The 56,299-nt window shown below is 74.0% G+C and carries 47 protein-coding genes and 1 other RNA gene (2 of these 48 running past the window's edge); 20 read left to right on the top strand and 28 right to left on the bottom strand.

Annotated elements, in window-relative coordinates:
* Both AMK16_RS14840 and AMK16_RS14835 read left to right on the top strand, forming a co-directional pair.
* Positions 1-536, top strand: partial view of a Zn-dependent alcohol dehydrogenase gene (locus AMK16_RS14840; protein WP_073914726.1) — the 3' portion only. Its footprint begins 541 nt before the window's first position; the window shows 536 of its 1,077 coding nt (coding positions 542-1,077); the start codon falls outside the window, past its left edge; it ends in the stop codon at positions 534-536.
* Positions 537-559: 23 nt separating this feature from the next.
* A complete protein-coding gene (locus tag AMK16_RS14835) occupies positions 560-1,501 on the top strand; it encodes a 3-oxoacyl-ACP reductase (RefSeq protein ID WP_073914725.1) in 942 nt (313 codons plus the stop codon).
* Between the two features lie 120 nt (positions 1,502-1,621).
* Here AMK16_RS14835 and AMK16_RS14830 read toward each other — a convergent pair whose 3' ends face one another.
* Entirely contained in the window at positions 1,622-2,713 is a 1,092-nt protein-coding gene (locus tag AMK16_RS14830; protein WP_073914722.1) for a hypothetical protein, read from the bottom strand.
* 608 nt (positions 2,714-3,321) lie between these two features.
* On the opposite strand from AMK16_RS14830, the gene AMK16_RS14825 reads away from it, so the two are divergent.
* Genes AMK16_RS14825 through AMK16_RS14815 form a run of 3 tightly spaced genes read left to right on the top strand, consistent with a single transcriptional unit; the run spans position 3,322 to position 6,412 of the window.
* A complete protein-coding gene (locus AMK16_RS14825; protein ID WP_073914721.1) occupies positions 3,322-4,188 on the top strand; it encodes a Nif3-like dinuclear metal center hexameric protein in 867 nt (288 codons plus the stop codon).
* Entirely contained in the window at positions 4,185-4,928 is a 744-nt protein-coding gene (locus tag AMK16_RS14820) for a zinc ribbon domain-containing protein (RefSeq protein ID WP_199885460.1), read from the top strand. Before AMK16_RS14825 ends, AMK16_RS14820 begins: the two co-directional genes overlap by 4 nt.
* Positions 4,928-6,412, top strand: coding sequence for a bifunctional RNase H/acid phosphatase (locus AMK16_RS14815; protein ID WP_073914717.1), 1,485 nt, complete (start codon positions 4,928-4,930; stop codon positions 6,410-6,412). The genes AMK16_RS14820 and AMK16_RS14815 overlap by 1 nt, the downstream gene beginning before the upstream one ends.
* 123 nt (positions 6,413-6,535) lie before the next feature.
* On the opposite strand, the gene rnpB is transcribed toward AMK16_RS14815, so the two are convergent.
* Together rnpB and AMK16_RS14805 are read right to left on the bottom strand one after the other, a co-directional pair.
* An RNA gene (rnpB, locus tag AMK16_RS14810) (RNase P RNA component class A) lies at positions 6,536-6,937 on the bottom strand.
* Between the two features lie 111 nt (positions 6,938-7,048).
* The gene (locus AMK16_RS14805) at positions 7,049-8,491 is read right to left on the bottom strand and encodes an RNB domain-containing ribonuclease (RefSeq protein WP_073914714.1); all 1,443 of its coding nucleotides are present in this window, start codon (positions 8,489-8,491) and stop codon (positions 7,049-7,051) included.
* A gap of 204 nt (positions 8,492-8,695) precedes the next feature.
* Here AMK16_RS14805 and yaaA point away from each other — a divergent pair, with 204 nt between their 5' ends.
* Positions 8,696-9,496, top strand: coding sequence for a peroxide stress protein YaaA (gene yaaA, locus AMK16_RS14800; protein WP_073914712.1), 801 nt, complete (start codon positions 8,696-8,698; stop codon positions 9,494-9,496).
* A gap of 47 nt (positions 9,497-9,543) precedes the next feature.
* Here the strand turns inward: yaaA and AMK16_RS14795 are convergent, their stop codons facing one another.
* Both AMK16_RS14795 and AMK16_RS14790 read right to left on the bottom strand, forming a co-directional pair.
* A complete protein-coding gene (locus AMK16_RS14795) occupies positions 9,544-10,296 on the bottom strand; it encodes a bifunctional DNA primase/polymerase (protein WP_073914710.1) in 753 nt (250 codons plus the stop codon).
* A gap of 212 nt (positions 10,297-10,508) precedes the next feature.
* Positions 10,509-11,120, bottom strand: a complete 612-nt coding sequence (locus tag AMK16_RS14790; protein ID WP_073914708.1) for a TetR/AcrR family transcriptional regulator — start codon at positions 11,118-11,120, stop codon at positions 10,509-10,511.
* Positions 11,121-11,261: 141 nt separating this feature from the next.
* Between AMK16_RS14790 and ddaH the strand changes: the two genes are divergently transcribed.
* Positions 11,262-12,071: a dimethylargininase gene (ddaH, locus tag AMK16_RS14785; protein ID WP_073914706.1), complete on the top strand. Its 810-nt coding sequence runs from the start codon at positions 11,262-11,264 to the stop codon at positions 12,069-12,071.
* A gap of 34 nt (positions 12,072-12,105) precedes the next feature.
* Here ddaH and AMK16_RS14780 read toward each other — a convergent pair whose 3' ends face one another.
* Together AMK16_RS14780 and AMK16_RS14775 are read right to left on the bottom strand one after the other, a co-directional pair.
* Positions 12,106-13,116 carry a small ribosomal subunit Rsm22 family protein gene (locus AMK16_RS14780; RefSeq protein WP_073914705.1) on the bottom strand — a complete coding sequence of 337 codons (1,011 nt, stop codon included), beginning with the start codon at positions 13,114-13,116 and terminating at the stop codon, positions 12,106-12,108.
* 9 nt (positions 13,117-13,125) lie between these two features.
* Positions 13,126-14,454, bottom strand: coding sequence for a Bcr/CflA family multidrug efflux MFS transporter (locus AMK16_RS14775; protein ID WP_079191550.1), 1,329 nt, complete (start codon positions 14,452-14,454; stop codon positions 13,126-13,128).
* Positions 14,455-14,563: 109 nt separating this feature from the next.
* Between AMK16_RS14775 and AMK16_RS14770 the strand changes: the two genes are divergently transcribed.
* Complete coding sequence (locus AMK16_RS14770; protein WP_073914702.1) at positions 14,564-15,325, top strand: SDR family oxidoreductase; 762 nt, start codon at positions 14,564-14,566, stop codon at positions 15,323-15,325.
* Positions 15,326-15,392: 67 nt separating this feature from the next.
* Positions 15,393-16,265, top strand: a complete 873-nt coding sequence (locus tag AMK16_RS14765; protein ID WP_073914700.1) for a PhzF family phenazine biosynthesis protein — start codon at positions 15,393-15,395, stop codon at positions 16,263-16,265.
* Positions 16,266-16,281: 16 nt separating this feature from the next.
* On the opposite strand, the gene efeU is transcribed toward AMK16_RS14765, so the two are convergent.
* Genes efeU through efeO form a run of 3 tightly spaced genes read right to left on the bottom strand, consistent with a single transcriptional unit; the run spans position 16,282 to position 19,629 of the window.
* Positions 16,282-17,130, bottom strand: coding sequence for an iron uptake transporter permease EfeU (gene efeU, locus AMK16_RS14760; protein ID WP_073914699.1), 849 nt, complete (start codon positions 17,128-17,130; stop codon positions 16,282-16,284).
* A 22-nt stretch (positions 17,131-17,152) separates the two neighbouring features.
* Entirely contained in the window at positions 17,153-18,460 is a 1,308-nt protein-coding gene (gene efeB, locus AMK16_RS14755; RefSeq protein ID WP_079191512.1) for an iron uptake transporter deferrochelatase/peroxidase subunit, read from the bottom strand.
* 32 nt (positions 18,461-18,492) lie between these two features.
* Positions 18,493-19,629: an iron uptake system protein EfeO gene (gene efeO / locus AMK16_RS14750; protein WP_073914697.1), complete on the bottom strand. Its 1,137-nt coding sequence runs from the start codon at positions 19,627-19,629 to the stop codon at positions 18,493-18,495.
* A 301-nt stretch (positions 19,630-19,930) separates the two neighbouring features.
* Between efeO and AMK16_RS14745 the strand changes: the two genes are divergently transcribed.
* A complete protein-coding gene (locus AMK16_RS14745; protein WP_107417141.1) occupies positions 19,931-20,590 on the top strand; it encodes a PhzF family phenazine biosynthesis protein in 660 nt (219 codons plus the stop codon).
* Positions 20,591-20,749: 159 nt separating this feature from the next.
* On the opposite strand, the gene AMK16_RS14740 is transcribed toward AMK16_RS14745, so the two are convergent.
* Positions 20,750-21,397 carry a biliverdin-producing heme oxygenase gene (locus AMK16_RS14740; RefSeq protein ID WP_073914694.1) on the bottom strand — a complete coding sequence of 216 codons (648 nt, stop codon included), beginning with the start codon at positions 21,395-21,397 and terminating at the stop codon, positions 20,750-20,752.
* 111 nt (positions 21,398-21,508) lie between these two features.
* On the bottom strand, positions 21,509-22,366 hold the full coding sequence (gene map / locus AMK16_RS14735) for a type I methionyl aminopeptidase (RefSeq protein WP_073914693.1): 858 nt from the start codon (positions 22,364-22,366) through the stop codon (positions 21,509-21,511).
* Between the two features lie 72 nt (positions 22,367-22,438).
* Here map and AMK16_RS14730 point away from each other — a divergent pair, with 72 nt between their 5' ends.
* Positions 22,439-22,675 (top strand): hypothetical protein, encoded by a 237-nt coding sequence (locus AMK16_RS14730; RefSeq protein WP_073914691.1) that lies wholly within the window; start codon positions 22,439-22,441, stop codon positions 22,673-22,675.
* A gap of 209 nt (positions 22,676-22,884) precedes the next feature.
* Here the strand turns inward: AMK16_RS14730 and AMK16_RS14725 are convergent, their stop codons facing one another.
* Positions 22,885-23,490: a hypothetical protein gene (locus tag AMK16_RS14725; protein ID WP_073914690.1), complete on the bottom strand. Its 606-nt coding sequence runs from the start codon at positions 23,488-23,490 to the stop codon at positions 22,885-22,887.
* Positions 23,491-23,583: 93 nt separating this feature from the next.
* On the opposite strand from AMK16_RS14725, the gene npdG reads away from it, so the two are divergent.
* Together npdG and AMK16_RS14715 are read left to right on the top strand one after the other, a co-directional pair.
* Positions 23,584-24,300 (top strand): NADPH-dependent F420 reductase, encoded by a 717-nt coding sequence (npdG, locus tag AMK16_RS14720; protein WP_073914688.1) that lies wholly within the window; start codon positions 23,584-23,586, stop codon positions 24,298-24,300.
* A gap of 249 nt (positions 24,301-24,549) precedes the next feature.
* Complete coding sequence (locus tag AMK16_RS14715; RefSeq protein ID WP_073914687.1) at positions 24,550-24,747, top strand: hypothetical protein; 198 nt, start codon at positions 24,550-24,552, stop codon at positions 24,745-24,747.
* 38 nt (positions 24,748-24,785) lie between these two features.
* Here the strand turns inward: AMK16_RS14715 and AMK16_RS14710 are convergent, their stop codons facing one another.
* Positions 24,786-25,586 (bottom strand): site-2 protease family protein, encoded by an 801-nt coding sequence (locus AMK16_RS14710; RefSeq protein WP_073914685.1) that lies wholly within the window; start codon positions 25,584-25,586, stop codon positions 24,786-24,788.
* A 106-nt stretch (positions 25,587-25,692) separates the two neighbouring features.
* Here AMK16_RS14710 and AMK16_RS14705 point away from each other — a divergent pair, with 106 nt between their 5' ends.
* Complete coding sequence (locus AMK16_RS14705; protein ID WP_079191549.1) at positions 25,693-29,298, top strand: AfsR/SARP family transcriptional regulator; 3,606 nt, start codon at positions 25,693-25,695, stop codon at positions 29,296-29,298.
* Between the two features lie 64 nt (positions 29,299-29,362).
* On the opposite strand, the gene AMK16_RS14700 is transcribed toward AMK16_RS14705, so the two are convergent.
* The 3 genes from AMK16_RS14700 to panB form a co-directional block, all read right to left on the bottom strand.
* The gene (locus AMK16_RS14700; RefSeq protein WP_073914682.1) at positions 29,363-30,214 is read right to left on the bottom strand and encodes an ABC transporter permease; all 852 of its coding nucleotides are present in this window, start codon (positions 30,212-30,214) and stop codon (positions 29,363-29,365) included.
* The gene (locus AMK16_RS14695) at positions 30,211-31,242 is read right to left on the bottom strand and encodes an ATP-binding cassette domain-containing protein (protein WP_199885441.1); all 1,032 of its coding nucleotides are present in this window, start codon (positions 31,240-31,242) and stop codon (positions 30,211-30,213) included. The genes AMK16_RS14700 and AMK16_RS14695 overlap by 4 nt, the downstream gene beginning before the upstream one ends.
* A gap of 198 nt (positions 31,243-31,440) precedes the next feature.
* Positions 31,441-32,310, bottom strand: a complete 870-nt coding sequence (gene panB, locus AMK16_RS14690; protein ID WP_073914681.1) for a 3-methyl-2-oxobutanoate hydroxymethyltransferase — start codon at positions 32,308-32,310, stop codon at positions 31,441-31,443.
* A 287-nt stretch (positions 32,311-32,597) separates the two neighbouring features.
* Between panB and AMK16_RS14685 the strand changes: the two genes are divergently transcribed.
* A complete protein-coding gene (locus AMK16_RS14685; protein WP_079191511.1) occupies positions 32,598-33,626 on the top strand; it encodes an endonuclease/exonuclease/phosphatase family protein in 1,029 nt (342 codons plus the stop codon).
* A 114-nt stretch (positions 33,627-33,740) separates the two neighbouring features.
* Here AMK16_RS14685 and AMK16_RS14680 read toward each other — a convergent pair whose 3' ends face one another.
* From AMK16_RS14680 to AMK16_RS14670, 3 genes are all read right to left on the bottom strand, one after another.
* The gene (locus AMK16_RS14680; protein ID WP_073914679.1) at positions 33,741-35,495 is read right to left on the bottom strand and encodes an NAD+ synthase; all 1,755 of its coding nucleotides are present in this window, start codon (positions 35,493-35,495) and stop codon (positions 33,741-33,743) included.
* Positions 35,496-35,629: 134 nt separating this feature from the next.
* Complete coding sequence (locus AMK16_RS14675; protein WP_143196816.1) at positions 35,630-36,877, bottom strand: DUF4352 domain-containing protein; 1,248 nt, start codon at positions 36,875-36,877, stop codon at positions 35,630-35,632.
* Positions 36,878-36,975: 98 nt separating this feature from the next.
* On the bottom strand, positions 36,976-38,628 hold the full coding sequence (locus AMK16_RS14670) for a multicopper oxidase family protein (protein ID WP_073914676.1): 1,653 nt from the start codon (positions 38,626-38,628) through the stop codon (positions 36,976-36,978).
* Between the two features lie 730 nt (positions 38,629-39,358).
* Between AMK16_RS14670 and AMK16_RS14665 the strand changes: the two genes are divergently transcribed.
* A complete protein-coding gene (locus AMK16_RS14665; RefSeq protein WP_073914675.1) occupies positions 39,359-40,060 on the top strand; it encodes a DUF998 domain-containing protein in 702 nt (233 codons plus the stop codon).
* Positions 40,057-40,926, top strand: a complete 870-nt coding sequence (locus tag AMK16_RS14660) for an alpha/beta fold hydrolase (protein WP_073914673.1) — start codon at positions 40,057-40,059, stop codon at positions 40,924-40,926. Before AMK16_RS14665 ends, AMK16_RS14660 begins: the two co-directional genes overlap by 4 nt.
* A gap of 333 nt (positions 40,927-41,259) precedes the next feature.
* On the opposite strand, the gene AMK16_RS14655 is transcribed toward AMK16_RS14660, so the two are convergent.
* Genes AMK16_RS14655 through AMK16_RS14645 form a run of 3 tightly spaced genes read right to left on the bottom strand, consistent with a single transcriptional unit; the run spans position 41,260 to position 43,192 of the window.
* Positions 41,260-42,000: a DUF305 domain-containing protein gene (locus AMK16_RS14655; RefSeq protein WP_073914672.1), complete on the bottom strand. Its 741-nt coding sequence runs from the start codon at positions 41,998-42,000 to the stop codon at positions 41,260-41,262.
* Complete coding sequence (locus AMK16_RS14650) at positions 41,997-42,665, bottom strand: DUF3105 domain-containing protein (RefSeq protein WP_073914670.1); 669 nt, start codon at positions 42,663-42,665, stop codon at positions 41,997-41,999. The genes AMK16_RS14655 and AMK16_RS14650 overlap by 4 nt, the downstream gene beginning before the upstream one ends.
* Before the next feature lie 53 nt (positions 42,666-42,718).
* The gene (locus AMK16_RS14645; protein ID WP_073914668.1) at positions 42,719-43,192 is read right to left on the bottom strand and encodes a hypothetical protein; all 474 of its coding nucleotides are present in this window, start codon (positions 43,190-43,192) and stop codon (positions 42,719-42,721) included.
* A gap of 172 nt (positions 43,193-43,364) precedes the next feature.
* On the opposite strand from AMK16_RS14645, the gene glnA reads away from it, so the two are divergent.
* Both glnA and AMK16_RS14635 read left to right on the top strand, forming a co-directional pair.
* Positions 43,365-44,726 (top strand): type I glutamate--ammonia ligase, encoded by a 1,362-nt coding sequence (gene glnA / locus AMK16_RS14640; RefSeq protein WP_073914665.1) that lies wholly within the window; start codon positions 43,365-43,367, stop codon positions 44,724-44,726.
* A gap of 97 nt (positions 44,727-44,823) precedes the next feature.
* Positions 44,824-45,504, top strand: coding sequence for a histone deacetylase (locus AMK16_RS14635; protein ID WP_073914663.1), 681 nt, complete (start codon positions 44,824-44,826; stop codon positions 45,502-45,504).
* A 79-nt stretch (positions 45,505-45,583) separates the two neighbouring features.
* Here AMK16_RS14635 and AMK16_RS14630 read toward each other — a convergent pair whose 3' ends face one another.
* Both AMK16_RS14630 and AMK16_RS38100 read right to left on the bottom strand, forming a co-directional pair.
* Positions 45,584-47,638, bottom strand: coding sequence for a PIG-L family deacetylase (locus tag AMK16_RS14630; protein ID WP_073914660.1), 2,055 nt, complete (start codon positions 47,636-47,638; stop codon positions 45,584-45,586).
* 205 nt (positions 47,639-47,843) lie between these two features.
* Positions 47,844-50,891, bottom strand: coding sequence for a PIG-L family deacetylase (locus AMK16_RS38100; protein WP_073914658.1), 3,048 nt, complete (start codon positions 50,889-50,891; stop codon positions 47,844-47,846).
* A 172-nt stretch (positions 50,892-51,063) separates the two neighbouring features.
* Here AMK16_RS38100 and AMK16_RS14620 point away from each other — a divergent pair, with 172 nt between their 5' ends.
* On the top strand, positions 51,064-54,078 hold the full coding sequence (locus AMK16_RS14620; protein WP_073914655.1) for a bifunctional [glutamine synthetase] adenylyltransferase/[glutamine synthetase]-adenylyl-L-tyrosine phosphorylase: 3,015 nt from the start codon (positions 51,064-51,066) through the stop codon (positions 54,076-54,078).
* A 116-nt stretch (positions 54,079-54,194) separates the two neighbouring features.
* Here the strand turns inward: AMK16_RS14620 and AMK16_RS14615 are convergent, their stop codons facing one another.
* The 3 genes from AMK16_RS14615 to AMK16_RS14605 form a co-directional block, all read right to left on the bottom strand.
* Positions 54,195-55,082 carry a phosphatase PAP2 family protein gene (locus AMK16_RS14615; protein WP_073914652.1) on the bottom strand — a complete coding sequence of 296 codons (888 nt, stop codon included), beginning with the start codon at positions 55,080-55,082 and terminating at the stop codon, positions 54,195-54,197.
* 153 nt (positions 55,083-55,235) lie between these two features.
* Positions 55,236-56,267 carry a LacI family DNA-binding transcriptional regulator gene (locus AMK16_RS14610; protein WP_107417140.1) on the bottom strand — a complete coding sequence of 344 codons (1,032 nt, stop codon included), beginning with the start codon at positions 56,265-56,267 and terminating at the stop codon, positions 55,236-55,238.
* A gap of 25 nt (positions 56,268-56,292) precedes the next feature.
* Positions 56,293-56,299 carry the end of a glycoside hydrolase family 13 protein gene (locus tag AMK16_RS14605; RefSeq protein ID WP_073914650.1) on the bottom strand. The gene runs 1,700 nt beyond the window's last position, so the window shows 7 of its 1,707 coding nt (coding positions 1,701-1,707); its start codon lies off the right edge, out of view; it ends in the stop codon at positions 56,293-56,295.

Below are 56,299 nucleotides of genomic sequence, written 5' to 3'. Positions count from 1 at the left end.
CGGTGGCCGTCATCGGCTGCGGCGGCGTCGGCATGTCCGTGATCCAGGGCGCCAAGGTCCAGGGCGCCGCGCAGATCGTCGCCGTCGACCCGGTGGAATCCCGGCGCGGCGCGGCGCTGCGCTTCGGGGCCACCGAGGCGGTCGCGCCCGACGCCTTCGACGACGCCAGGAACCGCATCACCGGCGGAGAGGGCTTCGACTACGTCTTCGAGGTGGTCGGCAAGTCCGTCACCGCCCAGACCGCCTACAAGATGACCCGGCGCGGCGGCACCGTGTGCGTGGTCGGCGCCGGCGCGATGGACGACACCTTCCAGATCGACATGTTCTCGCTCTTCTTCGACGAGAAGAAGATCCTCCCCTCGATGTACGGAGGCGGGGACGTACTGCGGTCCTACGAGCGCACCATCGCGCTGTGGCGGGCCGGCCGGGTGGACCTGGCGGGCCTGATCACGCACCGGGTGCAGCTCGCCGAGATCAACGACGCCCTCGACCAGATGCGTACGGGCGTGGCCCTGCGCACCTGCATCGAACTCTGACCGCTCTGAGAGGAATCCCGTACATGTCGCTCCCACTTGAGGGACTCTCCGCCATCGTCACGGGCGCGGGCCGCGGACTGGGCCGGGCCGAGGCGATCGAGCTCGCGCGGCTCGGCGCGGGCGTCGTCGTCAACGACTTCGGGCAGCCCGGCCGGGACGGCTCGGGGGAGGCCTCGGCGGCCCCGGCGCAGGAGGTGGCCGAGGAGATCCGCGCCGCGGGCGGGCAGGCGGTCGCGCACCTGGGCGACGTGGCCGACTTCGCGCAGGCGCGCGAGCTGGTCGAGCTGGCCGTGAGTCACTTCGGAAAGCTCGACGTCCTCGTCAACAATGCCGGCATCCTGCGCGACCGGATGGTCTTCTCGATGTCCGAGGAGGAATGGGACTCGGTGATCCGGGTCCACCTCAAGGGCCACTTCAACACCACCCGTTTCGCGTCCGCGCACTGGCGCGAGCGGTCGAAGGCGGCGGGCGGACCGGTCCACGGCCGGATCGTCAACACCTCCTCCGAAGCCTTCCTCGGCGGCTCGGCCGGCCAGCCCAACTACGCCGCGGCCAAGGGCGGCATCGTGGGTCTGACGACCTCGACCGCACTGGCCCTGGCGAAGTACGGCGTGACGGCCAACGCCATCTGTCCGCGCGCCCGCACCCGGATGACCGAGGACGTCTTCGCCGGTTTCCAGGTCCCGCAGGAGGGCAAGCTGGACGCCCTGGCCCCCGAACACGTCGCCCCGCTGGTCGGCTACCTGGCCTCGCCCGCCTCGGCCCGGGCCAACGGTCAGCTGTTCGTCGTGCACGGCGGGATCGTCGTCGTGATGGAACGCCCCCGGGTGGCGGCGAAGTTCGACACGACCAAGGAGGCGTTCTCCTACGAGGAGCTCGACGAGGTCCTGACCCCGCACTACGACGCCCGCCCGGACGGCGAGACCTTCGCCGCGACCGAGGTCCTGGGCTTCACGCACGACTGACCTCGGCTGCGCGAGCACGACTGACGGCGGCTGCGCGAGCAGGACCAACAGCGCCTGCGCGAGCGCGACCGGCGGCGGTGTCGCGGCGCGCGGCGCCCCGGCGGTCCCCGCCGCCCGGTGTCACCGCAGCGGCGCCTGCTGCAGCGGCACCGGGCGCGGCGCCGTCGCGGGCGGCGGGTCCAGGCGGACGGGCGGGAGAGGAGAGGCCGGCCGGCCCAGGCCGAAGATCCCGCAGGGGACCTCCGGGGTGGCGTACGGCAGGTGCAGGCGCCCGTCGGCGGTCCACCGGCCCGTCCCGCCGAGCCAGCCCGCGGGCGCCCCGAGCCGGAAGACCCGGCGTTCGGCCGGGCGCCACAGGGCGAGGCCGGCTTCGCCCAGCCGCAGCGCGACCCCGCAGCTTTCCGGCATCAGCGCCTGACCCGGCTGGACCGCGAACGGGTGTGCGTCCGCCAGTCGCAGGCACTCCGGGAAACGCACGGGCAGGGAGCTGCCGAGCACCCCCCAGCCGATGCGCTCCTCGCCCGGTGCGTCCGAGCGGATCAGCAGCAGCCCGCTGTCCGGGTCCGCCAGCAGCAGGCGGTCGTCACTGTCCTCGGCGATCTGCAGGAGCGGCGAGACCTCCCCGCCGCGGCCGAGGTCCACGACGACGGCCTTGACGGTCCCTTGCAGCTCCCGGTCCAGGGCCAGCAGCCGGGTCGTCCGGTCCAGCCACACGCCGCCCGAGCAGCGGCCCGGGATCCGGGCGACCGGCTCCGGCCCGGAGGTCCCGCCTGCCACCCGCCAGACGGTGGTCGCGCTGTCGGCCACGGCCAGCGCGAAGGCGCCGTGCCCGTCCGGGGCGGGCGGCAGCAGGCGCACCCGCACGTCCCCGCCGCCCTCGGCGCCGCCCTCGTGCCCCTCCACTGCGCCCAGCTGGAGCTCGCCGGTGCGCGGGCCGGTCGGGGCACCCGTCGGGTACAGCAGCGCGAAGGCGTGCCGCCCCGCGACCCGCCGGTGGATCAGGACCCGCCCGTCGGCCAGCGGCAGCAGCTCGCTGTCGGCCTCCTCGGGCTGCGCGAGCGGCAGCGGTACGGCGTACGCCTCGGGGCCGGCCAGGGTCCAGCGCTCCGCGTAGCGCGCCTCGCCCTCCCCGGCGAGCCGGGCCGCGTACGACCCGTCCGCGGAGATCGTGAACGGGGCCGTGGTCGTCATCTCGATGGCACAGACAGTCATCCGGGCCGTCACCTCCGGTGAGGAAGCTAGTTTTCGCACGTCACGCCGAGCGGCACGACCTTCCCGGCTTCACACGTACGGGTGGCCGGACGGCGATTCGCCTGTGCGGAAGCCGGCGATTGTGCTGTGCGATATCGGGGCGTTTGGGGTGGAGGTGCGGGTGCGGCGCGGCCCGGCGGAGGCGTCCCCGGACAGGCCCGGGGACCCAGGCCCGGCGTGACGACCGAAGATGAGGTCCCAGGCGACATCCGCACCGGCCCGGCCGCGCACCCTCGGACCCTCGACCGACTGGGACGGGTGCCCCGGGCCCGTGGCCGTCCCGGCCGCGGTGGGTGCCCCCGGGGCACTTGCCCGGGCCGGGCCTGTGTCCCCCGGTCCTGGGCGTTTCGGCCGGCTGCCGGCGGGCTTTTGTCCGTGGGCCTCGGGCCCGTGCTCAGGTGGGGCGGGTGCCCCGGGCCCTTGACCGGCCGGGGCGGGCGTCCCCGGGTCCCTTGACCGTCCCGGCCGCGCGCCCCCGGGCCCTCGACCGGGCCGGCCGGGTGCCCCGGGGCCGTTGCCGACCGGTCGTGGGGCCAAGGGGTGGTCGCCGCGGACGGTAGCCTTGGCCCGTGCCCCGTCTCTCTGAAGTCATCGCAGCGCTGGACGCCCTCTGGCCCCCCTCGCGGGCCGAGCAGTGGGATGCCGTCGGTACCGTCTGCGGCGACCCCGGCGCCGAGGTCTCCCGGGTCCTGTTCGCCGTGGACCCGGTGCAGGAGATCGTCGACGAAGCCCTGAAGCTGGGCGCCGACCTGATCGTCACGCACCACCCGCTCTACCTGCGCGGCACCACCACCGTCGAGGCCGGCACCTTCAAGGGCCGGGTCGTGCACACGCTGATCAAGAACGACATCGCGCTGCACGTCGCCCACACCAACGCGGACACCGCCGACCCCGGCGTCTCCGATGCCCTGGCCGGCGCCCTTGACCTGCGCGTCACCGGCCCGCTGGTGGCCGACCCCGGCGACCCGGCCGGACGCCGCGGCCTGGGCCGGATCTGCGAGCTGGACCACCCCGAGTCCCTCCGGGAGTTCGCCGCCCGCGCCGCAGCCCGGCTTCCGGCGACCGCGCAGGGCATCCGCGTGGCGGGCGACCCGGAGGCCCTCATCCGTACCGTCGCCGTCAGCGGCGGATCCGGCGACGGCCTGTTCGACCAGGTCAGGGCTGCCGGCGTGGACGCCTTCCTGACCGCCGACCTGCGTCACCACCCGGTGTCCGAGGCCCGCGGGCAGAGCTCGCTCGCCCTCGTCGACGCCGCCCACTGGGCCACGGAGTGGCCCTGGTGCGAGCAGGCCGCCGCACAGCTCGACGCGATCTCCGAGCGCCACGGGTGGGGCCTGCGCACCCACGTCTCGCGCACGGTCACCGACCCGTGGACGGCGCACGCGCCGTCCGATGTTTCCTCATCGCCCTCTTCTATCTCAGGAGCCCCCAACTGAACGCCGAGCCCGCCGACCAGATCCGACTTCTCGACGTCCAGGCCCTGGACGTGCGGCTGTCTCAGCTCACCCACAAGCGCAAGTCGCTGCCCGAGCACACGGAGGTCGACTCGCTGGCCAAGGACCTCACCCAGCAGCGCGACCTGCTCGTCGCCGCCCAGACGCAGGCGAGCGACGCCGCCCGCGAGCAGACCAAGGCGGAGCAGGACGTCGACCAGGTGCGCCAGCGCGCGGCCCGCGACCAGCAGCGCCTGGACTCCGGCGCGGGCATCTCGGCCCGGGACCTGGCGAACCTGCAGAGCGAGGTCGTGTCCCTCGCCAAGCGGCAGGGCGACCTGGAGGACGTGGTCCTGGAGGTCATGGAGCGCCTGGAGGCCGCGCAGGAACGCGTCACCGAGCTCACCGACCGGGTCGCGGCCCTGGAGGCCAAGCTGGCCGACGCCACCGCACGCCGGGACGCCGCCACCGGCGAACTCGACGCCGAAGCCGCCAAGATCGCCAAGGACCGCGAGATCATCGTCGCGTCCATGCCGGCCGACCTGATGGCGCTCTACGAGAAGATCCGCGCCAAGCAGGGCGGGGTCGGCGCCGCGCGCCTCTACCAGCGCCGCTGCGAGGGCTGCCGGCTGGAGCTGGACATGGCCGACGTCAACGAGATCAAGGCCGCGGCCCGCGACCAGGTCGTGCGCCACGAGAACTGCGGCCGCATCCTCGTCCGTACGGCCGACTCGGGCATCTGATGCCGCGGTTCGTCGTGGAGGCGGACGGCGGCTCCCGGGGCAACCCGGGGCCCGCCGGCTACGGCGCCGTCGTCCTCGACCCGGCGACGGGCGAGACGCTGGCCGAGCGCGCCGAGTACATCGGCGTCGCGTCGAACAACGTGGCGGAGTACAAGGGCCTCATCGCCGGGCTCAAGGCGGCCCGTGACCTCGCGCCCGACGCGCAGGTCCTGGTCCGGATGGACTCCAAGCTCGTCGTCGAACAGATGTCCGGCCGCTGGAAGATCAAGCACCCGGACATGAAGCCGCTCGCCGCCGAAGCCGCCCGGATCCTGCCGCGCGCCCAGGTGACGTACGAGTGGATCCCGCGCGAGCGCAACAAGCAGGCGGACCGGCTCGCCAACGAGGCCATGGACGCCGGCAAGCGCGGCCGGCAGTGGGAGCCCGCCGACTCCACGGCCGCCCTCGACCACGGGGCCGCCCGCGCCCTGGCGACCCCGCCGGCCGCCGGCCCGCCCGGAGACGCCGCTGCGGGAGCTGCGGCCGTCCGGGCCGCCCTCGCGGCCTCGTCCGGTACGCCGGCCACCGGGCCGGGGCCCGCGGGGGCAGGGGCCGACACCCTGTTCCCGGAGCCCGGCCCCGGCGCGGCCGGCTACCCGCCCTCCGCGGCGACCGCCCCCGGCCGGGCCGCGCCCACACCCCCGGCGGCAGCCCCCGCGACCACCGCCACCGGCACGACCACGGTCACCGGCACGGCCACCGCCACCAGGACGGGCCCCGGCCCCGGCCCCGGCACCGCCACCACGACGGACAGCGGTACCGCCACCGGCACCACGCCGGCCGCGGTCCCGGTCGGCGGCACGGGCTGGGGCCCCGACATGGGCCCGCCCGCCACCTTCGTGCTGCTGCGCCACGGCGAGACCGTCCTGACTCCGCAGAAGCGTTTCTCCGGCAGCGGCGGCACCGACCCGGAGTTGTCGCCGGCCGGCCGGCGCCAGGCGTCGGCCGTGGCCGAGGCGCTGGCCGCCCGGGGCACAGTCCAGGCCGTCGTCAGCTCCCCGCTCAAGCGCTGCCGCGAGACGGCCCGGGCCGTCGCCGACCGCCTCGGCCTCACCGTCACCGTCGACGAGGGCCTGCGCGAGGTGGACTTCGGCGCCTGGGAAGGGCTGACCTTCGCCGAGGTGCGCGAGCGGTACCCGGACGACCTCCAGGCCTGGCTGGATTCCCCGAAGGCGGCCCCCACGGGCGGCGGCGAGAGCTTCACGGCCGCCACCCGCCGGATCTCGGCGACCCGCGACCGGCTGCTCGCCGCGCACGCGGGCCGCACGGTCCTGCTCGTCACCCACGTGACACCGGTCAAGATCCTGGTCCGTCTCGCCCTCGGCGCCCCGCCGGAAGCACTGTTCCGCATGGAACTCTCGGCCGCCTCCCTGTCGGCGGTGGCCTACTACGCCGACGGCAACGCCTCGGTCCGGCTGCTGAACGACACGTCTCACCTGCGCTAGTGCTGTGGCCGGGCGCCGCGACCCCGTGAAGCTTTCCGGCCCCAGCACCAGGACGGCAGCGAACGCGCGAGAACCCCCGCCCACCGGGCGGGGGTTCTCGCGTTCCGACAAGGATGGAGGCGGCAGACGAGCCGGCCTGTACGCCGGGTTCTGTCGCCCGGTGACCTCGCGGTCGCCGGGGAGACGGCCATCCATCTAGGACCGGCGTTGCCGCCGGCCTCGTGCGGTCTACCCGCGAACTCGGGCGGGCAGCCCTCAAGCGTTCGCGCAGACCCGTCCGGAGACGGATCCTCTTGACCTTGCTCCGGGTGGGGTTTACCTAGCCGCCTGAGTCACCTCAGGCGCTGGTGGTCTCTTACACCACCGTTTCACCCTTACCGGGGACCGAAGTCCCCGGCGGTCTGTTTTCTGTGGCACTGTCCCGCGGGTCACCCCGGGTGGGCGTTACCCACCACCCTGCCCTGTGGAGCCCGGACGTTCCTCGGCGGGATCCGGGGATCCCGACGCGGCCGTCCGGCCGGCTCGTCTGCCGTGGTGGACATGTTACCCGCGGCGCCGACCCCGCCCTGACCCGGATGCGGTGGAAGGCTCTCCACGGGTGACCGGGCCCCCTTGGGGAGCGGGCCCCGGAGGGAGTCAGGCGAGGGCGAAGACGACCTTGGCCGTGCCCGGCGCGGCCTGCGCCAGGCGGACCCGGATCCGGTCGCCGAGCGGCAGCTCGCGCGAGGCCGACTCGACGCGGCCCACCACCGCCGGCTCCTCCAGCTGCACCGTGCCGACCAGCGGCTCCCGCTCCCTGACGTCGATCACCGTGGCCTCGAAGACCTCCCCGACGCGGTCCTTGAGCACGGCCGCCTCCACGAGGTCCACCGCTTCGCGCTCGGCCGTGTTGGCCAGCCGGGTGCCGGCCGCCATCTCCGCCGGCAGCGCGTCCAGCGCGGCCACCGCCCACTGTGGCGGCTCCACCCCGGCCACCGCCGCCACGCACAACTCCCCGGCGTACCGGTCGACCAACCTGCGCAGGGGCGCCGTGCAGTGGGCGTACGGAGCCGCGACCGCCGCATGGATCGCCGGGTCCGGGCTCACACCGGGGGAGAAGGGGGTGTAACCGGCTCCGCGCAGCAGGCTCGTGCACTCCTGGAGGAACGCGGCATGGGCCGGCAGGTGCGGGTCGAGGGAGCGGACGAGCCCGGCGTACGGGACGTGGTGCGGCCAGTCGATCCGCAGGGCCCTGGCCGACCGCCGGAGCCGTCCGACGGCGCCGTCCGGGGCGGTGGGCAGGGTGCGCAGGATGCCGGTCCCGGCGGCGAGCATCAGGTCGGCCGCGGCGATGCCGGTCATCAGGGAGATCTGGGCGTTCCAGCCGTCGGCGGGCCGCGGGGCGCGGTAGACCAGGCTGTACGAGCCGTCGCATTCGACGATCTCCTGCTCGGGGACGTTCAGCGAGATGCCGCCGCGCTCCACCTCCAGGGCCTCGCGCAGCCGGCCGATGCCCGCGAGCAGGGCGAGGGGTTCCTCGGCGGTGCCCGTGTCGATGGCCTTCTGGACGCCGTCGTAGTCGAGCCTGGCCCGGCTGCGGACCAGGGCGCGGCGCAGGTCGGTGGTCTCCACCCGGCCTTCCGCGTCGAGGTCCAGGCGCCACAGCAGCGCGGGGCGGGTCCGGTCGGGCAGCAGGCTCGCGGCGTCCTCCGAGAGCGCGGCGGGGTGCAGCGGGACCTTCCCGTCCGGGAAGTACAGGGTGGTGGCGCGGCGGTGCGCCTCGGCGTCCAGGGCGCCGCCCGGGGTGACGAAGGCGGCGACGTCGGCGATGGCGTAGTGGACGCGGAAGCCGCCCGCGGGCCGCCGGGCCAGGTGCATGGCCTGGTCGAGGTCGACGGAGGTCGGAGGGTCGATGGTGAACAGGGGGATGTCGGTGGCGTCGGCGTCGGGCAGGCGCGGGTCGCGGGCGGCCCGCTCGGCCTCGGCGAGCACCTCGGCCGGGAACTCCCCCGGCACGTGCAGCGTCGTCCGCAGCTCCCGCAGCGCCGCCCGCAGGGCAGCACCGTCTGCGCCGGTCATGTACATGTGGCGGCGTGGCATGGGACCGAGCCTAGGCGCTGTCCCGCCGATCGGGGCGGACCGGTGGGACGGTGTCCGGTGCCGGGGGGCCGGCCCGAGCCGCCGCCCGAGCGGCCGGACGCCCGCCAGGGGGCGGCGGAGCGGCGGGCCGGTCGGCGCGGCGCGCCGTCTACCCTGGCCGGGGGGCCGCATCCCCTGCGTAGGTCGTACCGAAGGAGAACCACCGTGCTCGTGCTGCTGCCGCCGTCCGAAGGAAAGGCCGCCGGCGGCTCCGGCGCACCCCTGGAGCCGAAGACGCTGTCCCTGCCCGGCCTGGCCCCGGCCCGTGCGGCGGTCCTGGAGGAACTGGTCGAACTGTGCGCGGCGGACGAGGTGAAGGCGCGCGAGGTCCTGGGCCTGAGCGAGGGCCTGCGGGGCGAGGTCGCGAAGAACGCGGAGCTGCGCTCGGCGCCGGCCCGCCCCGCGGGGGAGACCTACACGGGTGTCCTGTACGACGCCCTGGGGCTCGCCGCGCTGCCCGCGGCAGCCCGGAGCCTCGCCGAGGACGCACTGCTCGTCTTCTCCGGACTGTGGGGGGCGGTGCGGATCACCGACCGGATCCCCTCGTACCGCTGCTCGATGGGGGTGAGGCTGCCGGGGCTCGGGGCGCTCGGCGCGTACTGGCGCGGTCCGCTGGCCGAGGTGCTGCCCGAGGCGGCCGGGGAGGGGCTGGTCCTGGACCTGCGCTCGTCGGCGTACGCCTCGGCGTGGAAGCCGAAGGGGGAGGTGGCGGGCCGCACCGCGACGGTGCGGGTGCTGCACGCGCAGGTGGTGGACGGCGTGGAGAAGCGGTCGGTGGTGAGCCACTTCAACAAGGCGACCAAGGGGCGGCTGGTGCGGGACCTGCTGCTCTCCGGCTCCGTGCCCGGGGCGCCGGGCGAGCTCGTCGCGGCGCTGCGGGACCTGGGCTACGTGGTGGAGGCCGAGCCCCCTGCGAAGCCGGGCAAGGCGTGGTCCCTCGACGTGGTCGTGACCCGGATCCACTGAGCGCCCCTGCTGCGCCGCGGCGCCGGCAGGGGCGAGGTGGGCTGGTGCTAGAGGCGGCCGAGGGGCCAGGCCACCGCTGCCGGGGTCCGGTCGGAGGTGCCCGCGTACTGGGCGCACGCGTCCGTCAGGGTTTCCAGCAGCGTGAGCGGGTCCGGCAGCGGGTGCTCCATCCCGCGGATCCAGGACACGGCCTGGTCACCGGGCAGGGCCGCCGGGGGGACCAGGACGTAGCTGCCGCGGCAGTGCCACCGCAGGCCCGGGTGCTCGTCCATCGTCTCGGGGTGGCAGTCCAGCTCGCAGGGCCACCACTCGTCCTCGTCCTCGGGGGTGCCGCGGGTGGCGGTGAAGAAGAGCATCCGGGCCTGCTCGCCCGTGCCGCCCGACTCGGCGACGGGACCGACCTCGATGCCCGCGTCCAGCAGCCGGGCGAGCGCGCCGATGCCGGCTTCCAGGGGGACGTCGAGGACGTCGTGGACCATGCCGGTCGCGGTGACGAAGTTGGCCTGGGGCTGGTTGCGGGCCCAGCGCTCGATCTGTGCGCGGTCGGTGGTGGACTGCGTCTGCCAGGCGAAGGAGAGGGGGTGGCGCGCGGGCGTCGGACAGCCGATCCGGTCGCACGAACACCGGTATCCGGCGGGATGGGCGGCGGGCGCGAGCGGCAGACCGGCAGCGGCGACGGCCAGGAGGAGGGCTTCGCGCTCCCGTCCGGGATCCTCGGCAGTGGGTTTCTGCCGCCGGCGCAGCCACTGGGACATCCTGCTCTGCTCACCGCGTTTGACGCGGCCGGACTCGGACCCCATCTATCCCCTCACCTCACCGTTGACCCGGCGGACCTTCCCATGGTCCCACCATCCTGCGCCCCGGGTGACCGGTCTCTCCGACCGGGGGGCTCGGGGCGGGTCACCGGCATCCCCCACATAAGCATAAAAATCCGGCCATTGTTCCCGATGGGTTTTCTGCCGTCCAGTCCGCGGTGACCTTCGCCACCCCACCGGCCACCCAGCCGACTACCTCACCGGCCCGCCCCACCGGCCCCCCCGCCGAGGACCCGGTCCACCAGCGCATCGGTGAAATCGTGCGTCAGCGGCGCCAGCCGCAGCAGCCAGCGGTACGTCAGCGGGCCGACCAGCATCTCCACCGTCAGTCGCAGATCCGTGTCCGCCGCGAGCTGCCCCGCCTCCTGGGCCGAGCGCAGCCGCTCCTCGTACAAGGCGAGCTGCGGCTCCAGCAGCCGGGCGGTGAAGCGGGCGCCGAGTGCGGGGTCGGTCGCACCGGCCGCGGTCAGGGCGCGCAGGGGGGCCTCGTACCGCTCGTCGTCGAACTGGTCCACCGTGGCCCGCAGGACGTGCTTCAGGTCCGCCGCGAGGTCACCGGTGTCCGGGAAGCCCGCCCACCGGACCTCCTGCGCCGCGCCGTCGACGAGGGCCAGCGAGGCGTCGAGCAGGACGTCGGCCTTCGAGGGCCACCAGCGGTAGATGGTCTGCTTGCCGACCCCGGCGCGGGCGGCGATGGCCTCCACCGTCAGCTTGTTGTAGCCGACCTCGCCGACCAGGGCCAGTGCCGCGTCCAGGACGGCCCGCCGGGAGCGGTCGCTGCGGCGGGTGGCGTCAGGGGTCTTGGTCATGGCGCGAACCTACCAATCGAGACGTCTCGTCTTTCCCCGGTCCGGTAAACCACCCAATCAGTTCACTGTGCAGTCCGCCGTGAGGAGAGACGATTCTCTCCACACTCGTCGTGAGTCGTGAAAGTCGTGAGGAGCCTTCCTTTGCGCAGAGACGCCACACCCCGGCGCTACCTGATGTGCCCACCCGCACACTTCAAGGTCACGTACTCCATCAATCCGTGGATGGACCCCACGAAACCGGTGGACCTGCCCCTCGCACTCGCCCAGTGGGAGGACCTGAGGGACCGCTACCGCGCCCTCGGCCACACCGTGGAGACCCTCGTACCGGACCCGGGGCTGCCCGACATGGTGTTCGCGGCGAACGGGGCCCTCGTCGTCGACGGCCGCGTGCTCGGCGCCCGCTTCGCCTACCCCGAACGCGCCGCCGAGGCCCAGGCCCACCTCGACTGGTTCCGGTCCCACGGCTTCGAGCACGTCCACGAGCCGTCCCATGTCAACGAGGGCGAGGGCGACTTCGCCGTCACCGCCACCTACATCCTGGCCGGCCGGGGCTTCCGCTCCAGCCCGCTCTCGCACGACGAGGCCCAGGAGTTCTTCGGCCGGCCCGTCATCGGCCTCGACCTGGTGGACCCGCGCTACTACCACCTCGACACGGCGCTGTGCGTGCTCGACGGGGACGAGGTCATGTACTACCCGGCCGCCTTCTCGCCGGGCAGCCGGGCCGTGCTGCGGCGCCTCTTCCCCGACGCGCTGCTCGCCGGCGCCGAGGACGCGGCGGCGCTCGGCCTCAACGCGGTCTCGGACGGCAGACACGTGCTGCTCCCACAGGCGGCCACGGGGCTGCTGGCGCCCTTGCGGGACCGGGGCTTCGAGCCGGTCCCGATGGACCTGGGGGAGCTGCTCAAGGGCGGCGGCAGCGTGAAGTGCTGCACCCAGGAGCTGCGGCCGTGACCGCCCGGCGGCTGTGACCGCCTTGCAGCGGTGACTACCCCGCCGGCGGCCAGTCCTGTCCCCAGTCGGCGTCCCGCGCCGCCTTGTACAGGTCACCGTGGCGCTTGGTCACGGTGGCCCGGGTCAGGCCCGCCGACGGGTCGCCGCCCTGGGGACCGCACAGGTCCAGCAGGACCAGCCCCTTGCGGATCTGCGGCCTCCGCGTGATCCGGGAGGGAGCCGGCTCCACCGGGAAGCGGGTCGCGGCGACGTAGCTGAACTTCTCGTCCTCGTACGCCAGGGAGCCGCCCTTGACCTGGCGGTGCAGGGAGGAGCGGCTGACGCGCGCCGAGAAGTGGCACCAGTCCTGGCCGACCTCGATGGGGCAGGTCCCGTCGTGGGGGCACGGCGCGGCGACCCGCAGCCCGGCCGCGATCAGCTGGTCGCGCGCCTCGCGGATGCGCAGGTACCCCTCGGGCGTGCCCGGCTCGATCAGCACCACCGCCCGGCCCGCCCGGGCCGCCTCCGCGACCACGGCGGTGCGCGCCTGCGCGGTCAGTTCGCCGAGCACGTAGGAGACCGTCACCAGGTCGGCGTCGGGCAGGGCCAGCCCGGTGCCGATGACGGTCCGCCGCCAGTGCGCCCCGCGCAGTGCGTCCGAGCCCGAGGCCGCCGCGAGCTCCCTGCCGAGGGTCAGTGCCGGCTCGGCCCAGTCCAGCACCGTGGTCTGCCGCGGGCCGTCCCAGGTGGCGTCCACCGCCCAGGTCGCCGCGCCGGTGCCGCCGCCGACGTCCACGTGCGAGCCGGGGGCCCAGCCGGGGGCCGCCTCCGCGAGGGCGTCCAGAGCGGCCCGGACGGCCTCGAAGGTGGCAGGCATCCGGTATGCCGCGTACGCCGCCACGTCGGAGCGGTCGCGCAGCACGGGCACGTCGGTCGGGGTCTGCCCACGGTAACTGGCGATGAGCCGCTCGACGGCGGCAGCCGCCTGCTTGGGCGGGAGCCCGTCGAGCAGCCCGCCGAGCGTGCTGCGGAGGGTCTCTGCGGTGGTGGGGGCGGAGGCGTTCACCAGCGAAGTTTACGGCGCCGTCCCGGAGCCGCCGACCGGCTGGGCGGCGGCCCCGTCGTGCTGCCAGGGGCGGCACATGCCCAGGAAGCACGTCACCGACAGCAGCGAGCACGCCAGCTGCACCAGCGCCATCGGGACGGCCGTGTGCTCGCCCGCGATGCCCACCAGCGGCGAGGCGACCGCCCCGACCAGGAAGGAGGAGGTGCCGAGCAGCGCCGAGGCGGATCCGGCGGCGTGCGGGGTGCGCATCAGCGCCTGCGCGTTGGTGTTCGGCAGGACCAGGCCCATCGCCGACATCAGCACGAACAGCCCGGCGGCGATCGGGGCCAGCCCGACCTCCCCGAAGGCCCCGGCCGACATGAGGAGCAGCGCCACCGAGGCGACCGTGAGGGTCCCGAGCCCGGCGGCCAGGGCCTTGTCGAGGCTGACCCGGCCCACCAGCAGCTTGCCGTTGATCTGGCCCACGATGATCAGGCCGACGGAGTTGATGCCGAAGAGCAGGCTGAAGGCCTGCGGCGACGCCCCGTAGATCTCCTGCACCACGAACGGCGAGGCGGATATGTAGGAGAAGAGCACGGCGAAGGCGAAGCCGCCGGCCAGCGTGTAACCGGCGAAGACGCGGTCGCCGAGCAGCCCGCGCATGGTCCGCAGCGCGGAGCCGACCCCGCCCGTGTGCCGCCGCTCGGGCGGCAGGGTCTCCTCCAGGCCGCGCCAGACCATCAGCGTCAGCACCAGGCCGACGGCGGTCAGGACGACGAACACCCCGCGCCAGTCGGCGAAGCGGAGCACCTGCCCGCCGATGAGCGGGGCGATGATCGGCGCGACCCCGGATATGAGCATCAGGGAGGAGAAGAACCGGGCCATCTCCACCCCGTCGTACAGGTCGCGCACGACGGCCCGGGCGATGACGATCGCGGCGGCCCCGGCCAGGCCCTGGAGCAGGCGGAAGCCGATCAGCAGTTCGGTGGTCGGCGCGAGGGCGCAGATCGCGGTGGCGAGGACGTACACGGCCATGCCGGTCAGCAGCGGCCGTCGCCGGCCCCACTTGTCACTCATCGGCCCGATGACCAGCTGGCCCAGCGCCATGCCGGCGAGGCAGGCGGTCAGGGTGAGCTGGACGGTCGCGGCGGGGCTGTGCAGGGCGTCGGTGACCTCCGGGAGGGCCGGCAGGTACATGTCCATGGACAGCGGCGGGAGGGCGGTCAGCCCGCCGAGTATGAAGGTGACCAGCAGACCGGTGCGGCGCGCGGCCGTCAGGGGGGCGGTGGCCGGGGGCGCGGAGGAGGAATCGGGTGACGGCTCGGGCGTACGGGCCGTCGCGGGGGCCTTCTCCGACATGCGGATCTCCACTCGTCTCGTCTTCCTGCGTGCACCCCTGACCGACCCATGCTCTCAGCTGTCGGAACGTCCGGAGGCCCGAGCCCGGTGTGACGTACCCTGCGGCCCCATGAACGCAAGCGCCGAGAAGATCGCCGTGGTGACCGGGGCCGGATCCGGTATCGGCCGTTCCGTGGCCCTGACCCTGGCCGCGGCCGGCTGGTCGGTGGCCGCGGCGGGCCGCCGGAGGGAGCCGCTGGAGGAGACGGCCGGGGCGGCCGGGGACGGCGCCGACGTCCTGTGCGTCCGGGCCGACGTCAGCGACCCGGACGACGTGACCGCGCTGTTCGGGACCGTGGCCGAGCGGTACGGGCGCCTCGACCTGCTGTTCAACAACGCGGGCACCTTCGGGCCGGGCGGCGTCCCTCTGGAGGACCTCACCTACGAAGCCTGGCGCGCGGTGGTCGACGTCAACCTGACCGGGGCCTTCCTGTGCGCGCAGGCCGCCTTCCGGCAGATGAAGCGGCAGGACCCGCAGGGCGGCCGCATCATCAACAACGGTTCCCTCTCGGCGCACGTGCCCCGCCCGCACTCCGTCGCCTACACGGCGACCAAGCACGCGGTGACCGGCCTCACCAAATCGCTGTCGCTGGACGGGCGCCCGTACCGCATCGCCTGCGGCCAGATCGACATCGGCAACGCGGCGACCGAGATGACCGAGCGGATGCAGAGCGGCATCCTCCAGGCCAACGGGCAGCTGGCGGCCGAACCGGTGATGGACGCCGCCGAGGTGTCCCGCACCGTGCTGCACATGGCCGAGCTCCCGCTGGAGGCGAACGTCCAGTTCGCGACGGTCATGGCGACGTCGATGCCGTACATCGGCCGCGGCTGAGGCCGTGGCCGCGAGACCGTTTCCAGGGCCGTTGCCAGGGGCCCGGCAGGCAGCCGATCATGACGGCATGACCGATACCGAAGTCCTGCGCTACACGGCCTTCTCCGCGGACCCGGCCGGCGGGAACCCCGCCGGCGTCGTGCTCGACGCGGCCGGCCTCGACGAGGCCGCCATGCTCCGGATCGCCGCCGGTCTGGGATACAGCGAGACGGCCTTCCTTACGGCTCCGCCCCGGGGGCTCGGCGGCGCGGACTTCCCGCCGCGGCGCGCCTTCACCGTGCGCTACTTCAGCCCCAAGGCGGAGGTGTCCTTCTGCGGGCACGCCACCGTGGCCACCGCCGTCGCCCTGGCGGAGCGCATCGGACCGGGAGAGCTGGTGTTCGCGACCCCGGCCGGCACCGTCCCGGTCCGCGTCGTCGCCGAGGGGGGCCTGCTGCGGGCCACGCTGACCAGCGTGGAGCCGTACACCGAGGAGATCGGCGCGGCCGACCTCGCCGAGGCGCTGGCCGCGCTGGACTGGCCGCGGGAGGACCTGGACCCCGCGCTGACGCCCGCGATCGCCTATGCCGGAGCCCGGCACCTGGTGCTCGGCGCCGGCACCCGCGCCCGCCTCGCCGACCTCTCCTACGACTTCGCCCGGCTGGCGGCCCTGATGCGGCGCCTCGACCTGACCACCGTGCAGCTGGTCCACCGGGCGGGCCCCGCCGAGTTCCACGTACGCAACCCCTTCCCGGTCGGCGGCGTCGTCGAGGACCCCGCGACCGGAGCCGCCGCGGCCGCTTTCGGCGCGTACGCCCGGGAGACCGGGCTGGTCCCGCAGGAAGCCGTGCTCACCCTGCACCAGGGCGCCGACATGGGCCGGCCCGGGACCCTCACGGTGGAGCTGCGGGCCGGCGAGCCCCGGGTAGGGGTCAGCGGCACCGCCGTACGGATCCCCTGAGGTCCGGACGGGCCGCTCAGCCGGCGCGCGTGGCGCCGGCCGGCTGCACCTTCGGCGCGGCCGGGCGGCGCGACCCGGCGAAGAACAGTGCCAGCACGGGGACGAGGTAGAGCGCCCACACGGTCAGCTGGAGGACGGTGGGGTCCGGCTGGAAGTTGAAGACGCCCTTGAGCAGGGTTCCGTACCAGCTGTCCGGCGGGATGGCGGAGCTGATGTCGAAGGCCCTGGTGGACAGGCCGCCCAGGAAGCGCGCCTCCTGGAGGTCGTGGACCCCGTAGGCGAGGACGCCCGCGGCGACGACCACCAGCATGCCGCCGGTCCACTTGAAGAACTTCGCCAGGTTGATCTGCAGGGCGCCCCGGTAGAACAGCCAGCCCAGCACGATCGCGGTGGCGATGCCCAGCAGCACCCCGATCAGCGGCGCGGAGGAGCCCTCGCCGCTGGCCCGCACGGACGCCCACACGAACAGCGCGGTCTCCAGACCCTCGCGGCCGACGGCCAGGAAGGCGGTGGCGACCAGCGCTCCGGTGCCCATGGCGAGCGCCGCGTCGAGCTTGCCGTGCAACTCGCCCTTAAGGTGCCGCGCGGTGCGCTTCATCCAGAAGACCATCCACGTCACCAGGCCCACGGAGACGATCGACAGGCTGCCGCCCAGCAGCTCCTGCGCCTCGAAGGTCAGGGCCTGCGTGCCGAAGGTCAGCACGGCGCCGAAGGCGAGCGAGATCGCGCAGGCGATCGTGATGCCGAGCCAGACCGGGCGCAGGGCGTCCCGGCGCTCGGTCTTGACCAGGTAGGCGACGAGGATGCAGACGACCAGGCTGGCCTCCAGCCCCTCGCGCAGACCGATCAGATAGTTGCCGAACACGGCGTTTCCTCTCCGGCGGGGACTACGCGAACAGCGTCCGGCCCCACCAGTCGTCCTTGTCACGGACGCCCGGCGGGACGGCGAAGACGGCCGAACCCACGTGCTGGATGTATTCGTTGAGCGCGTCGTTCTTCGACAGGCTGCGCTGGATGGGGATGAAGCCCTTGCGGACGTCGCGCTGGTAGGCGAGGAAGAACAGGCCCGCGTCGAGCCGGCCCAGACCGTCCGTGCCGTCGGTGAAGGAGTAGCCGCGGCGCAGGATCGTCGCCCCGCCGTTGGTGTCGGGGTGGGCCAGGCGCACGTGCGCGTCCGGCTTCATCGCCTTCAGGAAGGGCTCGTCGCGCTCCTTCGACTTGCCGACGGGGGCGCCCTCTCCCTTGTCGCGGCCGAAGACGTCCTCCTGCTCCATCAGCGAGGTGCGGTCCCAGGTCTCGATGTGCATCCGGATGCGCCGGGCGACGAGGTAGGAGCCGCCGGTCATCCAGTCGCTGCCGTCGCCCGGGCCGACCCACACGTGCTTCGCCAGGCCCGCCGCGTCCGTGCCGGAGATGTTCCGCGTGCCGTCCTTGAAGCCCATCATGTTGCGCGGCGTCTGCTCGTCCGGGGTGGTGGACGAGGTCTTGCCGAAGCCCAGCTGCGACCAGCGCACCGCGGTCCTGCCGAAGCCGATGCGCGCCAGCTGGCGGATGGCGTGCACGGCGACCTGCGGGTCGTCCGCGCACGCCTGGACGCACAGGTCGCCGCCGGAGCGGGCCGGGTCCAGGTTGTCACCGGGGAACTGCTCCAGGTCCACCAACGCGTCGGGGCGCCTGTCCTCCAGGCCGAAGCGGCCCTTGGCGAACAGGCCGGGACCGAAACCGATGGTCAGGGTGAGCCGGGAGGCCTTCAGGCCCAGCGCCTCGCCGGTGTCGTCCGGCGGCGCCTCGGGGAGGCCGCCGAAACCGCCCTCGCCGACCGGGCGCCCGGCCGTCATCAGCCGGGCCGCCGCGGTCCACTCCTGGAGGAGCTTGACGAGTTCCGCGCGGTCCTTCGTCTTCACGTCGAAGGCCGCGAAGTGCAGCCGGTCCTGCACCGCGCTGGCGATGCCCGCCTGGTGCTCGCCGTGGAAGGGCACGGCCGCCCCCGCGGAGGCCACCGGCACCGCGTCCGATCCGGTGCCGAGGACCGCCGCCGTACCGCCGGCCGCGGCCGCGCCGAGCGCGAGGCCGGCACCGCCCCAGCCCAGCACCGAGCGCCGCGAGGGCGCCGGCCTGCCCTCGGTGCGCTGCGGCTGGTCCTGCTCCGGCCGCTGCCCCGGCTCCGGCTGTACGGACGGCTCCTGCTCGGACATGGGGATCTCCCGCCTGTTTCTGCTGGTACCGGTTACTTGGCGACCGCGGCGGCGAGCTTCGAGAGCGGCTCCGCGAGGGCGTTGACCGCGTCCGACAGCTCCTTGCGCTCGGCGTCGCCGACCTTGTCGTAGGAGGTGAAGTCCATGGAGTTCTTGTCCGCGCGGTGCTTGTCCAGCAGGGTGTCGAGCGCCGCGAACTGGGTGTCCAGCTGCTTGGCGAGCTCGGGGTCGTTCTTGGCGGCGACCGGCTTGAGCAGCTCGTACGCCTTCTGCGCGCCCTCGACGTTGGCCTTGAAGTCGACCAGGTCGGTGTGGCTGTAGCGCTCTTCCTCGCCCGTCACCTTGCCGGTGGCGACCTCGTCGAGGAGCTCCTTGGCGCCGTTGGCCATCGACGTCGGGGTGATCTCGGCCTGGCCGATCTTCTTCTGCCACTCGTTGACGTCGGTCATCAGGGTGTCGGCGAGCTTCTTCTCCTCGTCGCCGATCTTGTTGTCGGCCCAGAGCGCCTTCTCCAGGCGGTGCCAGCCGGTCCACTCCTGGCCGGCCTCCAGGCCGTCCTCGCGGACGTCGATCTTCGGGTCGATGTCGCCGAAGGACTCGGCGACCGGCTCGGTGCGCTCCCAGCCGATGCGGGACAGGGCGTACGCCTTCTTCGCGCCCTCGACGTCGCCGGCCTTGACCGCGTCCACGAAGGTCTGGGTGGCGGGGAGGGACTCGTCGGCCTGTGCCTGCACGTACTTGCGGTAGCCGGCGACCGCCGCGTCGAGCTCGGGGCTGCGCTTCTCGGTGGCTCCGCTGCCGGTGGCCTTGACCTTCTCGCGGATGCCGTCGCCCTTCATGCCGGGCTTGCAGGCGATCTCGTAGTCGCCGGGCTTGATCTCGGCGGTGATGGCGGCCTTGGTGCCGGGGCCGATGTTCTCGCGCTCGGCGACGATGCGGTCGTCCGGGAAGAGGACGTAGACCTCGGTGACCTTGGAGCCCTTGTTCTCGACCTCGATCTGGACCTTGCCCGCCGGGAACTCCTTCGCGGAGACGCCACAGGCGCTGTCCGAGGCCGCCACCCGGATCGTTCCGTCGCCCGAGCCGGTCTTCTCGGCGCAGCCGGTCACAGCGGTGAGCGCGGCCACGGCGGTGGCCGCGGCGAGGACGGTGAGGCGGGCGGGGCGCATGCGGGCTCCTGGCGGTCTGGCGTTCGGCAGACGGCGGCCCCGGTGGAGCGGGACGGCCGGTGAGGCGGACCTAACTTAACCGAGGCTTACCTGACCCATGCCCACCCGTCCAGTGATTCGGCACACACCGGCCCGCGCCGGATACGGAGCCGTCACGGCATCCCCATGGGAAAGTCAAGCGCGAGTCAAGGACCGGCCAACCGGTGGGCGGGGCCTGTGCGCGCGCAGGCGGGGCCCGTGCGCGCGCAGGGGCGGCGCACGGGCGGCGTGCCGAACGGAGCCGCCGTGCTTGAATGCCCGCGTGAACGATCTCGACGTGTTGAAGGTCTTCTGCGCGGGTGACGGCCGCCACGGCAACCTGCTCGGTGTCGTACGCGACGGACGGACCTGCCCCGACGACGCGTCGCGGCAGGCCCTGGCCGCGGAACTCGGCTACAGCGAGACGGTGTTCGTCGACGACCCCGAGCGCGGGATCGTCGACATCCGGACCCCCGGCACCCGGATGTCCTTCGCCGGGCATCCGCTGGTCGGGGTCGCCTGGCTGCTCGACATCGAGGAGCTCCAGCCGCCCGCCGGACCCGTGTGGGCCCGCGACGACGGGGAGTTCACCTGGATCACGGCCCGCGCCGAGTGGGTCGAGGGCAAGACCACCGAGCAGTACGCGAGCGCCGCCGAGGTGGAGGCGCTGCCGGCCCCGCCGCCGGGCGAGGGCTGGCTGTACGCGTGGGCCTGGGAGGACGAGGCCGCGGGCCGCGTCCGGGCCCGAGGGTTCCCGCGCCGCGCCGACGGGATCGTCGCCGAGGACGAGGCGACCGGTTCGGCGGCCATCCTGCTGACCGTCCAGCTCAACCGCGCCCTGAACATCACCCAGGGCGCAGGCTCGCAGATCCTGACCGCCCCCGGCCCCGACGGCACCGTCGAGGTCGGCGGCCGTGTCCGCTTCGCCCCGGCCGCCGACTGAGCATCCCTACGTCCGGGGGGTCCGCGTTCGAGGGCCGCGCCCCGGGGTCTGTGCCCGAGGGGGCCGTGCCCGACCCGGGGGGCCGTGCCCGAGGGGTCCGCGTCCGGTGTGCTGCGCACCGGACCGGCCCCTTCCCCCCCCGTAGCCCCTGGCGGACGGTCAGGCGCTGAGCGGGAACTGCGCGCCCAGCTCGCGGAAGACCGCGCCGTTGAAGTCGAAGGCGCGCTTGCACTCGTCGATGATGCGCTGCTTCTCCAGGTCGTCCGCTGCGATCGCGTCCAGCAGCCCGCGGTAGGTCCGCTTGAACGCCGCGGGGTTGGGGATGTCCGCGAAGACGTAGAAGCGGACGCCGTCGCCCTTGCGTTCGAAGCCCCAGGTCCGCTCCGCCTTGTCGCGGATGATCTGGCCGCCGGAGAGGTCGCCCAGGTAGCGGGTGTAGTGGTGGGCGACGTAGCCGCCCGGCCAGTGCGCGGCGCAGTGCGCCACCCGCGCCGCGTAGGCCGCGGTCGCGGGCAGCGCCGCCACCCTTGCGCGCCAGCCCGGGCCCAGCAGGTGCCCGAGGTCGCGCTCGATCTCGGCGACGCGCATCAGCTCGGGCCGGATGAACGGGCCGGCGACCGGGTCGCCCGCCAGGGCTCCGGCGGCGTCCTCCAGGGCCCGGTAGACGAACCACAGCTGTTCGGTATAGCGGGTGTACGCCTCCACGCCGAGCCTTCCGCCCAGCAGGTCGCTCATGAAGGACGACGTCTCCGCCTCGGTGTGCTGCTCGTGCGAAGCGACGCGGATGACCGTGGAGAAGGCGTCCAAGGCGGACCTCCGGGGACGGGGAGCGGACGTGACGGCACCGCCACCACGTCCGATCCTGCTGCTTAGGCATGCCTAAGTCAATGTGTTCCCGACGTCCTGTCGGTAAAACCCCTACGGCAGGGTCAGGATCTCCGCCCCGCTGTCCGTCACCACCAGGGTGTGCTCGAACTGCGCGGTGCGCTTGCGGTCCTTGGTGACGACCGTCCAGCCGTCGTCCCACATGTCGTACTCGTGGGTGCCCAGGGTCAGCATCGGCTCGATGGTGAAGGTCATGCCGGGCTCGATCACGGTGGTGGCGTGCGGGCTGTCGTAGTGCGGGATGATCAGGCCCGAGTGGAAGGACGAGTTGATGCCGTGCCCGGTGAAGTCCCGGACCACGCCGTAGCCGAAGCGCTTGGCGTACGACTCGATGACCCGGCCGATGATGTTGATCTGGCGGCCCGGCTTGACGGCCTTGATGGCCCGGTTCAGGGCCTCGCGGGTGCGCTCCACCAGCAGCCGCGACTCCTCGTCCACCTCCCCGCACAGGTAGGTGGCGTTGTTGTCGCCGTGGACCCCGCCGATGTAGGCGGTGACGTCGAGATTCACGATGTCACCGTCGCGCAGGACGGTGGAGTCGGGGATGCCGTGGCAGATGACCTCGTTGACCGAGGAGCACAGGGACTTAGGGAAGCCCCGGTAGCCCAGGGTCGAGGGGTAGGCGCCGTGGTCGCACATGTACGCGTGGGCGACCCGGTCGAGCTCGTCGGTGGTCACCCCCGGCGCGATCAGCTTGGCGGCCTCTTCCATCGCCTGGGCGGCGATCCGGCCGGCGATGCGCATGGCCTCGATGGTCTCGGGCGACTGCACCTCCGGTCCGGTGTACGGAGTGGGCGCGGGCCTGCCCACGTACTCGGGCCGGCGGATGTTTCCGGGAACGGAACGGACGGGAGAAAGCTCGCCTGGTACGAGCAGCGACTGGCCGGACATACAAGCGAGTGTATCCAGCGGTGATGGGGCAGGCTGGCGGCAGAGAGCCGGATCGAGAGGAGCCTGACAGCGATGGCCCTGTTCAAGAAGCGCCAGGTCGGCAAACCGGGCGAGTGGTACTACTGCCTCGTCCACAAGAAGGTCGAGGAGGGCCCCGACTGCCCGGCCAAGGACCGTTTCGGCCCCTACGCCACGCCCGGGGAGGCGAACCACGCCATGGAGACGGCGCAGGAACGCAACCTCGAATGGCAGAACGACCCGAAGTGGAACGACAAGACGGGCGGGGAAGAGGAGGGCACGACGCCCTGACGGCGGGGGTGGGGGCGGGGGCGTCCGCACCGCGGGCGTACGCGCGTACGGGCGGGCAGGGTCGGTCCGGGCGGGCCTGGTCGGGGCGGCCGGGCCCGGGCGGGTTGAGCCCGGGGCGGCCGGGGACGCGCCTGTCCGGCGAGGTCTGGATCTGGCGGGGTCGAGCCCGGGGTGGCCGGGGACGCGCCTGCCCGGCGTCGCGGCCGTCGCTACCAGGGGCTGGGCGGTGGCGCGGTCAGCTGGTCCGCCAGGCGCGCCAGCCGGTCCCGGAAGCCGCGCGGCCTGCGCTGCTCCGGCAGGCTGTTCTCCCCGGCGGCCGCGCTGACCAGGTGCTGGACCGTGTCCAGATCCAGCTCGGCCGATCCCTCCGCCACCGAGAGCGTCTCGTGCGCGAGCGTCCCCAGATCCGGATCGCCGCCGTCCAGGGACAGTACGGTCGCCCCCGCGCGCCGGGCGTCGTGCACCCGCTGCAACAGCCCCTCGCCCGGCCCGTCCGGAGCCACGACCAGCAGCGTGTGCCCGCGCCGGGCCGCCTCCAGCCTGCCCAGCCCCACCGACAGGTGCGGCGGCTCCCCGGGCAGCACGCGGTGGCGTACGAGCGTGGGCGCCAGCTCCGCCAGCCCCGACCAGGCGGCTTCGTCCGCCAGGTGCGCCGCCAGGTGCCACGGCTCGTACTGCTCGGTGCCCACCAGCAGGAGGTTCCCGCCCGCCGGGGCGAGCGACCGCCGCAGTGAACCGGCGAAACGGCGCGCGGCGTCCGGCCATCGCGTACCGGCGAGGACCTCGCGCAGCAACGCGACTCTCACGGCATCCATATCGGCATCCTGCACCACGGAAGGGGCATACGGGAGCGCTTCCCCCCTTCCGCCGCGTTCGACTCCGCGCATCCCGGCGTTACCCTCGCCCCCATGACCTCCTCAGACAGCACGCAGCAGCCCCCCGCGAAGGCACCGGCCAAGGACCCGTGGGACCTCCCGGACGTTTCCGGCCTCGTCGTCGGCGTCCTCGGCGGCACCGGCGACCAGGGCCGGGGCCTGGCCTACCGGTTCGCCCGGGCCGGACAGAAGGTGATCATCGGTTCCCGCGCGGCGGACCGCGCGCAGGGCGCCGCCGGGGAACTGGGCCTCGGTGTGGAAGGCGCGGACAACGCCGAGTGCGCGCGCCGCAGCGACATCGTGATCATCGCGGTGCCGTGGGAGGGCCACGCCAAGACGCTCGAAGCACTGCGCGAGGACCTCGCCGGCAAGCTCGTGGTGGACTGCGTCAACCCCCTGGGCTTCGACAAGCAGGGCGCCTACGCACTGCCGGTCGAGGAGGGCAGCGCGGCCCAGCAGGCCGCCGCCCTGCTCCCGGACTCCCGCGTCACGGCGGCCTTCCACCACCTCTCGGCGGTCCTCCTCCAGGACGAGTCGGTCGACGAGATCGACACCGACGTGATGGTCCTCGGTGAATCCCGCGCGGACACCGACCTCGTCCAGGCCCTGGCCTCCCGCATCCCGGGCATGCGCGGCGTCTTCGCGGGCCGCCTGCGCAACGCCCACCAGGTCGAGTCCCTCGTCGCCAACCTGATCTCGACCAACCGCCGTTACAAGGCCCACGCGGGCCTGCGCGTCACGGACGTCTGACCCGCCCCCGCCCGGCGGCCCGGTCCCCTGACCCGGACCGCGCCGCCGGGCAAAACGGCCGGGCGGAACCGCCGGGCACGCCCACGCTCAGCCCCGCCGGAGCTCGGCGAAGAGCTTGCCCTCCACGCACAACTTCCGGGTGGCAGGCGATCGCGCCGGGGCGCCCCGCCGCTCTTACGGGACCACTGCGGGGCATGGGGGACACTGGAGGGGCTCGACCCCGTTCAGTGTTTCCGAGGAGCTCTTCCCATGCCCCGCCTTGCCGTCTTCGCCGTCGTCGTCTGCGTACTCGCCGTGGCCGCGGCCGTCGTCGCCTTCGTGGAGGGCAGCTTCCTCGGAATCGTCTGGGTCCTGCTCGCCGGGCTCACCTCCAACATGGCCTGGTACTACTCCCGTAAGGCGAAGGCCGACAGGGCCGCCGCCGCGCGCAGCGCCGGCCAGGTGTAGCGCCCCCGCAGCCCGGTCGGCCGGCGCGGGCGTTCCCGTCAGAGCCGGGGGGACGTGCAGAGTCCGTCGGTGTCCGTCCAGAAGCGGTAGAGGTCGCGGCCGCAGTACGTTTCCAGGTCCGACACGCCGAGCCAGGACAGCACCCCGCGGACCACGTCGAAGAAGAACCCGTTCACCTCCGGGATCCACAGCAGTGCGAAGACGGCGATCAGGCCGAACGGCGCCAGCGGTGCCACCTCCCGGCGCACCCGGTGCGACAGCCAGGGCTCGATCACTCCGTAGCCGTCGAGGCCCGGCACCGGCAGGAAGTTCAGGATCGCCGCCGAGACCTGGAGCAGGGCGAGGAAGGCGAGCGCGAAGCGGAAGGCCTCCGGGACGCCCTCCAGCGCGTCCAGCCAGAACGGAGCGGTGCAGACCACCGCGAAGGCCACGTTCGCCAGCGGGCCGGCCGCCGAGATCAGGCTGTGCCTCCAGCGGCCCTGGATGCGGTCGCGCTCGATGTACACCGCGCCGCCCGGCAGGCCCAGACCGCCCAGGATCACGAAGAGCACCGGCAGGACGAAGCTGAGTACCGCGTGCGTGTACGCGAGGGGATTGAGCGTCAGGTAGCCCTTGTCCTCCACCGAGAGGTCGCCGCTGTGCAGGGCGGTACGGGCGTGGGCGTACTCGTGCAGGCAGAGGGAGACGATCCACGCCGAGGTCACGAAGAGGAACACGGCGAGCCCGGGGCTGGCCGAGTAGTCCGTCCACACCGCCCACCCGGTGACCGCCATGACGGCCGCGATGCCGAGGAATACCGCACTGATCCGCCGCTCGCCGCGGCCGCCCTGGTGAACCATGCCGCGAAACCTATCCCGGGCCCCGGCGGTAAATCGGGTCGGGTCCCGGCCCCGGTCCGGCGACAATGGGGCGGTGCGTTACGCGATACTCGGCACCACCCAGGCCATGCGCGACGACGGGACCCCCGTCGCCGTCGGCGGAGCGCGCCTGCGGGCGCTGCTGACGGCGCTCGCGCTGCGGCCGGGACGGGCGGTCCCGGTCCACCTGCTGGTCGCCGAGGTGTGGGACGGCGACCGGCCGGCCGACGCGCCGGCCGCGCTCCAGGCCCTGGTGGCGCGGCTGCGGCGGGCGCTGGGGCACGAGGCCGTGCGTTCCGCGGGGGGCGGCTACCTGCTCGCCGCCGGGCGGGAGGACGTCGACCTGTACCGCTTCGAGCGCCTCGCCCGGTCCGCGGGCGAGGCGCTGGACGCGGGGGACGCGGCCAAGGCCGCCGAGCTGTACGAGGACGCCCTCGACCTGTGGCGCGGGCCCGCCCTGGCGGACCTCCCGGACCCGGCCGCCGAATCCGCCCGCTGGGACGCCGTACGGGGGGACGCGCGGCGGGGCCTGCTCACCGCGGCCGTCACCCTGGGCGGAGCGGAACGCGTCCTGCCGGAGCTGACCGCGCTCTGCGCGGGGCAGCCGCTGGACGAACCGCTGCAGGCCCTGCGGATCCGGGCACTGCGGGACGCCGGGCGCCCGGCGGAGGCCCTGGCGGCCTACGACACCGTCCGCCGGGACCTCGCCGACCGTCTCGGCACCGACCCGGGCCCGGCCCTGCGCACCCTGCACGCCGAACTCCTGACCCCCGGGCCGGCCACCCCCGCCCCGGGACCCCGCCCCACCCGGCCGGCCGCCGGCCGGTCGGACTCCGTCCCGGCCGGCCCGGACGGGCAGACCGGCCAGGCCCCGTACCTGCGCACCGGCCCGTCGTCGGCCGGCCCGGACGGGGCGCCCGCCCGGATCCGGCCCGCCGGCGCCGGGGGTGCGCACTCCGATCCCGGCGGGACCCCGGACGGGCATTCCGGTCAGGGTGCGTACACCGCCCGTGAGGGTGCGCAGCCCCAGACCGGCGACGGAGCCGCGTACTCCTCGCTCCAGCCGGTCGGGCAGGCTGCGGAGCAGCCGGGGTGGCATCCGGCGCGGCGGGGGAACCTGCGGGCGCGGCTGACCACCTTCGTCGGGCGGGAGGACGACATCCGCACCATCGGCGACGACCTCGCCCGCGCCCGGCTCGTCACCCTCCTCGGTCCCGGCGGGGCCGGAAAGACACGGCTCTCCCAGGAGGCCGCCGAGGCCCATGACGCGGGCGCCTGGCCCGACGGGGTGTGGCTCGTCGAGCTCGCCCCGGTGGACGACCCGGAGGACGTCGCCGAAGCGGTGCTCGCCGCGCTCGGCGCGCGCGAGACCAAGCTGCGCGGCGCCTCCGCCGAGGAGATGCGCGCGCTGACCGACCGCGCCGGGGACGCCCCCCTGGACCGGCTCGCCGAGCACTGCGCCCGGCAGCGGATCCTGCTGCTCCTCGACAACTGCGAGCACGTCATCGGCGCGGCCGCCGAGCTCGCCGAGCGGCTCCTCACCCACTGTCCCGGGGTCCGGATCCTCGCCACCAGCCGTGAACCCCTCGGCGTGCCGGGGGAGTCGCTGCGCCCGGTGGAGCCACTGCCCGATCCGGTCGCGCTGCGACTCCTGGCCGACCGCGGCGCCGCGGCCCGTCCCGGTTTCAGCGTGGCCGAGGACGCGGCCGCGGCCGCCGAGATCTGCCGCCGTCTGGACGGGCTGCCGCTGGCCATCGAGCTGGCCGCGGCGCGGCTGCGGCTGTTGACGCCGCGGCAGATCGCGGACCGGCTGGACGACCGTTTCCGGCTGCTGACCGGTGGTGCGCGTACGGTCCTGCCCCGGCAGCAGACCCTGCGTGCCGTCGTCGACTGGTCCTGGGACCTGCTGGACGAGGCCGAGCGGACCGTCCTGCGCCGGCTGTCGGTCTTCGCGGGCGGCTGCGACCTGGCGGCCGCCGAGACGGTCTGCGCCGGCCCGGCCGGCCACCACACCGCCCCCGCCCCCGCCGCTACCGCCCCTGCCCCCGCCGCCCTGGACGTGGCCGCCCTGGACGTCGCCGACACCCTCGGCTCCCTCGTCGACAAGTCCCTCGTCGTGGCCGCCCCCGCCCCGGACGGCCACGGCATGCGCTACCGCCTCCTGGAGACGGTCGGCGAGTACGCCGCCGCCCGCCTCGCCGAGGCCGGGCACGACTGGGAGGACACCGAGCGCCGCCACCTCGTCCACTACCGCGAACTGGCCCGCACCCGCGAGCCCCTGCTCCGCGGCCACGGCCAGCGGGCCGCCGCCGACCGGCTCTCGACCGAGTACGAGAACCTCCGCACCGCCCTGCGCCGCGCCGTCGCCGCCCGCGACACGGACGAAGTGCTCTGCCTCATCCACTCCCTGGGCTGGTACTGGCACATGCACGACCTGCGCACCGAGTCCCGCCACTGGTCCGAGGCGGCCGCCGCGCTCGGCCCCGACCCCTTCGCGCACCCCGTCGTGCCGGCCGAGCCCGTGTACGCGCAGCTCGTCGACACGCCCCCGCCCTACGGCGACGCACTGCGCGCCGAGGCCTGGCGCGCCGTCCACCTGGTCCGGCTGGCTTCCCGTGACCAGAGCGGCAGCGACTGGAACGCCCCGGAGGTCCTCGCCCAGGTCGACGGCGTGCTCGCCACCTACCGGCCGGGGCTGCCGCAGACCTGCCGCACGCCCGCCTCCCTGTGGATCTACGCCGTCATGATCGCCGGTGACGCCGGCCTGCTCCAGCAGGTCATCGACGCGACGGTGCGCACCGCCCGCGAACTGGGTTACCGCTGGGAGCTCGCCTCGGCCCTCCAGCTGCGCGCCAACATCCTCGCCAACCGGGCCGACTGGGCCGGAGACGCCTCCCGCGACGCCGACGAGAGCCTGGCCCTCTTCCGCGAACTCGGCGATGCCTGGGGCTGCGCCGAAGCGCTCTCCGCCCGCGCCGAATCCCGGGAGAAGCGCGGCGAGTACGGCCTGGCCGCCCGCGACTTCCGCGAGGCGGTCGCCTACGCCGAACGCCTGGGCGCCAAGGCGCAGGTGACGGTCCTGCGCGTACGCATGGCCGGCACGCTCACCGAGGACGGCCACACCGAAGAGGCCGAGCGGATCCTGACCGAGATCACCGACACGGTCCAGCAGTACGGCAACGAGGCCATGCCCGCCGCCCGCATGTTCCTGGCGGGCATCCTCGGGCGCACCGGCCGGATCTCCGAGGCCCGGGCCCAGCTGCGGATCCTGCGCGAGGAGTTCACCTTCGGCGCCTACGCCATCTTCGACGGGTTCCTGCTCGGCACCATGGCCTGGCTGGACAACCGGGAGGGCCGGTACGAAGATGCCCTCGCCCAGCTGCGCCGGGCCATCCAGGCCGCCGACGACCCCCTGTCGCGCATGGTGGCGCCGCAGATGCCGGCCGTCTACCTGACCACCGCGGCCCTCTCCCTGGCCTCCCCGGGCGGCCCCGGGCGGGAGTACGACGCCGCCCGGCTGCTCGGCGCCTACCGCGCCCTGCTGCCGCCCCGCCACTTCCCCGTCACCACGGAACGCGAGGATTCCGCCCGGGCCGAGGAGCTGGCGCGGGCGGCGCTCGGCGACGCCGTCTTCGAAGCGGCGTACGCCGAGGGCGGCGGCCTCTCCCTGGAGGAGGCCACCGCCCTGGTCTGATCCGGTCCCCCGGCGGGGGCCCGTCCGGGACGCGATCCGAACGGACCGATCCGAACCGCCCGGATCAGGTCTTCTGACGGAACTTGCGCACGGCGAGCGGCATGGTGACCGCCGTGATGGCGAGCGACCAGGCGAGCGTCATCCACACCGAGCTGCCCACCGGCGTCCCGTTGATCAGCGCCCGCGCGGCGTCGGCCAGGTTGGACAGCGGGTTGTAGTCGGTGAAGCTCTGCAGCCAGCCCGGCATCGTGGCCGGCGGGGCGAAGATCGAGCTGCCGAACTGCAGCGGCATCAGGACCAGCATGGCCATGCCCTGGACCGCCTGCGCGGTCTTCATCGTCAGACCGAGCAGGATGAAGATCCACATCAGCGAGGCGCCGAAGACGGCCGACAGCCCGATGGCGGCGAGGAGGTCCAGCACCGAGGTCTTGATCGACAGGCCGAGGATGAACCCGACGCAGAGCAGGATGGTGATGGCGACCAGCATCCGGCCGACCTCGACGACGATCTTCGCGAGGAGGACGGACGACCGGGCGATCGGCATGGACCGGAAACGGTCCATGACGCCCTTCTTGAAGTCGTCGTTGACCCCGGTGCCGACGGCCATCGCGATGTTCATGCCCATCATGGCCATGAGGCCCGGGACCACGTAGTTGACGTACTCCGCCTGGTTGCCCTTGCCGGAGATCGCGCCCCCGAAGACGAACACGAACAACAGCGTGAAGATGATCGGCATGAACAGGACGTCGAACATCGACTCCGGGTCCTGCTTGATCTGCAGGGTGTTGCGGCGCACCAGCGCGCCGATGTGCCGCAGGTTGGCCCGCAGGCCGATCCGGCCCTCGCCGGGCGGGGCCGGCGCGGTGGCCGGGGCGGCCACGGTGCCGGTGGGCTTGGTCGTGGTTGCGGTGCTCATGCCGCGACCTCCTGATTCGGCTCGGTGTGCTGGTTCGCAACGCTGTCTGTGGCCGGGGCCGGCTTCTGTCCGGTGATGGACAGGAACACCTCGTCGAGGCTGGGCAGGTAGGTGCCGAGGTCGGCGATCGCGTACCCGCGGGCGGCCAGCAGGCCGACCACGGCGGTCAGCTGCTCGTCGCTCAGGATCGGCACCAGCAGCACGCCCTCGTCCGGCACGGCCTGGGAGCCGGCCACCCCGTCGAGCCCGGCCTCGGCCAGCGAACGCGCCATGCCCGGCAGGTCCGAGGGGTCGGCGGGGCGGATCTTCAGGGTGCGTCCGCCGACGCGCGCCTTCAGCTCGTCGACCTTGCCGTTGGCGATGACCTTGCCGCGGTCGATGACCGTCAGCTCGCTCGCGAGCTGCTCGGCCTCCTCCATGTACTGGGTGGTGAGCAGGACGGTGGCCCCCTCGGCGACCATCCGCTGCACCTCGTCCCACACCTCGTTGCGGGTGCGGGGGTCCAGACCGGTGGTCGGCTCGTCCAGGTACAGCACGGCCGGCCGGCCGATCATGGAGGCGGCCAGGTCGAGCCGGCGGCGCATGCCGCCGGAGTAGTGCATCGCCGCCTTCTTCGCGGCCTCGGTGAGCGAGAAGCGCTCCAGCAGTTCGTCGGCGCGGGACCGGGCGTCCTTGCGGGACAGGTCGAGCAGCCGGCCGATCATGTAGAGGTTCTCCCAGCCGGAGAGCTTCTCGTCGACCGATGCGTACTGGCCGGTGAGCCCGATGGTGCGGCGCAGCTGCCGCGGCTGGCGGACCACGTCGAAGCCGGCGACCGTCGCGGTTCCGGCGTCCGGGACGATCAGGGTGGAAAGGCAGCGCACGAGAGTGGTCTTGCCGGCGCCGTTGGGTCCGAGGACCCCGAGGACGGTGCCCTCGCGGACGTCCAGGTCGACACCGTCCAGGGCCTTGGTCTCGCCGTAGTGCTTGACCAGCCCCCGTACCTCTACGGCGTGGGGATTCTTGTCGTTTCGCGTCATGTCCACCATGGGACCAGCCGCCACTGACAAACCACCGACAGCCGACCGACGGCCGACCGGCGGCCGGCCGACAGCCGGCCGGCAGCCGACCGGCGGCGGGGCCACGGCGCGTCCGGCGGCGGGCAAGCCGACGGCCCGCCGGCATCGTGCCGGCGGGCCGTCGGGCGGTCGGGCGGTCGGGGTGCACCGGGGGCGGTGCTCACCCGGTCAGTGGAACGCGTGCTCCTCCAGCGGGAACGTTCCGCCCACCACGTCCTCGGCGAAGGCCTTCGCGGCGTCCCCCATGGTCTTGCGCAAGTTCGCGTACTGCTTCACGAACCGCGGCAGCTTCCCGCCGGTGAGCCCCATCATGTCGGTCCACACCAGCACCTGCGCGTCGCACTGCGAACCGGCGCCGATGCCGACCGTCGGGATGTGCAGGGACCGGGTGACCTCGGCGGCCAGCTCCGCCGGGACCAGCTCCAGCACCACCGCGAAGGCTCCCGCGTCCTGAGCCGCCTTGGCGTCGCGCAGCAGCTGGTGCGCGGCCTCGTCGCCGCGGCCCTGCACCCGGTAGCCCATGGCGTTGACGGACTGCGGGGTGAGCCCCAGGTGGGACATGACCGGGATGCCGGACTGCACGATCAGCTCGGTCTGCCGCAGCGAGCGCTCGCCGCCCTCCAGCTTGACCGCACCGACACCGGCCTCCTTGACGAGCCGGGTGGCACTGCGCAGCGCCTGCACGGCGCCTTCCTGGTACGAGCCGAACGGCAGGTCGCCGATGATCAGTGCCCGGCTGGTACCCCGTACGACGGCCGCCGCCAGCAGCGTCATCTCGTCCATCGTCACCGGGACGGTGGTCTCGTAGCCGAGGTGACAGTTGCCCATCGAGTCCCCGACGAGCATGACCGGGATGCCGGCCTCGTCGAAGACGGACGCGGTCATCGCGTCGTAAGCGGTGAGCATGGGCCACTTCTCGCCCCGCTCCTTGGCGAGGTTCAGATCGCGGACGGTGATGCGCCGGGTGCCCGCGCCTCCGTACAGGGTGGGGGAGGCCGTCGGTGCGGGTTCGCGGGCAGGCGAAACGGCATGCGTCATGGCAACTGCTCCTTGTGTCATCTCGAGGCGCCCTCACGGCGTCCCCGGACTCACCCACCATGGTGGCATCCGCGTGGCCCGCGGCGGAAGTGCTGCGGGCCACGCGCCGGATCCGAACACTCCAATGTGCGCGTTTCGTGACAACCGGAACCCTTGCCGCACGCTCGTTCGTCCTCTCGGACGTACGACCGCGACAGGCGGTCGCAGGTAGGGCACGGAAGGCTCCGTACATCGCCTAGGGTCAAGGGGCGGGGACGGAGCGCGAGCACGGCAGTGAGGGCAGCGGCATGGCACAGGCGTACATGACGGAAAAGGAGAACGGCGGCTCGGAGCCCGAGCCCTCCGGATCCCGCTTCCGGCGCCGACTGGCCGAACTGCGCGGGGACCGGGGCATCTGGCGGCGCGGGACGGTACTCGCCGCCATCGCCCTGCTGATCTCGCTGGTCATGATCTTCCACGCGGAGCTGCCCAACGACGTCGGCAACCTCGGCAGCCTCACCGAGACCTTCCTGCCCTGGCTGGGCCTGGCGGTTCCGGTCCTGCTGGCCGCCGCCGTCTTCCGCCGGTCCGCGACCGCGCTCCTGTCGATAGTCCTCACGGCCGTGATCTGGATGAACCTCTTCGGCGGCCTGGTCCTCGACAAGTCCGGAGCGGGCGGCAATCTCGTCGTCGCCACGCACAACGTGGACGCCGACAACCCCGATCCGCGCGCCACCGCCGTGGCGGTGGCCGGGTCCGGTGCGGACGTGCTGGCCCTGACGGAACTCAAGGGGAGCGCCGTCCCCGTCTACGAGAAGGCGCTGGCGGGCACGTACAAGTACCACGACGTCGAGGGCACGGTCGGCCTGTGGAGCAAGTACCCGCTGAGCGCCGCCCGGTCGGTCGACATAAGGATGGGCTGGACACGGGCCATGCGCGCCACGATCGACACGCCTTCCGGACCGGTCGCCGCCTACGTCGCCCACCTTCCGTCGGTCCGGGTCAAGCTGAACGCCGGCTTCACCGCCAACCAGCGCGACAACAGCGCCGACGCGCTCGGCGCCGCCCTGGCCGCCGAACCGCTGAAGAAGGTCATCGCGCTCGGGGACTTCAACGGCACAATGAACGACCGTGCCCTGTCCGAGGTGAGCTCGCAGATGCGCTCCACGCAGGGCGCGGCGGGCGACGGGTTCGGCTTCAGCTGGCCGGCCCAGTTCCCGATGGCCCGGATCGACCAGATCCTGGTCCGCGGGATCAGGCCCGAGGCCTCCTGGACCCTGCCGCGCACGGGCAGCGACCACCTTCCGGTGGCGGCCCGGGTCACCGTCAAGCCGTAGCCGTAGCCGTAGCCGTAGCCGTAGCCGTAGCCGTAGCCGTAGCCGTAGCCGTAGCCGTAGCGTGGCCGCGGCCGCGGCCGCGGCCACGCTACGGCCCTCGCCGGTGCGGCGGCGCTAAGCGTGCTCGCGCCAGCCGTTCGTCATGGGCAGCCGGCGGTCCTTGCCGAAGCCCTTCGCGGAGATCTTGGTGCCCGGCGGGTACTGCCGGCGCTTGTACTCCGCCGTGTCCACCATCCGCAGGATCCTGGCCACCAGCTCGCGGTCGAAGCCGGCCCCGACGATCGCCTCCAGCCCCTGGTCCCGGTCCACGTACAGGGCCAGGATCGCGTCCAGCACCGGGTAGTCCGGCAGCGAGTCCGTGTCCACCTGGCCCGGGCGCAGTTCGGCACTCGGCGGCTTGGCGATCGAGTTCTCCGGGATGGGCGGAGTCTCGCCGCGCTCGGCCGCGGCCCGGTTGCGGTACCGGGCGAGCCGGAAGACGTCCGACTTGTAGACGTCCTTGATGGGGCCGTAGGCGCCCACCGAGTCGCCGTACAGCGTGGAGTAACCGACGGCCAGCTCCGACTTGTTGCCGGGGGCCAGGACGATGTGGCCCTCCTGGTTGGAGAGCGCCATGAGCGTGGTGCCCCGCAGCCGGGACTGGAGGTTCTCCTCGGCCAGACCGGTCAGGGCCAGGGCGCCCATGTAGGCGTCGAACATCGGCTCGATCGGCACGGTCCGCAAGTGCAGTCCGGTCCGCTCGGCCAGGTCGGCCGCGTCGTGCCTGGAGTGCTCCGAGGAGTACTTCGACGGCATGGAGACGCCGTGGACGTTCTGCGCGCCGACGGCGTCGCAGGCGATCGCGGCGACGAGCGCGGAGTCGATGCCGCCGGAGAGTCCGATCAGGACGGAGTGGAAGCCGTTCTTGCGGACGTACGCGCGCAGGCCGACGACCAGGGCGTCGTAGACCTCCTCGTCGTCGTCGAGGGGGTCTGCGCAGCCGCCCGGGACGACCGGTTCGTACGGCTCGACGGGCTCCTCGGACAGGACGACGCGGTCGATGCGCAGCCCGTCGTCGACGGTGCCCTCGGGGGCGTCGGCGCGGGCGGCGGGCAGGTCGAGGTCGACCAGCACGCACCCCTCGGAGAACTGCGGGGCGCGGGCGATGACCTCGCCCTCGCGGTCGACGACGATCGAGTCGCCGTCGAAGACGAGATCGTCCTGGCCGCCGATCATCGCCACGTACGCGAGGGTGCAGCCGGCCTCCCGGGCACGCTTGCGGACCAGTTCGAGCCGCACGTCGTCCTTGTTGCGCTCGTACGGGGAGGCGTTGAGGGAGATCAGCAGCCCGGCTCCGGCGGAGCGGGTGGCCGGGACGCGGCCGCCGTCCTGCCAGAGGTCCTCGCAGATGGCCAGGGCCACGTCGACGCCCCGGACACGGATCACCGGCTGGGTGTTGCCCGGCACGAAGTACCGGAACTCGTCGAAGACGCCGTAGTTCGGGAGGTGGTGCTTGGCGAAGCGCAGGACGACCTCCCCGCGGTGCAGCACGGCGGCCGCGTTCTCGGGGGAGCCGGCCGGCTTGCCGAGGCGCGGCACGGCCTGCTCGGTGCGGTCGAGGTAGCCCACGACGACCGGGAGTTCGCCGAGGCCCTCGGCGGCGAGGCGGCGCGCGAGTGCGCGCAGCGCGGTGCGGGATGCCTCGACGAAGGAACCGCGCAGGGCGAGGTCCTCGACGGGGTACCCGGTCAGCGTCATCTCCGGGAACGCCGCCAGGTGGGCGCCCTGTTCGGCGGAGTGCCGGGTCCAGTGGACGACCGAGTCGGCGTTGGCGTCGACATTGCCGACGTGCGAGTCGATCTGATGCAGAGCGAGACGAAGTTGAGGCACGGCCCCAGTCTAATCGTCTCTCTGACGCGATGTCCTGGACCCGGCCTCGTTTCGGGCGTTTGTGCGGGGGCGGCCGGTGGCCCGGCCCGGCGGCGGAGCCCGTCGACCGGGCCCGGTGGCGGACCGCCGCTGGGTCAGCCGACCGGGCCGGCGAACTTCACGTTGTCCAGCGTGGTTCCCGCGGAGATGTCGGCGCTGAGGTTCGTGGTGTCCTCGGGCACCTCGAAGGCGACGACACCGGAGGCGGATTCTCCGGGCAGGATCGAGCCGCGGATCATCTTCGGGACGGAGCCGTCGTAGACGAGCTTGGCCGTCATGCCCTGGTCGTCGCGGACGTTGGGCATCGCGTAGATGACGTCGTGCGCCGCCGCCGAACCGTTGGTGATGGTGACGGTCATCTGAACCGCGTTGCCCACCTTGGCGTACTTGTTGGAAGTGACGTACTCCTTCGGCACGGACAGGCTCACCTTGATGCCGTTGGGGTAGGTGAAGGTCTCGCCGAACGCCAGCGGGGAGGTGAGGCCGGGCACCCGGCTCGGGGAGGGCGAGGCCGCCGGGGGCGGAGCGTCCTCGGGGTCGGTGTCCTGCGGGTAGTCCCGGTCCGGCACCATCCGGCGGGGTGCGTGCGCGGCGGCCTTGTCCATGATGACGCCGGTGAGGACGAGACCGGCGGCGGAGGCGCCGAGGCCGAGGAGGCCGAGGACCGTGCCGATGATGGCCATGGTCTTGCGCGGTGCGCCGCCCACGGCGCGGACGACGGCGCCGATGCCGATGCCGATGGCGGTCACGGCGAGGACGCCGCCCACCCAGAAGAAGATGGGCGTCAGGCCGATGACGATGCCGGAGATCCCGAGGACGAGGGCGGCGACCGCCAGGCCGTTGGCGGGGGGCGCGGCCGGCGGGTAGACGGAGTACGGCATGCCGCCGTAACCGGGTCCGGGCTGGGCCCACGGGTTCACGGGGCCGCCGGGGCCCACGGGGCCGCCCGTCGGCGGGGCCGGGGGGCTGTGGGGCGGCGCGAACGGCGACGGGGCGGGTGCGGCGGGTGCGGGAGCCGGGTAGGCGGTGGCCTGTGCGGGAGCCGGGGAGGCCTGCAGGGGTCCCTGCGCGGGTGCCGGGGAGGCGGTGGCCGGCTCCGGTCCCTGCGGCGGTGCGTCCGGTGTGGGTGCGACCGGGCCTGGACCCTGCGCGGGTGCGTCCGGGGCCGGGGCCGGGGCTGCGGCGTTCGGGGCCTGCGGGGTGGCGGGCACGGCCGGGGGCTTCCGCAACGACGGCGGCGCCGGGGCAGGTCCGGGGTCCGGGGCCGCGCCCGATATGGCCGTGCCGGCCGGCTCCGTGGGCGGGTCGCTGGGGGAGCTGGGCGGTTTCGGCGGGGTGCTCATGCGGGCGGGCGTCCTCTTGTCGCGGCTTCTTGATCACCGCAAGGGTGCCATGCCGCCGCCGCGTGCCCGCCGGGTTTTCCGCGCCCCGCGCAGACCGCCTAGACCTGGTAGCCGAGCACGGTCATCATCCCGGACTCCGAGTGGTAGACGTTGTGGCAGTGGGTCATCCACAGGCCCGGGTTGTCCGCGTCGAACTCCGCCGTCAGCCTCCCGCCCGGCAGCAGGATCGCGGTGTCCTTGCGCGCCCCGCCCCCCTGCGCGCCGCCCAGCGCGAAGGAGTGCCCGTGCAGGTGCACCGGGTGCCACATCGGCGTCGCGTTGCCGAACTCCAGCCGGACCCGCTCGCCCGCCTTCACCGGGTGCCGCTGGTCCGGGGTGTAGGGCTTGCCGTCGAAGGCCCAGTTGTACCTCGACATGGATCCGGTGAGCCTCAACTGCACCGTCCGGTCCGGCTCGCGGGGCGCCAGGGCCACCGACGCGTCGGCCCGCAGGGCGCTCGCCATCAGCGGCGGCCCGTCCAGCTCGGCGGGCCGGGTCCCGGCCGTGGGCGCCGTCCCCGTCCCGGTGCGCAGTACGGCGAGCGCCGACTGCCCCTTGCCCTCGGCCAGGGCGGTCAGCGGGAACACCCCGTCCTGCGCGGTGACCAGGACGTCGTACCGCTCGCCCATCCCCAGCAGCAGCGAGCCCGTCTTCGCGTGCTGCACCGGGAACCCGTCGGTGTGGGTGACCGTCAGTTCGTGGCCGCCGAGGGCGATGCGGAAGGCGGTGTCCCCGCCGGCGTTGATGATGCGCAGCCGGATGCGGTCGCCGGGCTCGGCGGTGAAGACCGACGGGTCGTCTGCGGTCCGGCCGTTGACCAGGTAGTGCGGGTAGGCGACATCGCCCGCTTCCCGGCCCAGGATGTCGCTGTCGGCGCCCACGAGGAGCCGCGGGGGCCTGGGGGAGGCGCCGGACGGGCGGGGTGTGCCGGGCGGGCGGGGGGCGGCGTCCGCGCCGTTCGGGCCGGGGGAGGCCGCCCGGCCGTGCGCGGCGTGGGCCCCGCCGCCCGCGCGCTTGCGGAGCTCGGCGAGGACCGCGTCGGGGGTGGCGCCGTCGACCCCGTCGATCCAGTCGTCCAGGACCACCACCCACTCCTTGTCGTAGGAGAGGGGCTCCTTCGGGTCCTCGACGATGAGCGGGGCGTACAGGCCGCGGTCCTGCTGGACTCCGGTGTGCGGGTGGAACCAGTACGTCCCCGGGTGCGTAACGGCGAACCGGTAGGCGAACGACCCGCCCGGGGCGATGTCCCGCTGCGTGAGCCCCGGGACCCCGTCCATGTCGTTGCGCAGCGCCAGGCCGTGCCAGTGCACGGAGGTGGCCTCGGGGAGGTTGTTGGCCAGGGTCAGGGCCAGGGTGCCGCCCGCGGTGACCCGTACCTCCTGGCCCGGCAGCCGGTCCCCGTATGCCCACGAGCGGACGGTGTGCCCGCCGCCGAGGTCGAGGGTGGTGGCGGTGGCGGTGACCTGGACCTCGGTGACCGGCCCGGTGGCCCTGCGGGCGGACTCCACGGCCCGGACCTCCGGGCCGGCCGGGTCCACGTACCCCTCGGGGCCGCCGGCAGCCGTCCCGCCGTGGTGGCCGGGCCCGTGGCCGGTGGCGGGGCCCGGGCCGGAGGGCCCCGCACAGGCGCCGAGCAGCCCCGAACCGGCGGCGGCGACGACGGCGGTGGCGGAGGCGCCCAGCACGGCGCGTCGGGTGGGAAGGGAACGCATGGGGAAGCACCTCACGGGGGGTGGGCGGTTGCCTGCGGACGGGAACGGTCCGCCGGGCCGGCGCCGCGCACGTGCGGGGGCCACCGGCGGTGGACGGACGCGGCCCGCCGGTCCCCGCGGGCGCGGGGCTACGGCGGGACCGCTCCTGCTATGCCCCGTCCCGGGGTACCGGCGAGCCCCGGGGTACCGGTGGGCCGGGCGCGGACGCGGGCTTGGCGCGCGGGCGGGCAGGGCGCCCCGCGACGGGGCCGTCCCGGTCCGGGGACCGCGCCCCCGAGCGGCGCGGTCTCGCCGGGGCGGGCCGTGGCCCGGGGCCCGGGTGGGTCGGGTGCGCCGCCCGGGGCAACGGGGCGGGCCCCGGGCGCGTCCTCCCCGGTGTGGGGGGCGGTGTGCGAGGTGGCGCGCGGGGCGGTCCGCGAGGTGGTGTCCGAGGAGGAGTGCCGGGTGAGACGCGCAGCGCAGGGCCGGGGGGAGCGCCGGGTACGGTGCGGGGTCCGGGAAGGGCGCGGGCCGCGGGAACCGGTCCGGACGGCCCGGGCGCGCGGGGCGGCCAGGCCCGCGGGCGGTGCGTCGCACGGCCGCGGCCCGGGCCGCGGGGCGGCTCGCTGGGCGCTGCGCGTCATGCCGGGAACCCTACCCGGGGTGGGTATCCGATCCTCGGAACGACCCCGGGTTCCACCCCGGGTTCCACTCCGGGTTCCACTCCGGATTCCTTAGGATCAGTCGCACCATGTCCCCCGAGGGTCCCTCTCCGCGCAGCGCCCGGCCGGTCGCCGTCCTCATCGGCCTAGGCGCCGCCGCCTACACCGCGTGGGTGCTCGAAGTCGTCCTCTCCACCGGCCTCAACCCCATCGAGACGTACGTCAGCGAACTCGCGGCCCAGGACCAGCCGCTCGGCGGTCTCTTCCGGGCCACCGACTTCACCGCCGGAATGCTGGTCTTCGCCGGCGGTCTGGCGGCACTGCTGCGCCTGGCGCGGTACGCCGGTTCCCGCCGGCCCTGGGCGGTCACGGGCTGGGCCGGGGTCACCCTCTTCGGCGCGGCCACCGCCGCCGACGCGTGGCTGCCGCTGAGCTGCGCGCCCACCGCGGACCCCGAGTGCGCCGCCCGCGAGACCGCCGGGCTCGTCCCCGCCACCCATCAGGCCCACGCCCTCAGCAGCAGCCTCGCCATGGCGGGCGCCCTCGCCGGGATCGTCGCCCTCACCATCGCCGCCCGCCGCTACGGCTGGTTCGCGCCCCTCGCCCGCTACGGGCCCGCCCTCGTCGCCCTCGAACTCCTCGCCACCGTGTGGACCCTGTCCGCCATCGCGCTGTTCACCGCCGGGCGCGGGACCTGGGCCCTGGGCGCCGGGCAGCGGCTCCAGGTGCTGTTCGTCGCGCTCTGGCTGGGCCTGCTCGCCTGCTCCGTCCACCAGGAGGACCGCACATGAGCGCCACCGGCCGCTTCGTCCGGGTGGACGGAACCGCGCTCCACGTCGTCGTCGAGGGCCGGGGGCCGGTGGCCGTGCTCGCCGCCGGGCTCGCCATGGCCTGGTTCGACTGGGACCCGGTGGCCGCGCCGCTGGCGGCCAGGGGCCACACCGTCGTCCGCTTCGACCGCCCCGGGCACGGCCTCAGCGCCCCGGCCGCCGCACCGCCCACCGCCGCCGGGGAGGCCCACCGCATCGCCGCGCTGCTCGACGCCCTGGACCTGCCCGACCCGGGGCCGGTCACCGTCGTCGGCCACTCCATCGCCGGCTTCCACGCCGAAGCCTTCGCGCGTCTGTACCCGCGGCGCACCGCCGCCCTGGTGCTGCTCGACACCAGCGTGGAGGAGGCCCCCCGCACGCTGCTGCCCGCCGCGCTGCGCACCGGCGGCGCCCGGGTCCTGGGCCGGATGGTGACCGCCGCCGGGCTGCCCGCCGCCGTGGGCCCGGCAGCGCGCCGTCTGGCCGTACGGGCCTCGCGCACCGGCGGGACCGACCCCGCGCCGCGGGACCTCGTACGCCGCTGTTACCGCACCGGCCGCGTGTGGCGCGGCGCCCTGCTGGAGAACTCCCGCTACCCCGACATGGCCGCCGAGGTCCTGGCGCTGCGCGCCACGCACCCGCTGACCGCGCCCGTCACCGTCCTCGCCAACCACGACGGCTCCGGCGGGCGGGGCGCCTCGCGCCGGCTCGCCCGCCAGGCGGAGCTCGCCGCCCGGCTCGGCGGGCGCTTCGAGGTCGCCGAGCCCGCCGGCCACCTGGTCATGCTGGACCGCCCGGACCAGGTGACCCGGGCGGTCCGCACCGCTCCCGGTCGAGGGCCGGAGTAGAGCGCCCGCCTCGCGGGCACGTTGCCGCCGGTCCCGGTCCCGGTCCCGGTCCTGAGCCGGGCACGATCCCGAGCCGGGTCACGGGCCCGGTCCGGAGCCTGGTTGGTTCGGAGTCCTATCCCGGCCCCGGTCCCGGCTTCGGTCCTGAGCCTGGTCACGATCCCGAGCCCGGCTGGTCTGGCGCCCGGCTGGTCCCGGGCCCTGCTGGTCTGGAGCCCGGTCGATCCCGAGCCCGGTTGGTCTGGAGCCCGTTCCCGGCCCGTTCCCGGCCCGGCCCAGCCCCCGGAGCCAGGGCCGGCATCCGGCTTCCCGTCGTCGGGTGGGGGTGGCGCGTCACCCGCGCGGGGCGGCCCCGCGCTTCGCCAGCATGTCCGCCATCAGGGCGAGTTCCGAGCGCTGCGCGTCGACCATGCCCTGTGCCAGCTCCCGCTCGACCGGGGTCCGGCACAGCCGCGCACAGCCCTCGGCCATCGCCACGCCGCCCTTGTGATGGTCGGTCATCAGCTGGAGGTAGAGCACCTCCGCGTCCCGGCCGCCGGCGGCCCCCAGCACCGCCATTTCCTCCTTGGAGGCCATGCCGGGCATCAGCGCGCCGGGCTTGGCCGCCGTGTCGTGCCCGGAGGGCCCGGCGCCGCCGGCGGGGGCGTCCCCGCCGGTGTGCACCGTGTGGTCGTCGTGCCCGCCGTGCCCGCCGTGCCCGCCGTGCTCCTCGGATGGACCCATCCAGGACATCGGAGGCTCGCCCGCCACCACCTTCGGCAGGCCCCACAGGTCCAGCCAGCCGAGCATCATGCCCCGCTGGTTGGCCTGGGTGTTGGCGATGTCGTAGGCGAGGCTGCGCACCCCCTCGTCCTGGGTGCGGTCGCGCACGACGAAGGACATCTCCACCGCCTGCTGGTGGTGGACCGACATGTCCCGGGCGAAGCCCGCGTCCGGGGAGTGCAGCCCCGGCGTGGCGCGCGCCGCCGAATCCGAACCGCCGGACGCGGCGGCGACCGTGGCGGCCGCCGCGAACAGCAGCGCCAGCAGCACGGCGGTCCCGGCCACCCAGTACGTGCGGGGGGTGCGGCTCACTTGTCGGCCAGCCCGTTCGTGCAGGCCGCGCCCGGCTCCGGCGTCTGCGGGCCCTGCACGTACTTGGTGAAGAACTGCGCCACGCGCGGGTCGTCCGCCTTCTCCACCGTCAGCTGCTTGCCCCACGCGCTGAGCATGATCGAACCGGCCTGCTCCTTGACCGGGCTCATCAGCGTGTACGGGGTCTTGCCCACCGTCTCGGCGAGCTTCTCCACGTCGGCCTTGGCGGCCTTCTCGTTGTACGTCACCCAGACCGCGCCGTGCTCCAGCGAGTGCACGGCGTTCACCTCGGGGAGCTGGTTCTTGTAGACGTCGCCGTTGCAGTTCATCCAGCGGGGGTGGTGGTCACCGCCGACCGGGGGGTTCATCTCGTACTTCACCGGCGTCTCGACGTGGTTGCGGCCGAGCTTCTTGGCGTCCCAGGTCTGCTCGCCGTCGACCGGCGTCTTGCGGGCCACTTCCGCTGCGTCCTTCGTACGCTGCTCGGCCTCCTTGCGGTCGATCATCACCCAGGCGCCGAAACCGACCAGGCCGGTCACGATGACCGCCGCGGTGGTGATGGCGACGGCCTTGTTGCGCCGGTCGCGCGCCCGGTCGGCCCGGCGCATCTCGGCTATGCGCGCCTGGCGGGAGTGGTCGCTGTTCTTGTCGGTCCTGCTGGCCATGGTGCCCTGGTTCCTTCTGCTGAGGGGGGTGGGTGGACGCGAAACCGGACCCGTCAGGTCCGCAGCACCTGGAGGACGTGCAGGTCGGGGGCGCGCGCGAGCGGCCCGGGAGGCCCGGTCCCGCCCGCCGCGCCGGACGCGGCGGCGGGCGGCGCACTGCCGCCCGCGGTGGTCGCGGCGGGCGGCGGCGCCGGCAGCACGCCCGGGATCACGTGCGCGAGGGGCGAGCAGCCGGGCAGGTCGTACGGGGACACGCAGACGGCGTGGGCCGGGCCGGGTGCTTGCCCCGGTGTCCGTCCGCGGGCCGGGCCGGGTGCCTGGCCGGGTGACCGGCCGGGCGCCGTGCCGTGCGCGGCGACCGCCGTGGCCGCACCGTACGCGGGGAAACCGCTCGGCGCGTGCGGTTCACCGGGCCGCGCACACAGCAGGAGCACCCCCGCCGCCACCGCGAGGGCCGTCAGCAGGACGGCGCGCAGGAGTCCGGGACGTGCCTGACGCCCCCGCCGCGTGTCCTTCCGGCCCCCCATGGGCGCCGATGGTAATGCTCATGACGGGTCCGCGGTCAGTGCGGGGGTGCCGCGAGCTTTGCCGGGTGCGTAATGTGGCGGAAACCACCGCTGGCGATACTGGGCCGGCCCGACTGTGCCCAAGCCCTCGCGGCGGTGGTGCACAGGCCACCTGAACTGCGAGGATGAAAGCATGGACAAGCAGCAGGAATTCGTCCTCCGGACGCTTGAGGAGCGCGACATCCGGTTCGTGCGCCTGTGGTTCACCGATGTACTGGGCTTCCTCAAGTCCGTAGCGGTCGCTCCGGCGGAGCTGGAGCAGGCCTTCGACGAGGGCATCGGCTTCGACGGCTCCGCCATCGAGGGCTTCGCGCGGGTCTACGAGTCCGACATGATCGCCAAGCCGGACCCGAGCACCTTCCAGATACTGCCGTGGCGCGCCGAGGCTCCCGGGACCGCCCGGATGTTCTGCGACATCCTGATGCCGGACGGCTCGCCGTCCTTCGCGGACCCGCGCTACGTCCTCAAGCGCATCCTGGCCAAGACCTCCGACCTGGGCTTCACCTTCTACACCCACCCGGAGATCGAGTTCTTCCTGCTGAAGGACAAGCCGCTGGACGGCAGCCGTCCCGTCCCGGCGGACAACTCCGGCTACTTCGACCACACCCCGCAGAACGTCGGCATGGACTTCCGCCGCCAGGCGATCACCATGCTGGAATCCATGGGCATCTCGGTCGAATTCAGCCACCACGAGGGCGCCCCGGGCCAGCAGGAGATCGACCTGCGCTATGCCGACGCTCTCTCCACGGCCGACAACATCATGACCTTCCGCCTCGTGATGAAGCAGGTCGCCCTGGAACAGGGCGTGCAGGCCACCTTCATGCCGAAGCCCTTCTCGGAGTACCCGGGCTCGGGCATGCACACCCACCTCTCCCTCTTCGAGGGCGACCGCAACGCCTTCTACGAGTCGGGCGCCGAGTACCAGCTCTCCAAGGTCGGCCGCTCCTTCATCGCGGGCCTGCTCAGGCACGCGGCGGAGACCGCAGCGGTCACCAACCAGTGGGTCAACTCCTACAAGCGCATCTGGGGCGGCTCCTCGCGCACCGCCGGCTCGGGCGGCGAGGCCCCCTCGTACATCTGCTGGGGCCACAACAACCGCTCGGCCCTGATCCGCGTCCCGATGTACAAGCCGGGCAAGACGGGCTCCTCCCGCGTCGAGGTCCGCTCGATCGACTCGGGCGCGAACCCCTACCTGACCTACGCGGTCCTCCTCGCGGCGGGCCTCAAGGGCATCGAGGAGGGCTACGAACTCCCCGCGGGCGCCGACGACGACGTCTGGGCCCTCTCCGACGCCGAACGCCGCGCGATGGGCATCGAACCCCTCCCGCAGAACCTGGGCGAGGCCATCTCCCTGATGGAACGCAGCGAACTGGTGGCCGAAACCCTCGGCGAGCACGTCTTCGACTTCTTCCTGCGCAACAAGAAGCAGGAGTGGGAGGAGTACCGCAGCGAGGTCACGGCCTTCGAACTCCGCAAGATGATGCCGGTGCTGTAGCCGCGGGCGGGGCCCGTCGGGGCGCTCGTGGATCCCGGGCCGGCGGTCGGTGACCTCCGGCCCGGAGTCGTTTTCGCCCCCACACGTGAGGAAGAGCATGACCGTCCATGCCCTGGAGCCCCTGGAGCCCCTGGAGGGCGGGCTTCCCGTGCCGGAGCGGGTCTGGTACGCGTCGTACGGGTCGAACATGCACATGGACCGGCTGAGCGCCTACCTCGCCGGCGGGACGCCCGCCGGCGCGACCCGGACCTACCCGGGGTGCCGGGACCACCGGGCGCCGGAGCGGTCCGTCGCGATCGAGCTCGACGGATGCCTGTACTTCGCCACCGAGTCCCGGGTGTGGACGGGAGGCCGGGGCCTGTACGACCCGACGGCGCCCGGCCGCATGAGGGCGCGCGCCCACCTCGTGACCGCGGGCCAGCTGTCCGACATCGCCGCGCAGGAGATGTACGGGGAGCCGGGGGCGGACCTCGACCTCAGCCGGGTGCTGTGCGAGGGGCGCGACGAACTGGGCCCCGGACGGTACGAGACGCTCGTCTGCCCGGGGACGATCGAGGGCATCCCCGTGCTGACCTTCACCGCCCCCTGGACCGTCCGGGACGTCGAACCGCTGGCGCCGTCGGCCGCCTACTTGCGGTACCTGGCCGGCGGACTGCTGGAGTCGGGCCCCTGGGAGGAACAGGACATCGCCGACTACCTGTCGGCCTGCCCCGGCGCGGCCGGTCACTGGACCCCGCGACAGGTACGGGAACTGCTCACGGCCGCCGTCGGCCCCTGACCGGCCCCTGGCCGTCGGCGCCGGGACCGGCGCCGGTCCCGTTCCCTGACCGGCCCCTGGCCGCCCGCGAGGACGGGCGTCAGCGGACCGCGCGGTGCCAGGTGGGGCGGACCGGGGTCGGCGGGGTCGTCGTCGTGTGGAGCGCGGCGTCCAGGCCCAGGACCGCCGTGGTCGCGCCCGAGGGTTCGAGGACGGCCGCCGGGGCGCCCGCGTAGAGCATCCCGGACTCCGACCAGGCCGGGGGGCCGCCGAGGCCCGTCGTGCCGACCGTGCCGCTGTCCGCGCGGCCCGACAGCAGGCGGCCCGCCGCGCCCACCGCGCCGTATCCGGCCCGGCCGCCCGCCTCGGCGACGCTGGAGACCTGGGGCCGTCCGGGGCCCGCCGTGACCAGGGCGGTGCGCACGACCCCCGAGTCCGGCCGGCGGAAGTACAGCCGGACGCCCGCTCCGTCGGGGACCGCCGACAGGGGGACCGTCGTGGCGGGCAGGCCCGTCTCCGAAGGGCCCGACAGGGCGGCGCCGGGGTCGGCTTGCGTCCAGGCCAGGACGGACTTCGTGGTGGTGGCGTACACGTGGCGGCGCCCGGCGGAGTCGAGCGCCGTCACCGGATCGCTCTGCAGGTCCTCGCCGCCCAGGCGCTTCCAGGCGGAGAAGCTGCCGTCCGGCTGCTGGACGGTGGCGCGCAGCGTGCGGCGCGCGTCGCGCAGGTAGACGGTGAGGCGGCCCTCCGCGTCCACACCGGCCGCGGGCGAGCTGATCGCCGAAATGTCGTCCTCGTCGGCCGGGTCGGGGGTGCCGAGCGACTGCCATGGGCCGAACGGGCCGTCCGGCGCGGACTGGACGGCGTACACGACCTCGCGCCGGTAGGCCGCGGGCGCGGGGCCGAAGGCCGTACGGGTGGCCAGGACCGCGATCCGCCCGTCCGGGTAGCGCGCGGTGGTCGCGCCCGGGTCGATGCCCGCGCCCGGCAGGAGGGCGGGGCCCGCCCACTCGCCGCCGGGGGCCCGCGTCCAGTACGCGGTCTGCCCGTCCAGCGTGGCGAACGCCCACAGGCGGCCCGGCGTGCCCGCGGTCAGCCAGGAGGTGGTGTCGGCGCGGCTGTAGCGCAGCGACTGCGCCCAGTTGTGGCCGGTGGGGTTGCCCGCGACCTTGCGGTCGCCGCAGCCGGAGGGGGAGCCGCAGTAGTCCTGGTGGTCGTGCCAGGCATAGGTCTTCAGGTAGCCGGTCTTCGTCTCGGCCGTCTGCGGGTCCAGCGCGTGCGGGAGGGTGCTGTTGTGGTAGCCGAGGTAGTTCTGGACCGAGAAGCGAGGGCGGTCCGTGACCTGGGCGGCGTACGCGGCGGTGGCGGCCTGCACGAACCGGGCGCCGTACATGTGGTCCTGGTGGTCGGTGTACTTGCCGGACTCCGGGTAGCGGCCCGGCGTCGGGTCCTGCATGCGTATCGTCGTCGGCTTGTAGCGGGCCAGGATCCCGGCTATGGCCTGGGTCAACTGGTCTTTCGTGTACGTGAACTGCTGCTTGACGGGAGTGCCGGAGGTCAGCTGGGCGCCCAGCGCCGGTATGCGGCCGTTCCACAGGCCGCGCAGGCTGTCGGGGGCGTCGCCGCCGGTGCTGCGTGCCTCGCGCAGCTGGAGCCACACCAGGTTGACCTGAGGCTTCGCCATGAGCACGTCCAGCTCGGCCTGACCGCCCCCGGCGGTGGGTATGACCGTGCGCTTCCACGCGCTGGTGCGGTCGCCGGTGGCCATCTGGGCGTAGGCGGAGCGTATGCCGTTCTGCCGGGCCTCCGCGTAGTGGGTGCGGTCGGCGGGCTGTTCCGGGTCGCTGGCTTCGGCGCCGTGCGCCTCGTTGCGGCCGTCGGCCTCGCCGGAGGTGAGGTAGGCGGTGGTGACCGGGATGCCGGACAGCAGCGACCGGCTGAGGTCGGGGTTCATGAAGAACAGGTCGTCGTCGGGGTGGGCGACGACCTGGAGTACCGATCCCGCGGTGACGCTCGCGGGCAGCGCGGCGACGCGGTCCTTGTCCTGGGTGGCCTCGGCCGACGTCTGCTGTCCGGCGGCGACGGCGAGCACACCGGTGGTGCCGGCGGTCAGCACGGTGAGCAGGGCCGCGAAGCGGCGGCGGGTCAAGGGCATCGGGTACGCCTTGGTTCGTTCCGGGCGGCGGGAGCCGCTGAGCAGTCAGAAAGAGGCGGATACGGGGAACTTGGTTCACCGATTTCGCCGATGACTGCCGCTTTCCGGGAAAGACCGGATCTGCTTGTACCCTGTGGATGCTTTGATCCCGATATATGACCGCAAAGCGGACGCTGTTATTCCGCCCGGCGGGGCAACCGGCGCACTACGGAGTGGCGTTGCGCGGGCCCACCGGCTGCCACGGCGCCAGATACGCCTCCGGGGCGTCCGCCGACGAGGTCACGTACAGCCGCGCGTCCAGCCCCACCACCGCAAGGCTGACCATGCCCCTCCCCGTCGTCGTCGAGGACGGCGCGCCGACGAACATCAGCGCCGAGCGCTCCCACGGCCGGCCCGACCCGAGGTCCGAGCCCAGCTGGCCGCCCGCCGAGCGGCCCGCGAGCACGTGTCCGCTCGCCGTCACCGAGCCGAAGCCCTGGAGTCCGCCGAGGTCGGTGAGGCCGTTCACCTTCAGTAGTCCGCCCTCACCCGTGATCAGCGCGGTACGGACGTTGCCGGAGCCCGGCTTGCGGAACCACAGCCGTACCCCGCCCTCCCGGCCCTGCGCGGTGAGCGGGAGCGTGGTGTCCGGCAGGCCGGTGGGGGTGGGCGGGCCCAGCGGGGCGCCGGGCCCGGGCTGCACCCAGCCCACCACCGTCTTCGCGGTCGTGGAGAACACCATCCGCCGCCCGGCCGCGTCGACGGCGGTGACCGGGCTGCCGTGCAGAGCGGCGCCGCCGTACTTCTCCCACGGGCCCCAGCTGCCGTCGGGCCGCTGCACCCGGCCGCGCAGCGTGTACGCCCCGTCGCGGACGTACGCCGCCAGCTGCCCCGTGCCGTCGACCGAGACGGCGGGCGCACTGATGTCGGAGGTCCAGTTCTCGTCCGCGGTCTCCGGGGTGCCCAGCGACTGCCACTCGCCGAACTCCTCGGCGCCCGGACGCTGCTGGACGGCGTAGACGACCTCGCGCCCGTAGTCGGCCGGCTTCGCGCCGAAGGTGGTGCGGGTGCCGAAGGCGGCGATCCGGCCGTCCTGCAGGGTGACGGTGGCGATGCCCGGGTCCATCCCGGTGCCGGGCAGCATCTTCGGGCCGCTCCAGCTGCCGATCGGGCCGGCCCGGTGCCAGACGGCGACCTGGCCGTCGAGCACCTTGAAGGCCCACAGTCCGTGCTCCCTGTCGGAGGTCAGCCAGGAAGTGCTGGTACCGCGGGCATAGTTGATGGATTCGGTCCAGCGGTTGCCCGAGGGGTGGTCGGCCACCTTGCGGTCACCGCAGCCGGCCTCGCTGCCGCAGTGGTCCTGCCGGCCGAGCCCGGCGTAGGTGTCCAGGATGTCCAGCTTCTCCTTGGCCTCGCCCGGATCCAGGGAGCTGGGCAGGGAGCCGTTGACATAGCCGAGGTAGTTCTGCACCGCGAAGTGCGGGCGGTCCTTGACGTCCTTCGCGTACGCGGCGGTCGCCAGCTGCACGAAGCGGGCGCCGTAGAAGTGGTCCTGGTGGTCGGTGTACCGCCTGGTGTCGGGGAAGCGGCCGGGGGTCGGGTCCTGGGAGCGGACCGTGGTCGGTCTGTACCGCTCCAGCAGGCCGGCCAGGGTCTGCACGACCTGGTCCTTGGTGTACGTGAACCGCTGCTTGACCGGGGTGCCGGAGGCGAGCACCGACTCCAGGTGGGACACCCGGCCGTCCCACAGGCCGTGCAGGCTGTCCGGGGCGTCGGCGTAGACGGTGCCGGCCTCGCGCATCTGCAGCCAGACGAGGTTGACCTGGGGCTCGGCGACGAGGATGTCGACCTCGGCGTGGCCGCCGCCCCTGGTCGGGACGACGGTGCGCTTCCAGGCGCTGGTGTGGTCGCCGGTGGCCATCTTGGCGTAGGCCGCGCGTATGCCGTTCTGGCGGGCCTCGGCGTAGGCGGGCTTGTTGGGCGCGGCGCCGGCCTCCTTGCCGGCCCCGGCGTTGATGCCGTCGGCCTCGCCGGAGGTCAGGTAGACGGAGGTGACCGGGTGACCGGCGGATATGGAGTACCGCAGGTCCGGATTCATGAAGTACAGGTCGTCGTCGGGATGCGCGACGATCTGCAGCACCCGGCCGGGGTCCGGGGCGTCCGCGGGGGCCGCGGGGGCGCTGGCCCTGCTGTCGGGGGCGGCGGGGGCGGCCAGGCGGTCGAGTGCCTCGTTGCCGCGGAGCATGAGCATGCTGCCGGCGGCGGTGGCCGCGCAGAAGGCGACCACCTTGACGAGCCCGGCCCGGTGGTGCCGGTGGCCGGGCCGGCGGGCGCGGCCGTGCGGGTGGTCGTGGTCGTGGCCGTGGGGGCCGTCCTGGCCGTGGGGGTGGTGGTCGTCGGGATGCGGGTCGTCGTGCCCCTCGGTGCCGGTGCCGGTGCCGGTGCCGGTGCCGGTGTCGGCCGGATCGCCGGGGTGGGGGCCGCGGGGGCCCGGTACGTGCGGGTCCCGGGTCTCGGGGTGGGCGCGGGCGACGGGGCCCCCGTCCTGCGCATCGGGTCGGGTGCCGGTGCCGGTGCCGGTGCCGGTGTCGGCCCGGTCGCCCGGGTGGGGGCCGCGGGGGGCCGGTATGTGCGGGTCCCGGGCTGCCGGGTGCGGGTCGCTGCCGGAGTCCGGCCGGAGGGTGTCCGGGGACGCGCCGCGGGGGGCCGGCACGTGCGGGTCCCGGGCGTCGGGGCGGGCGCGGCCGGCCGGGCCCGAGGTGTCCGGGTACCGGCCACCGGCGGGCGGCGGCTCCGGGTGCCCGGCGGCGCCGGTGTGGCGGGCGGAGTCCCAGGAGACGGGCCGGTGCGCGTCCGGAGCCGGGTACGGGCCGACCGGGCGGGGGCCGCCCGGGTGCCCCGGCGCTTCCGGGTGGGGGTAGGCTCCGTCGGCCGCAGGGAGCTTCGGGTCCCGGGCGTGCGCGTGCCCCGTGGGGGCTCCGACGGCGCCGGCCCGCGGGGTCTGCGTCGGCAGCGGGGCATGCCGGTCCGCGGAGTCCTGTCCGCCGGCCCCGGGGTCCCGCCGGCCGGTCCGCGGTGCCGGGGGCCCGGGCTGCGGGCTCCGGACTCCGGAACCGGGCCGGTCCGCTTCCGGGCCGTGGGCCGAGGAGTCGGGCCGGTCCGTTTCCGGGTGCGGGCCGTGGGCCGAGGAGCCGGGCCGGTCCGCTTCCGGGCGCGGAGCGGTCGGGGCGGGGGTGTGCCTGGCGGGGCCGCCGCGCGGACGTCCGTCGGACATGGGGCTCCTCCTGGCCAGGTCGGCGAGGAGCTTGCCCCTTCACGCCATAAATCTTCGGATAATCCGATAAGCCCCCTCATGATACGTGGCGGTGAGTCGAACGCCTGCTCCGGCTAGGCTCACCCCGAGGCAGGCCAGGGCAGTGGCAGCGACAACCGTGGGAGGCGGCGGGATGACGGTCCCGGGACGCAGGAGCAGCACCTTCAGCAGGCTGCTCCGCAGCGGCTTCACCGACCCCTCGGCCGCCGCCCGGCTGCTCGACACCGACGCGCTCGCTTCCGTACGCGCCGATCCCGTGCTCCTCGACGCCCTCGGGGCGACCGCGGACCCCGACCTGGCCCTCCTCGGGCTCGTCCGGCTCGCCGAGGCGCAGCCGGCCGACGAACTGCCCGGGCTCCTCGACACCCTCGTCAGCGCCAAGCCCCTGCGTGACCGCCTGCTCGGCGTGCTCGGCGCCTCCGAGGCCCTCGGGGACCACCTCGCCCGCCACCCCCGCGACTGGCAGGCCCTGGTCACCTACGAGGCCGCCGACCTGCATCCCGGGCTCCCCGAGTTCGAACGCGGCCTGGCCGACGCCCACGACCCGGTGGCGCTGCGCGTCTCCTACCGCCGCTGCCTGCTCTCCATCGCCGCCCGTGACGTCTGCGGGACCATAGACGTCGCCCAGACCGCCGCCGAGCTCGCCGACCTCGCGACCGCCACCCTGCGCGCGGCCCTGCGCATCGCCTCCGCCGCCGCGCCCGAGGACGCCGCCCAGTGCCGGCTCGCCGTCATCGCGATGGGCAAGTGCGGCGGCAACGAGCTCAACTACGTCTCCGACGTCGACGTCATCTTCGTCGCCGACGCCCCGGCCGCGAACCACCACGGCGCGCCCGCGCAGGGCGGCGACGAGGGCCGGGCCGTCCAGGCCGCCACGCGCCTCGCCTCCCACCTCATGCGGATCTGCTCCGAGACCACCGTCGAGGGCACCATCTGGCCCGTCGACGCGAACCTGCGCCCCGAGGGCCGCAACGGCCCGCTCGTACGGACGCTCTCCTCCCACCTCGCCTACTACCAGCGCTGGGCCAAGACCTGGGAGTTCCAGGCCCTCCTCAAGGCCCGCCCCGTCGCCGGGGACCCCGAGCTCGGCGCGCAGTACATCGAGGCCATAGGGCCCCTCGTCTGGCAGGCCGCCGAGCGCGAGAACTTCGTCGCCGACGTGCAGAAGATGCGCCGCCGCGTCGTCGACAACATCCCGGCCGCCCAGGTCGACCGCGAGCTGAAACTCGGACCGGGCGGTCTGCGCGACGTCGAGTTCGCCGTCCAGCTCCTCCAGCTGGTGCACGGCCGCAGCGACGCCACCCTGCACTCCGGCACCACCCTCGACGCCCTGCACGCCCTCGCCGCCGGGGGCTACGTCGGCCGCGCGGACGCCGCCCAGCTGCACGACGCCTACCGCTTCCTGCGCGCGATGGAGCACCGCATCCAGCTCTACCGGCTGCGCCGCACCCATCTCGTCCCCGAGGACGAGGGCGACCTGCGGCGCCTGGGCCGCTCCATGGGGCTGCGCACCGAACCCGTCGCCGAGCTCAACAAGGCCTGGCGCCGGCACGCCTCCGTGGTCCGCCGCCTGCACGAGAAGCTCTTCTACCGGCCGCTGCTCGACGCCGTCGCGCAGCTCGCCCCCGGCGAGACCCGGCTCTCCCCGCGCGCCGCCGGCCAGCGCCTCGAAGCCCTCGGGTACGCCGACCCGGTGGCCGCACTGCGCCACCTCGAAGCCCTCGCCTCCGGAGTGACCCGCAAGGCCGCCATCCAGCGCACCCTGCTGCCGGTCATGCTCGGCTGGTTCGCCGACTCGGCCGACCCGGACGCCGGACTGCTCAACTTCCGCAAGGTCTCCGACGCCCTCGGCAAGACGCCCTGGTACCTGCGCCTGCTGCGCGACGAGGGGGCCGCCGCCGAGAACCTCGCCCGCGTCCTGTCCGCCGGGCGCCTGGCCCCCGACCTGCTGATGCGCGCCCCCGAGGCCGTCGCCCTGCTCGGCGACCCCGAGGGCCTGCAGCCCCGTACCCACGAGGCCCTGCGGCAGGAGGTGCTCGCCGCCGTCGGCCGCGCCGGCAGCCCCGAAGCCGCCGTCGCCGCCGCCCGCGGGGTGCGCCGCCGCGAGCTGTTCCGCACCACCGCGGCCGACATCATCGGCGCCTACGGCACCGAGGACAAACCGGCCGAAGAGGATCACGGGGCCCTCGTCGACCGGGTCGGCGGAGCCGTCTCCGACCTCACCGCAGCGACCATCGCCGGCGCCCTGCGCGCCGCCGTCCACTCCCACTTCGGCGACACCCTGCCCACCCGCTTCGCCGTCATCGGCGTCGGCCGCTTCGGCGGCCACGAGCTGGGCTACGGCTCCGACGCCGATGTGCTGTTCGTCCACGAACCCCGCGAGGGCGTCGACGAACAGATCGCGGCGAAGTCCGCGCAGGCCGTCGTCGCCGAGATGCGCAGGCTGCTCCAGCTGCCCACCGCCGACCCGCCGCTGCTGATCGACGCCGACCTGCGCCCCGAAGGCCGCTCCGGGCCGCTCGTGCGCACGCTGTCCTCGTACGCCGCCTACTACCGGCGCTGGTCCCTGACCTGGGAGAGCCAGTCCCTGCTGCGCGCCGAACCGGTCGCCGGCGACGAGGAGCTCGGCCGCCGCTTCATCGAGCTGATCGACCCCCTGCGCTACCCCGCGGAGGGGCTCGGCGAGGACGCCGCGCGCGAGATCCGCCGGCTCAAGGCCCGCATGGAGTCCGAGCGGATGCCCCGCGGCGCCGATCCGACCCTGCACGCCAAACTCGGCCGCGGCGGCCTCAGCGACGTCGAGTGGACCGTCCAGCTGATCCAGATGCGGCACGCCTGGGCCGAACCGGGGCTGCGCACCACCCGGACGCGCCAGGCCCTGGCCGCCGCCCACGCGGCCGGGCTGATCCCGACCGAGGAGGCGCAGATCCTGGATGAGGCATGGGTCCTGGCGACCCGCGTCCGCAACGCGGTGATGCTGGTCCGCGGCCGCGCCGGGGACACCTTCCCCTCGGAGGCCCGCGAACTCGGCGCGGTCGGCCGCTACCTCGGCTACCCGGAGGGCACGGTCGGCGAAATGCTGGACGACTACCGCCGCATCACCCGGCGCGCCCGCGCAGTGGTGGACGAACTGTTCTACGGGGCGTAGGACCCGGCCTGCGGGGCGGCCGGCCCCGGGAAGGCGAAGACGCCGGGGGCGGCCCCGGCCGCCGGGGGCCCGCCGGGCCGCGCTTGACAAGGGCCCGGGGGTGGGCGGCGGGTGCGCTAGCGGCGGAAGCGGTTGAGCAGCGCCGCCGCCGCCGGGTGCGGGCCCGTGTGCTCGGGGTGGCGCGGCAGCCGGTGCGGGAGCGATCCGTACCAGGACCGCGAGACCGCGTAGCCGAAGGACAGGCAGAGCATGCCGCCCACGGCGTCGAGCCAGAAGTGGTTGGCGGTGGCCACGATGACGACGAGGGTCGCCGTCGGGTAGAGGAGGCCCAGGATCCGCGCCCAGGGGGCGGAGGCGACCGCGAAGACCGTCAGGCCGCACCAGAGCGACCACCCTATGTGCATGGACGGCATGGCGGCGTACTGGTTCGACATGTGCTTGAGGTTCCCGGAGGCCATGGAACCCCAGGTGTGGTGGACCAGCACCGTGTCGACGAAGTTCTGCCCGTTCATCAGCCGGGGCGGCGCGAGCGGGTAGAAGAAGTAGCCGAGCAGGGCCACGCCGGTGGTCGCGAAGAGGATCAGGCGTGTGGCGGCGTAACGCCCGGGATGGAACCGGTAGATCCACACCAGCACGCCGATGGTCACGACGAAGTGGAGCGTGGCGTAGTAGTAGTTCATCCCCACGATCAGCCACGTCACCGAATTGACGCCGTGGTTGACCGACTGCTCGACGGCGATGCCCAGCATCCGCTCGGTGCGCCAGATCCAGTCGGCGTTCGCGAGGGCGGCCGCCTTCTGCTCGGGTACCGCGTTGCGGATCAGCGAGTAGGTCCAGTAGCTGACCGCGATGAGCACGATCTCGAACCAGATCCGCGGCCGCCGCGGCAACCGCAAGCGGGTGAGCAGGGCGCGCTCGGAATCCGGGCGGGCCGCGCTCTCGGTCACGGGGGGTGACGAGACGTCCGTCCGGGTTTCCAGTGTCTTCACGCTCGCTTCACCCATGGGGAGAGAGTCTGCCAGATGCCTTCTCGCCTCCGATCATCCCTCGGGACGGTCTTCGGCGCAGCCGCTCAGCCCTGCGGATGACCCCAGCCCCGGGGGGCCGCGCGGTACCGGACCGCCGGGTCAGACGCCCCCCGGGATCCGCCGGACGGCTCAGGGCCGGCGGCGCTGTCCCGGACCCGAGGCCGTGGAGCCGCGGACCACCAGTTCCGGCAGGAAGACGAATTCGCTGTGCGGGGCCGGCGTACCGCCGATCTCCTCCAGCAGGGTCCGGACGGCCGCCTGCCCCATGGCCTGGACGGGCTGCCGGATGGTGGTGAGCGGCGGATCGGTGAACGCTATGAGAGGGGAGTCGTCGAAACCGACGACCGACACGTCCTGCGGCACCTTCAGGCCCTGCTGCCGGGCGGCGCGGATCGCGCCGAGCGCCATCATGTCGCTGGCACACACCACCGCCGTGCAACCGCGCGCGATGAGCGCGGCCGCGGCGGCCTGACCGCCCTCCAGCGTGTAGAGGGAGTGCTGGACGAGCTCCTCCGTCTCGGCCTCGTCGAGTCCGAGCCGCTCCATCATGCCGAGCCGGAAGCCCTCGATCTTGCGCAGGACCGGTACGAAGCGCTTGGGTCCGACCGCGAGCCCGATCCGGGTGTGCCCCAGGGCCGTCAGGTGGGTGACCGCCAACTGCATCGCGGCCCGGTCGTCGGGCGAGACGAAGGGGGCCTGCACCTTGTCGGAGAACCCGTTGATGAGGACGTACGGGACGCCCTGGCCGCGGAGTTGGTCGTAGCGGCCCATGTCGGCGGTGGTGTCGGCGTGCAGACCGGAGACGAAGATGATGCCGGAGACCCCGCGGTCGACCAGCATCTCGGTCAGTTCGTCCTCGGTGGACCCGCCGGGGGTCTGCGTGGCCAGCACGGGCGTGTACCCCTGCCGGGTCAGCGCCTGTCCGATGACCTGGGCGAGCGCCGGGAAGATGGGGTTGTCCAGCTCGGGGGTTATCAGCCCGACCAGTCCCGCGCTGCGCTGGCGCAGCCGTACGGGCCGTTCGTAGCCCAGCACGTCGAGGGCGGCCAGCACGGATTCACGGGTGCCCGCGGCCACACCGGGCTTGCCGTTGAGCACGCGGCTGACTGTGGCTTCGCTGACCCCCGCCTGGGCTGCGATGTCGGCTAGCCGTGCGGTCACAGGATTGGACTGTACCGGTCGTGGGTCACGTT

The sequence above is a fragment of the Streptomyces sp. CB00455 genome (assembly GCF_001905445.1).
Taxonomy (GTDB): Bacteria; Actinomycetota; Actinomycetes; order Streptomycetales; family Streptomycetaceae; genus Streptomyces.
Note: the sequence above shows the minus strand (reverse complement) of the source record. Positions and strands in the feature narration are given on the sequence as shown.

What these genes read in the sequence shown, in the direction of transcription:
- AMK16_RS14615 (WP_073914652.1), bottom strand. Translation starts at nt 55,082, where the DNA reads ATGGGTGAAGCGAGCGTGAAGACACTGGAAACCCGGACGGACGTCTCG.
- AMK16_RS14765 (WP_073914700.1), top strand. Translation starts at nt 15,393, where the DNA reads ATGACCGATACCGAAGTCCTGCGCTACACGGCCTTCTCCGCGGACCCG.
- AMK16_RS14795 (WP_073914710.1), bottom strand. Translation starts at nt 10,296, where the DNA reads ATGGGGTCCGAGTCCGGCCGCGTCAAACGCGGTGAGCAGAGCAGGATG.
- AMK16_RS14670 (WP_073914676.1), bottom strand. Translation starts at nt 38,628, where the DNA reads ATGCGTTCCCTTCCCACCCGACGCGCCGTGCTGGGCGCCTCCGCCACC.
- AMK16_RS14620 (WP_073914655.1), top strand. Translation starts at nt 51,064, where the DNA reads ATGACGGTCCCGGGACGCAGGAGCAGCACCTTCAGCAGGCTGCTCCGC.
- AMK16_RS14685 (WP_079191511.1), top strand. Translation starts at nt 32,598, where the DNA reads ATGGCACAGGCGTACATGACGGAAAAGGAGAACGGCGGCTCGGAGCCC.
- AMK16_RS14770 (WP_073914702.1), top strand. Translation starts at nt 14,564, where the DNA reads ATGAACGCAAGCGCCGAGAAGATCGCCGTGGTGACCGGGGCCGGATCC.
- AMK16_RS14660 (WP_073914673.1), top strand. Translation starts at nt 40,057, where the DNA reads ATGAGCGCCACCGGCCGCTTCGTCCGGGTGGACGGAACCGCGCTCCAC.
- AMK16_RS14700 (WP_073914682.1), bottom strand. Translation starts at nt 30,214, where the DNA reads ATGAGCACCGCAACCACGACCAAGCCCACCGGCACCGTGGCCGCCCCG.
- AMK16_RS14710 (WP_073914685.1), bottom strand. Translation starts at nt 25,586, where the DNA reads ATGGTTCACCAGGGCGGCCGCGGCGAGCGGCGGATCAGTGCGGTATTC.
- AMK16_RS14635 (WP_073914663.1), top strand. Translation starts at nt 44,824, where the DNA reads ATGACCGTCCATGCCCTGGAGCCCCTGGAGCCCCTGGAGGGCGGGCTT.
- AMK16_RS14830 (WP_073914722.1), bottom strand. Translation starts at nt 2,713, where the DNA reads ATGACTGTCTGTGCCATCGAGATGACGACCACGGCCCCGTTCACGATC.
- AMK16_RS14725 (WP_073914690.1), bottom strand. Translation starts at nt 23,490, where the DNA reads ATGGATGCCGTGAGAGTCGCGTTGCTGCGCGAGGTCCTCGCCGGTACG.
- map (WP_073914693.1), bottom strand. Translation starts at nt 22,366, where the DNA reads ATGTCCGGCCAGTCGCTGCTCGTACCAGGCGAGCTTTCTCCCGTCCGT.
- AMK16_RS14715 (WP_073914687.1), top strand. Translation starts at nt 24,550, where the DNA reads ATGCCCCGCCTTGCCGTCTTCGCCGTCGTCGTCTGCGTACTCGCCGTG.
- AMK16_RS14695 (WP_199885441.1), bottom strand. Translation starts at nt 31,242, where the DNA reads ATGGTGGACATGACGCGAAACGACAAGAATCCCCACGCCGTAGAGGTA.
- panB (WP_073914681.1), bottom strand. Translation starts at nt 32,310, where the DNA reads ATGACGCATGCCGTTTCGCCTGCCCGCGAACCCGCACCGACGGCCTCC.
- AMK16_RS14730 (WP_073914691.1), top strand. Translation starts at nt 22,439, where the DNA reads ATGGCCCTGTTCAAGAAGCGCCAGGTCGGCAAACCGGGCGAGTGGTAC.
- AMK16_RS14705 (WP_079191549.1), top strand. Translation starts at nt 25,693, where the DNA reads ATGCGCGACGACGGGACCCCCGTCGCCGTCGGCGGAGCGCGCCTGCGG.
- npdG (WP_073914688.1), top strand. Translation starts at nt 23,584, where the DNA reads ATGACCTCCTCAGACAGCACGCAGCAGCCCCCCGCGAAGGCACCGGCC.
- AMK16_RS38100 (WP_073914658.1), bottom strand. Translation starts at nt 50,891, where the DNA reads ATGTCCGACGGACGTCCGCGCGGCGGCCCCGCCAGGCACACCCCCGCC.
- efeO (WP_073914697.1), bottom strand. Translation starts at nt 19,629, where the DNA reads ATGCGCCCCGCCCGCCTCACCGTCCTCGCCGCGGCCACCGCCGTGGCC.
- AMK16_RS14630 (WP_073914660.1), bottom strand. Translation starts at nt 47,638, where the DNA reads ATGCCCTTGACCCGCCGCCGCTTCGCGGCCCTGCTCACCGTGCTGACC.
- AMK16_RS14665 (WP_073914675.1), top strand. Translation starts at nt 39,359, where the DNA reads ATGTCCCCCGAGGGTCCCTCTCCGCGCAGCGCCCGGCCGGTCGCCGTC.
- AMK16_RS14775 (WP_079191550.1), bottom strand. Translation starts at nt 14,454, where the DNA reads ATGTCGGAGAAGGCCCCCGCGACGGCCCGTACGCCCGAGCCGTCACCC.
- glnA (WP_073914665.1), top strand. Translation starts at nt 43,365, where the DNA reads ATGGACAAGCAGCAGGAATTCGTCCTCCGGACGCTTGAGGAGCGCGAC.
- AMK16_RS14645 (WP_073914668.1), bottom strand. Translation starts at nt 43,192, where the DNA reads ATGGGGGGCCGGAAGGACACGCGGCGGGGGCGTCAGGCACGTCCCGGA.
- AMK16_RS14675 (WP_143196816.1), bottom strand. Translation starts at nt 36,877, where the DNA reads ATGAGCACCCCGCCGAAACCGCCCAGCTCCCCCAGCGACCCGCCCACG.
- AMK16_RS14835 (WP_073914725.1), top strand. Translation starts at nt 560, where the DNA reads ATGTCGCTCCCACTTGAGGGACTCTCCGCCATCGTCACGGGCGCGGGC.
- AMK16_RS14790 (WP_073914708.1), bottom strand. Translation starts at nt 11,120, where the DNA reads ATGACCAAGACCCCTGACGCCACCCGCCGCAGCGACCGCTCCCGGCGG.
- AMK16_RS14805 (WP_073914714.1), bottom strand. Translation starts at nt 8,491, where the DNA reads ATGCCACGCCGCCACATGTACATGACCGGCGCAGACGGTGCTGCCCTG.
- AMK16_RS14815 (WP_073914717.1), top strand. Translation starts at nt 4,928, where the DNA reads ATGCCGCGGTTCGTCGTGGAGGCGGACGGCGGCTCCCGGGGCAACCCG.
- AMK16_RS14650 (WP_073914670.1), bottom strand. Translation starts at nt 42,665, where the DNA reads ATGGCCAGCAGGACCGACAAGAACAGCGACCACTCCCGCCAGGCGCGC.
- efeB (WP_079191512.1), bottom strand. Translation starts at nt 18,460, where the DNA reads ATGTCCGAGCAGGAGCCGTCCGTACAGCCGGAGCCGGGGCAGCGGCCG.